The following is a 57671-nucleotide window of genomic DNA, read 5'->3' as shown; positions in this document are numbered from 1 at the left end:
GGCGTGCCAATACGGTGTGGAAATCACAGCCTGGCCGCAACCGAACGCGTAGGCCAACGTTCCCGAGACGGCTTGTTGCACGTTCAAGTAGGGTGTGACATACAGATCTGCCGCACCGATGAAGTCGGTCAGTTCTTCCAACTCCACAAAACGGTTGTAGAAACTGACATGCTTTGTCACGCCCAGTTCTTTTGCCATCCGTTCCAGGCTGATTCGATAGCGTTCCCCTTGCTCACGAATCAAGCTGGGGTGTGTCGCACCCAGGACGATATAAATGAAGTCAGGAAACTTCTTAATGATCTCCGGGATCGCTTGAAGAACATGCTCGATCCCCTTACCGGGCGAAAGCAAGCCGAAGGTGAGTGCGACCGGTTTGTTCTCGACGCCGAATTGCTCCTTCAAGACTTTCTGATCAGTTTCGGGTGCATCGGGAATGCCGTGCGCGATCAAGTCGACTTGCTCGCGATCGACCGAGTACGTGTTCAGCAACGTCTGACGACAACGTTCGGTCATCACGACCAAACGGGTTGAAAGTCGAATGAGCTGCACCATCACAGCCCGCTGAGTTTGGCTCGGCTCCGACAAAACGGTGTGAAGCGTCGTCACGACGGGTATCCGGATGTCTTGCAGGAGGGCCAAGATGTGGCTTCCGCATGCGCCTCCAAAAATTCCGAATTCGTGCTGCAATGAAATCACATCGACGTTGCTGAAATTCAAGAAGTCGGCGGCCGATCGATATTCATCCAACTCTTGTTCGGCAACTTGAAATTGAACTTCGTTGTCGTAATGGTAGGCATGACTGATGTCTTCCATCGCCACCACGATGCACTCCGCGTGTGACTCCTTGGCAACGCCGATACGCAGGTCGTAAGTGAAGGTTGCGATGCCACATTTGCGAGGCGGGTAGTCGCCGACAAAGGCGATCTTCAATATCTCAGGTGCTGTCATGTTGGTCATTTGCTTTGGTCTTGTCGTACAAGCGAATCCAACACGGATTGCTTCGAAAATTGAGCCGAGGCGACACAGGTGTCAGCGGCCCCATAGAAAATCTGAAGTTCGTCCCCACGGTCCAGCATCGCTGTCGGAAAAACAACGTTGGGGACAAATCCGTTTTTTTCAAACTCAGTAGCCGGTTGCATGATCGGTTCACTTGTGCGGGCGAGCACGCGGCTAGGCTGATCACGATCAAGTAAGAGAGCCCCCGCCGAATAGCAACCGACGGTACCAGCGATATTCGACCGATTACTGCCGTGATAGAGCGTCAGCCAACCCTCGTCACACAGAATCGGCGGCGTTCCACTTCCGACGCGGTCACCTTCCCAAGCATGCATTCCACCGAGAACGAACTCATGCCGTCCCCAATGAATCAGGTCCGGCGATCGAGCGAGCCAAATCTGCGGGGGGCTGAAGTGGGAATGGGGGTTCGGACGATGTAACGCGACGAAGTCGCCCGCGATGCGACTGGGGAAAAGCACCACATCTTTGTTTTCGCAAGAAAAAATAATGCCGTGTCGATCAAACGTGACGAAGTTCGATGTGGACATCAAGGCCGTGGCTGCCCCCATTGGGGATACCGCCACATAGGTGATCCAGAAAGTACTTTCAATCTTGGTGATGCGGGGATCCTCGATGCCATATGTTTCCCACCGACCTTCGGGAAGAATCGCTGATACGAACTCCCAGTCAGTACCGCTGCGGTTCGTCGAGCGAAACAGTTGCATATGCGAAACGGACGTCAGCCGCAGGTCGTCATTTTTCTTCAATGCGACCACGCGAGCATCGACTACGTGGAGATCCACATCGCGAAACCATTCGATCTCGATAGTCCCTGATAAAGTTTGAAGAGGAAGCGCCGTCCATCCGACTCGTGATTCGGCTGCACGCTCGGCAACTCGTGCCAACATGTACAACTCGTCGCCGATCATTGCGACGGCAGGATTGAATACGCCGACGACTTCAAAGTCATCGCGTGATGGTTGAATATCGCTCGGTTTCAACAGCAACGAATTGGATCGTGTTTCGATCACGGGCAGATCCTCAACGAATCGGACCATTGGTTGCGTGGTCTTGAGTTGTTCTCACTTAGACGAGGGAACGTGAAAAGTTCCCGGACCTCCTGGGGGCTGCGACACGCGCGAGCTTGATCTGCCAAGTCACGAGCGTATGACGTGTCGAGCTTTGCAATCGCTTCTCGGAGTTCTCCAACTCTCGCAGGACTAACACTCAACTCGCGAATCCCGAGGCCGATTAATAACATGGCGAACTCCACCTCGCCGGCTTCTTCACCACAGACGCAAACCGGACAATCCCAGCGTTTGGCGGCCATCACAACTTCATCAATCGCTCGTATTACCGCCGGATGCATCGCTGTGACGTGCTCGTTCCCTGCGGACAATTCACGGTCTGCCGCTAGGAGATACTGCGTCAAGTCATTTGTGCCGATGGTAATAAAGTTAGCGAGTTCGAGAATCTCATCGAGGCAGAACAGCGCTGCAGGCGTTTCGACCATGGCTCCGATTTGCGGCCGCTTCAGACTATTGGATTCGACGACAACTTCCTCGATCATGGCGATTGCTTGAGCGAAGTCATGCCCGCCGATCACCATCGGAAGTAAGATTCTCACGTCGGCTTCCTGAGCGACCTGGACGATCGCCGTCAATTGCTCGCGAAGCAACTGTTTTTCAACTAGCGAGAATCTCAATCCTCGCAAGTTCAAACTCGACGGGTCCAATCGCTCGTCGTGAAGGAGAAATGGAGGCAGCTTTTCTCCACCTAGATCAAACGTGCGGATGACCAGCGGCCGGTCGCCGAGCCGCTGGGACATCTGAGCATAAAGATGGCGCTGCGCCTCTGCGTTTGGTCTTTGCTTGGATTGCAAGTAAAGAAATTCGGTTCGGAACAATCCAACCCCTGCGAGTCCGAGCGATAGAACCTGATCAAGATCGGCTGGCAAACCGACATTGCCGTAAAGGACAATTTCCTGTCCATCGGACGTTCGACACGGCCCCGTGTTCATCGCAACCGACGCCTCGGAAAGACGTTTGGATTGAGCGACTCGTGCGTCGAAATCTGCAATCTCATCTTCGTCAGGCTGAGCGATGACGATGCCGGCCTCGGCGTCGATTAAGAGCGTCATCCCGCTAGTGATTCTTTGCGCGACGTTCGATATGCCAGAGACAGCGGGAATGCCGAGTGATCGAGCGATGATGGCGGTGTGTCCGAGTCTCCCTCCGACCTGCGTTACCACTCCGACGACGCCCGAATCAGCCAAGGCGATCGCATCGGAGGGAACCAATTCGCGTGCAACGATGATGGTGCCCGGGGGAAGCTCGGCGAAGTTCGTCGATGTCAAACCCATCAGATGACGCATCATTCGACGCCCAACATCGCGAACATCCGTCTCTCTCTCCCGAAGATAATCGTTGTCGATCTTGGCCAATCGGCTGACCGTTTGACTGATAACAGAATCCAATGCCTCTTCGACCCCGACAAGATCGTTCACTATCCGCTCTTTCACCAACGATGCAATCTCACCTGCCATGGCCGCATGGGCCGAAACCAACGCGATCGCCGAGACGATGGAGGGTTGACCGCCGGCGAGAACATTGAGGGCATGCAGGTCTCGTTTGGATTCCTCCAACGCCTCGTCCATCCGTTCGCATTCGACTCGCGAGTTGGTACGCAAGCTTGACTCCGAGACACCCGGCTTCGGCAACGCAATCGTCCGCTGAACCTCATAGCCCAGAACAACCGCGACTCCTTTGACGAGCCCCCTGGATAGTTCATTCCCTTCCATGCGTTCCATTCATTATTCCCTAGTTGGTTCGATTCGATCCTGCTGTCATTACTCGGACGACGCCTTACAAACATGCTCGAACCAAGTCAGGAAGGCATCATGCCCGCGTCAATGCCGATGAACATCCTGCCAGGAAAGGTCATGTTTCGGCTAATCAGAAAACCCGTTCATGACAACGGGACAAGCATTTGCAGCGGCTTGTCTGATCGGAGAGGATTCTCGATGAGAACGTACCGCGAATCGCTAGGCTTCCACCGAAACGACGAAAACCAAAATGCGGCACCTGGATGCACGCATGGCGCAGGCCAACAGATCAACGTACCACGCTTCCTCACCTACGCAATCGCCAAAACATTAATCAGAGTTAAATCGTACTTGCTCGCCGCCTATGCTATGATCGTGGCGTTATCGAGTTCGAAACCCTTTCTCTGGAACCACACCATGCGTGTAACTTTCGCGACGTTGACCTTTGCTTTGTTGGTTGTCTCTCAGCTCACGTTGTCCGACGTGCCGACGCTGTCGGCGGCGGAATTGGATGCGAAGGCGTCCAAAATTAATTTTGTCGGTCGCAAACCGGACGGTAGTCATGAGGGCGGATTCAAAGAGTTCTCGGCCGAAGCCAAGCTATCTCCCAACAATCTTGCTGACGGATCGTTGGTGATCGAGATCGATGCGACCAGCCTTTGGTCGGACAATCCTAAATTGACGAATCATTTGAAGAACCCCGACTTCTTTGACGTGCGGAAGTACCCCAAGATCAAGTTCGAATCAACGTCGATGACTGCGGGAGACGCACCCAACGCGGGATTCGTGACCGGGAAGCTGACCATGTTGGGCAAGACCAATGAAGTCAAGGTTCCGATCGTTTGCAATGTGGAGAAGGGGGTATGCAACCTGAAGGCCGAATTCAAGATCGACCGCACCAAGTGGGGAATGACTTACGGTGAAGGCAAAGTCGATGCGGTCGTCGACATCAACGCGATGCTCGTTTTCCAACCCTAGGTTCCTCTGTTGTCCTTGAACACCGAAATCGTTTTGTGGTGTGTCGTTGTTCCAATGACGGCGGCATGCGTTGCCGCCTTGTTGGGCAAGCACTTGATCGCGCGACGAGTCGGCGTGGATGAGACCGTAACGCCTCGCCGGAGCAGCGGAGTCGGCGGGATCACTGTGGGATTGGGATGGTGGACGGGACTGGTGATCGCCATGGCGGCCCGTCAATGGATGACCGCCGAGGTGGGTTGGTCACAACGTTTGCTTGGCGTCGAAGCATGGCAAACCGCGTTGTGGCCGTTGCTGTTGTTGACGTTGGTGCCGTCGCACGCTGGCGACCAGCGAATGACGGCGGCCCGATGGGTTGCCGCTGCGGTGTTCGCATGCTTGCTCGCCTACGTTGCGATCCCTCACGGTGAAGCGTGGCAGGATTCGTTGCATTTGCATCGACCGTGGTCCGCGCTGATGGTCGCTTCGGTTGTATTGAATACGTTCGCGTTGGACGGATTGATTCGCTCGGGTGCTAAAGTGTGGTCGCTGCTTGTCATGATAGCGGGGATCGGCCCCGCGTTTCTTTTGGCATCGCTCAACTACGCCGCGCCGGCGGAATGGACACTGGCCGGGATTGGGGCCACCGTCGGAGCGATGCTCGCAGCGAGTTGGGCAACGATCCGTGCATCCGATCAGACCAACGAGCCGGCCCAAGACAATGAGGCCGCCATCGCCGGGTTGTCAGCGGCGATCACGTTGCCGGTCGCCGGTTTGATCGCGACCACGGTGACGACGGCAAGGTTTTATACATGGGAAGAATACCCAACGTGGCTGTATGCGGTCTCGCTATTTCTTCCCACGATCGTCGCCCTTGTCGACTTTCCGCTACGAAGGTTTAGTGGCAAGGTGCGAGTTCCGGTCGCGGCCTTGGTTTCCGCCGCCCTGATCGGGGCGTGTGTTGGAAAGCTCGTTCTGCAAGAGCCGCCGGAAAGTTGGTGAACGGTGCCGAAACACTTGGCGAGTTTCGCTACGCTAAATCGTGCTGCGCCGCGAATCTATTCGCGGGCGAGCGTTGGGCGACGGGTGATCGCGAGTGTGGCCGCGAGAATCGCCAGCACGATGAGGACTAAACTGGACTTCCAAAACCCGAGTCGTTGTTGGTGGGCGAATTCGAGTTCGAGCTTCAACGGAGCATTCTCGGTAACCTGGACACTGCGGCCAAACGTGTAAACGACGCCTTCCTCTGGCAAACTGATAAGGATGGCCTGAGGGGCGGGTTGGGACGTGCGTTGATGGCGAACGAGTCTCGCCGCGATCCGCTGCAAGACCGCATTGTCCGAGGTCGTGTTGCCACGCAATAACTCACTGAGTTGGCCCGGACGGAAATTCATCTGGTCGGTTTGCAGAATCGGATTGTCTGCGGCGGCGTTGCGGAATTGCTGATTGTCTATCGCTGCACCCTCGTCGGGACGGTTGTCGAGATAGAGACGTTGGCGACGTGTGTTCAAACCAACAATCGCTTGTTGCGTTTGCAGGTTTTCCAACTGCACGCGGGCGTCTTCATTGGAAGCCGCGTCGAGTGCGTAGCGGTTGGCGACGCTGTTGAGCGCCCAACCCGCTTTGGATTGTTCACCGGCTTGAAGCAGTTCGTTGGCTTGTTCGAGTAACTCGGTCGCCTGTTCGGCTTGAGCCTGTCGTCGTCCTTGGACGATCTTGAGGTATGAATTTCGGTCGTACTGCTGTTGATTGCTTTGACGAACCAGTTCGAGACTTCCATCGTGATCGGTCAGCTCGAATCCTTTCGGCGCGATGACGTTCCATTCGATGTTCTCGAGCGGCACGTTGAGCTCGGGGCTGGTCAACTCGAGATCGCTGATTCGTCGCCCCGTCACCGAGTACACGAACCGAACCATCGCCGTACGATCGTCGATGCCCGGCAGAATCGTGAACTGCCACGGGCTGCCTTCGCCGCCTTGACGGATCGAGTTCACACTCTCGCCGTTAACAAAAATGTTGAACAGCACTCCTTCGTCGGGCAGTCGAACGCTCAGGTTACTGCGCTGAATCACGTCGACGGTGAGTTCGACGGCGGTGAGCTGATCGCCGGCGGGTGAGACCACCGTCGTCAACGTGCCCTTGGCGACGCGGAGCTTGAGGGCGTCGGCGAGAGAATGACGTTTCGCGTGAATAACGAGGCTACCCGTTGTCGAAACGCTCCGCACGGTGAGCACGGGGGCACCGCGACTTTCAGCGTCCCGGAGAGGCGATGGAACGCTGTTCCAATCGGCTCGTTGCCATCCGTCGGGCAGTTCGTCGTGTTCCAGTTCGAGTCGTCCACCGGCCCGCACGGCGAAATAGTAAGCCGTCTGACGAGCTTCGGGAAACTTCACCGGCGTCAGCGTTTCGCTGTCGTCGACACGATCACCGCGTCGTTCATATTCGATCTTAAATTCGACTTTCCCGACGACCCGGCGTTTGAATTCAACCACCCAAGTGTTGGTGTTCGGTCCGGTTCGCACGAGATCACTGACCGTGTCTCCGCTGGCACGCAACGTTTTGATTTCATCGGCATCCTCGATCGGTAAGACAACCTCGAGTTGCCGAATCGAGGCGTTCTGAACATCGAAGTTGGCGACGAGCGTGGTGCGAGTTTGTCCTTCACGCAAGCTGACCGCGTGCAACACTTGCCCGGTCACCCAAGGATCGAGCTTCTCGATCCCGAGAGTGAGGTTCCAGTCCTTTTGCAGCAAACGAAACGCGAGCGATCCGACCTCGCTGTTGCTCACGCTGCGAGAATCGATCTCCGAAACGTTATGACGCGTTACGGTCCGCAAACGGATGCCGGTCGTGGGTCTAACAATCAGTTCGCCGCTTTGGCGGGTCGCCTCGTTCAGTTCAAATCGCGGCAACTCCCATTCACGAATTTCATTTGGCGTGGGACCTGAAAGCGTCAACACGAACGTCTGCGTTCCGATCGTTTTGCCGTTGAGGTGCAAGACGATCTCACGTTGGTCGCCTTCGGTCCGTTCGGCCCAGTGATGAAGCGATGGTCCGGACAAGGATTCGACTTCCAATCCAACAGGCAGGGGAAAGCTGAGTTGAAACAATCCGGCTCGCGTGATCTCGGCGGTGAAGTTGACATTCAAAACCACACGCTCATCGCCGAGTGACAAGACCTGCTGACTCAGGACGCGAACCTCGGGAGCGACCGGGGCAACGCGGATGATGAGTTCACCGCCATCGGCACCATAACGGACGACGCGGTGCAGAACGGCGTCGTTGCCGGGCAACATTCCCGCATCAAAATCGCCGAGGTTCACGACGGACATTCCGTTTGCCGTGATCTTTTCCGGCTGCGCGTCGGCACCGAACGCGATCGCCACCAACCCCACTTCGCCCGCCGCGTCCTGAACCCGGAGTGGACGAAGCGTCGCATCGGCGGGTAATGGATCGAGGCCACGCTGCGTCTCAATTTCGATTTGAAAACTGTCCGACTGAGCCGGCTCGATTTGCAGATTCAATTCACCGCTATCGGCATCAAATTGCCACGCGCCGACGGGGCCGTTCACACTACTAACGGTCAGGCCCGATGCAACGCTGACCCGAAGCTGTCGGACTTCGCCTTGTGAGGTTCGAATTTGGAATCGGTGCCGGCCATCGATCACTCCTGGTCCAGGCAAATACAGATTCGACGCTTCGACAAAGTACTTCGTTGTCTCGGTGGAGACGTCTCGAGCAGTCGGTTGCAACGAAACACTCGCGTCGCCGGGACCGAGCAGGATCGCGGCTTGGGTCGAGTCATCCGCCTCGACGGATTCGATACGCACCGCCGTCGGACTGCGTACCTCCCAACCGGATTCGTCATAGTGAAAACGAATCGTTGCGACCGCCGCGTCACCGGTCAAAACCGGCACACTTTCACGAGGATGGACGGCTTCGAGTTGATATTCAAAGTTGGCTTCGAATGCGTTTGCGGAAATTGTTTTTGCCGAAGTTGAGGCAGTCTTTTCAGAGACGACCTCTTGTTCGGCTTTCTCGTCCGATAACGGAATGCTGACGACATAAGCCATCCCGATGCCAGGAATCTCGCTCTTGGTCAAACGCAGACCTTTGCCGTCGAACTGCGTTAACACGGCAGGCGCGTGCAGCAACACGAACTGGTCTCCGGGTTTTCCGGTCACGGCGATCTTGGCGATTGCGGCAAGTCGGTCATCCTCGTGCGTCACCTTCCATTCTTGGCTGATCGAATCGGCGGCCTGGAATCCATCGGGAACCGCAGCGAACGATGACCCTGCTGTCGTGATTGCAAACACGAAACCGATCACCAGGGATGTCGCGGGCCCGATCGAATCACCGACGGAAGGTTGCGATTTCTCTTGACGACGTTGACGTGACCACGCCTTCCCTCGCTGAACCAATTGATGGGCCAGCGGAACGAGAAGGAAGATCGCAATGAACAGTGCGAGCAACGCGTAGAACCATCCGGCCGCATCACCATGACACAGCAACCCGATGGCGAACAGGAACATGCCTGCCGAACGAATCGACACACGTTCAACGGCGTTTTCTTTGGTGAACGAAAACACCATTGCGGCGACACCTCCGAGCATGGCGAACGCACCCAGCCATGAAAAATTCACCCACCACATCGGCGTGTTCGCAACATTCAGTACGATCGGCTCACCGGCCGCGAGGATCGGCAAGCTGAGCTGCAACGGTAGTGGAGGTCGCCGGTCCGCCATCGCCGCATCCACCATCAGGAGGCAAAGAAACAGCGAGATCAAAACACTTGCCATCGCAGCGAACTGCAAGACACCACTTCGACGTCGCGACCCAATCGCCAACCCGACCAAAGCGGCGATCAGCACGAGTGTCCCGATTCCGTTGCGAACCACCCAAGCGAAACCCGACGGCGGGCTGACCGGGATCGGCGGCGAAACGGTGCCACCGGTCGGCAACAACGCATGTTTTTCGTCTCCTGTCACGTTCCACTGCATCTTCAACACCGGCGCGTCGACGGTGGGAAGTTCCAATTGGGGATGTGATTCGCTTACCGCAGGTTTTCCGACTCGCAGTTGGACTTGGACCGGTTCGTTCGGATCCGATCCGCCTGGTAGTGGGATCAACGTGCTATCCTCGGCCGCCCGAGCCGTCACCGGCTCTCCGTTGACACTGACCTCCCACAATCGCGCCGGTTCGGACGGTAGCTTGAGTCGAAGCGATCGGCCACCGCGTGATTTTAGAAAATAGGTGATGTCCGTGACCAACTCACCGTCAGCGGACACGCGGCTGTTGGCTTCGGCAAACTCAACCACTTGCGTGACCATCGTGCCGGGGTGAAACCAGTTGACCTTCAAGTTCAACACAAACGGTCGCTCGGTGTATTGCCACGTTCCGAGCGAAGGGGCCGTGCTGAGCAATCGCAATTCGGCGGGCAGTTCGAGCGGGTCAAGACGCAGCAATTCGTCGGAAATCGAAACACTTTGAATCTCGACCTGCATCGGACTGACGATGTGCAAATAACCTCGTTCACCTTGTACATCCATCGGCGTGATCAAGCCCGCACTGAACGACTGGTCCGTCGCGTCGGTCTTTTCTTCAAACGTGACCAGTAACGTGCAGGGCCCCATCACGGGTTGATGCAGCGAAACGATGAGGGTGTCACCATCGCGACGCCACGTGCGAACGTCTTGTCCGTCGACCATCACGTTGCCGAGACTTTCGGGGACTGAAATTCGCCACTCTGAAACGGGCGATCCGGTGACAAAGTAGTTGATTAGAACACTCCCATAAATCGTTTCATCACTCAACGAATAGAGATGAAACACGTCCGACTGAACGCTTCGGTCGAGCAACTCGATTCGCATCGTCGCAGACCACTCAGGTTGCCGGATTCGAAAAGCCTGTTGAAGGTTGGCGGTCGGTTTTGGAAAATAGCTCAGCGGTTTTTCGACCAACCAATCCGTCGCGCCCATCGAGATTCGGAATCCTGCGGTGGCGGTGATCCCGATGTCGCCTCGAACGGTTTTCGCGTCGGGATAGCCGAGTCGAGGCAATACCCAATCACCCGCCGCAGCGGCTTCGCTCTTTTCGAGGGTGAAGGTCACGAGCTGACGACCGATCACTTCTTGGGAAAAAATGACTTTCAGATTGCGTCGTCCCTCGTTGACGTCCGATGCGGCGACGTAATCGGCGATCGCCGCTCCCGTTACCGCGACGATCGAGTAGTCCGACGGGATGGAGAAATCCCATTCGCGAATGGCGGCTTCCCGGATATCTAATTCGATATCGGCCGTCATCATGCGATCGGTTTCGGATAGTCCGTAAACAATCAGTTGCGAGACATTCACCTCCGGCTGGACCCGATCCGCATCAATGCTGAAGCGATGCTCTCCCGCAGGAAAGCGATAAACGAACACTTGACGCGCACCACTTGCTTCGCCTGGGTATTGATCCGGCGACAGTTGCGTCAAACCTAGTAAATCAACTGGTTCGAACCGCACGGAACCCGAGTTGATGACACGCAGGAACCCCGAATGGCGGATCGCACCGATCGGATCGACTCGTAGACCCTCGACGCGGACGGGAAAGTCGTCGAAAGTCGTTTGGCTGCGGACAAGGAATTGGCATTCACTGGTGACGGGTTGGCTTAAGGTAATCTCGAGCAATCTTTGATCGCCTTCGCCGTTGGTTTGCCAGCCGACGATATTGGTGCCGCTGACGTCGAGGATTTCTCCTGGACCGTGAAGTCGCATCTGGACCGACTTCAATTCGCCCTGCAGGATTTGATACACGATCGAGTGGTTTTGCCGCATCAAACCTGCCCCCACCGATGCCTCGATTTGGCCGGTGGTTGTGAAAAACAACTTTCCTTCTCCGGTACTGCGTGACGGTTTCCAGGCCAACTTGGCATGGCCGGACGCGGGCAAGAAACCGATCCAGGCGTCATCGCGTCGCTGCGGAACGATCAAGGTCGGCTCACGTTGAAACTCGATGTCACCGCCCAGTCCTTCCAAGGTTAAAGGCACAACGGCACCGCCGGCGATGGTGAAATCGAGACTTCGTCGAGCGTTCTCGGCAGACGAGAGTGTGGCGACGAAATCGAGTGCGATCGGAAAGTCGCCCGTTTCAAGAAAGATCATCTTGTAGACGTTCTGTCCGTTTTCGGATGTCAATCGGAGCCGATAGTGCGGATCGACGGGAACTTCGCTGATCGCCGCGTTGCCCTTCAAGATGGTGATCTCGGCGTTGGCGTGCGTGACGAGCACGCGTCCGCGAAGCTCGAATTGCATCGAACCGCCGTTGTCGTGCAACACGCCTTCAAGGGTCGTGTCAACGATCTCCGCAGGCCCGGGTGCGGCCCCCCGACGACCGAGCGAGAGTGTGAGTTGACCGCCCGTGGTGGTTTGATATCGGCTTGCCGGTTCAGGCGATCCCAGCGGTGCAAATCCGCTAGCATCGGTCACTTTCCCCTGCACATTCGTGGCGTAAACGAATTCAACTTCGGAACTGAAACCAATCGCCGCACCGGGGGAAAGATGGGTCACGACGATGCTTGACGGAAGTTCGTACTCGACCGAACGAGCGTTTACGTTCACGTTCAATTCGGTGACACCTTCATTCACGCTCAGATCAAGAAAACGCGACTCTCCTTCGCGGCGGACCGACCACGACTGCAATCCTTCGCCTCGCACATTGGTGATTTCTCCGTCACCGTTGATACCGAGACTGAGCATTGTCGCCTTTCCCTGAAGGACTTTCGCGTTGATCTCGATTTCTTGCTCGATACGCGTCTCGCCGACGTTCACCTTGGCCTTGGAACTGGCGGTGTAAATGACCTTCGGTTCGGGAATCTTTCCGAGACCGTGTGCTTCGATGACGATTCTGCCGGTGGCGTCTTGGTCGATTGTCGGCGGTGTTGATGGTTTCTCGTCGTTCTGCGCCGACACACTCGAACTCAAGAACAAGACCACCCAGAAGCAGGCGAGCAATCGAGACCAAGTTGGATACATAAGTAATGTTTTATTCATTGCTGATTTGCCGGGCTTGTTGGATCATTTGTCGAAGCTGTTGAACGCGGGAGGCTTGAACATTCGTCTCGGGTAATCCGGATAAGATTTCCGCTAGCGTTTTGAAATCCACGGAGGCTGCCGAGGCGTCACCACGAAGCCGAGCCGCGAACATCGCTGCCGTGCCCGCGATCTGGATGGCGGCCGGTGCTTCATCCAAACGCGTGGCGTCGGCTTGATAGGGAATCGGCCATCGGTTTTCGACCATCTGTCCGGTCGATAAGTCACGGAACCGGACCGACACCGAACCCACGTCGCCGTCCCCGTTTGGCAGTGGCTCGAATTGGTAAACCGCCACGCCCGCTTCGGCCGCCGACATTTCCGCTGCGTCGACGGCATCGTTGCGAAAGTCTTCTTGATTCAGGCGATGCTTTTCGAATCCGAGTAGTTTGTATCGACCGACCCGGTTCGGGTTGAATTCGATCTGGACCTTGACGTTCTTGGCCGACGGACGCAAGGCACCGGCGATTTGTTTGGCAAAGCCGCTATCGGCCGATTCGACCGAGTCGAGCAGGTAGTATCGTCCGTCTCCCTTACGAGTGAGGGCTTCGAGGATCTCGTCGTTGAGTCCGTTGGCGCTGATTCCTGCCGCATCGAATGCGATCCCTGAGTCACGAAACGTCGCAATCATTTCCGAGAGCCGTTCCGGATCGGCATTCCCCAGATTGACCGCGCCGTCGGTCAACAGCACGATCCGGTTTTGAGCACCGTCGAGACGTTGTTCGATCGCTTTTTCGAACGCCAATTGTAGTGCCGTTTCAACGTTGGTTCCGCCTTCGCTGGGTAGGTTCTCGACGAGCTGAGTGAATTGTTCGGCGGTCGCACCGCTGACTCGATCGGCCAACAATCGCGGGTTGCGAGCGAAGCTGATCAACGTGATCTGATCGTCGGGTTGCAATTGTTCGGCGAGAAGTGCAAAGGCGCGTCGCACGGTCTGTTGGCGATCGATTCGCTCCATCGATCCGGAATTATCGAGCAACAAAGTCAGACGCAGTGGCGTCGTGCTGGCACGTCCTGCCGCAGCCGTCCGCATCGAAACGCGTAGCAGATTGCGTTGCTGCGCAAACGGATGAATCGCCTGCTCGATGCGGCAAGCGACCGCTTCATTGGCACCGGGAAGCGGATCCCCATAATCGAACGCGTTGACAAATTCTTCGATGCGAACCGTGCTCGAGTCAGGCCACTGGTTGGCTGACAGGGCGGCCGCAGCGAGTTGGAAGGAGACGTCGCTGACGTGCAACGAGAACGTCGAGAACGGTTCCTGGCTTGCATCGGTTTCCACTAAGTGGAGTTCCGTCTGAGCTTCCGCACTCGCAACTAGTTTCTTATCCTTGGAAGCGGGCAGATTCTGGTCAGACAAACTTAATCTTTCCCGCTCAAAGCTTTCTTGTTCTTTCTCCATGATGACTTCTGGAAGAGCATCCTTTTTCTCGGATTGCTTCCGAGCGGGCCGGTCTGCAGGCTTGGCTGTCGCTGAGGGAATCGCTGAATAGTCGAAAAGATTATCAGCGGACTCTTCAGCAGGCGTTGCGGGCACAGGTGGCGGAGGAGCGGCAGGAGAACTGGTTGGATCACTCGGCGATATCGATGACGGATTCTTTCCCAGGTCCACCCAAATAGGATCGTTCCCTGCCGAAGCCATCCCTGGCAGTGTTCGTTCAAACCATTTGTCTTGAGCTGGCGGTTGCCCCGACCCTGGCACCGAGAGATTACCGCCACCAAGCCCACCACCAAGTCCACCGGCCATTCCACTCATTTCACCCATCCCACTGCCTGTTCCGAAGTCGTAGCCGAAGTAGAGATCCGTGGATTGAGCTTGATCGTCATCCGACAAACCGTTGACGACTTGTGGTAATTCCAGCCCCTCAGCGACTCGCTTGCTCTGTTCTTTTAACGCGGGGGCGACTTGCAATCCGTCGCGAGTCTCCAAAAGACGTGACCGTGATTCGGCGTAGCGATTGATGTTTGGTCGCTCAATTTGGAATGATCGAGATGGCGTAACGGATTCGCCAATGAAACCTTCGAAACGTTGTGGTTTTCCAGAGCCATCGGAAAGCGAATCGACACGAGCAGCTTTCGATCCAAGTGATTCTTCTATCGATCTTAGCGATTCTTCTACCGTCGAAATCGAGTAATCCATCGAGTCACTAGCGAACTCAGCAACCTCCGCACCGTTTTGCCGATCCGAATCAAAGAAGGTCACACCACCTTCCAAAAAGATTCCTCCATCATCGTTCTTACCCGGCGCCCTAGCGCTTACGACCTCTCGCACCGAACGAACTTGAGGCAGCAAAAGCAAGCCGGCTAGGCACGCGACGCAGGCAACGGTTGCAATCGTGCCGATCAATCCATACTTTCCTCGGCGACTCGAGCGATCGGCCGATTCATCGGAAGGACGACGCGGTTGGACGAGCAGCGGCTGACCGTCAAACACGGCCAGCAAAGCATCTCGTTTTTCCGAAGGCAGTTTCCATTCGCTGTGTTCGCCGGGCAAATCACCTTGACCGATGTCCGACAAGAGGTCGTGCATGTTTTCAAAACGTCGTTTCACTGCGGCAAGTTCGGGACGCTCCTCGATCAGACGCGCAATCTGATCGCGTTCAAAATCAGAAGCTTCGCCGAGCACGCAAGCAACGATACGAGTCTCCAAATCGATTTCCGTCGTGGTGTCGTGGGCTGGTGTATTCATGACGCTGCGTCGATCCCCAGGCGTTCGAGTCGTCCGCCGAGTTCCTTCAAGATGTGGTGCAAGCGATAGCCAACGTTGCTGATGCTCAGCCCCGTTCGCTCGCTAATTTCGCGGTACTTCAAATCGTCGAAGTACTTCAATTGAATCAATTGTCGATCTGTTTCGCCGAGTTCTTGCATGAGCTGTCGCAGCAAACCTTTGGTTTCCATTTGCTGCATCATCACCTCGGGGGTTTCCGCCCCATCGGATGTTGTCATCGGTCCGTCCTCATTGACGCCCCCGAGCGTTTCCCGGCGGTGATCGCGAAGGTAGGTGAAGGCTCGATTTCGAACCGTGCGAAACAACCACGCCCGGGGTGTCGCCACGTCGTCGAAATGTGCGTGTAGAAGCAAGAAAACCTCCTGCACGATGTCTTCCGCAACGGCGCGACGCCCGGTCAGCGAGAATGCGTACCGCAACAGCGGCGTTTCCTCCGCGTCAAACAAAGACCGCAGGGTTTGTTCGCACACACCCTCGGCACATTGCGGTTCGACGTTCGATATCGGAGGCGGCATCAAATCGGATTGTTCATAGGTTCGAGATCGAGAGTCACGACGATTTCAATCTTCTCTAATGCATTAGACGCTTCGCGAGCCATTCTCTTAGAGAAAATTAACATTTCTCGTTCTACGAGTGGACCGATTCCGATCAAAGCCGACCATCGCCGTTGCTTTGGGAAGTGCCTCTCTGGGCGGCGACTGCGTCGATCGGCTTTTGTTGCGTCCTGCCATGGGTACCGATTGGATCCACTTATCCCGACCCGACGCCGACGAATCGCATACGGTTTGGTGTCCGCACGCTGTTGATCGCCACGACGTTCATTGCCGTCGCGATTCCCCTGTTGGCGACCTTTCCGCTCGCTACCAGCGGGATGATCTGTGCCGCAGCGCTGATTCATTCCATCATTTTCGCGGTCAAGAATTCCCCGCATCGGCTTGCTACGGTTGGCCTGTTGGCTTGCATGCTTTTGCCGTTTTCGTGGGTCGTTCACTACGAGGAGTTCGATCGGATCTTGCCCGCCATCCCGAGCTTGTTCGCCAGTATGCCGACGCTCGTTCCGGGTGCATTGATCGGCCATCTCGTTGGACAGAGTATTCATGATTCCCCATGGATCGCTCAGCTACTGACGGCGGTGGAACTGCTGGCCGGGGCCGGCATCATCCGTCTCGGTCCCAAACGAACGATCGCCTATCTGCTGTTGGTCATGCAGGTGTCGCTGCTCGGATCACTGGCGTTCTACCAACTCTGCGTTTTCTAAAACAACCAATCAACAGACCGCTAGAAGGCGATGTTCATTCTCACGCCGAGGATGTAAGCATCGTCGATTCTCTGGCGAGCTTGGCTGAGCCACTGAAAATCTGGCGTGACCGAGATCGATTGAGTCAGTTGCGAACGATAGAACACCTCGACACCTTGACTATCACCGATGGGACCGAGCGCCGCCGCCTCGAGAATCGGTCCGATTTCTTCACTGGTGCCGCTGTAGAAATATCCGACCCCGAATGAATCTCCGGTACGCAAAGGACTGGCCCCGCCCAAACCCGCACTGAGCAGATAGTTCACCGGGTTGGTCGAATCATCGGCAATCGCGGCCCTGGCAAAATAGCCCCAGTGTCGTGCGGCATCGGTGGGGTCGACCCACAAAGCCTGATCCGTATTCCAGTAAAGCGACCACGAACCGTCGGCGCGGTTGATCGGAATATTGGGCAACAGAATCCGCGGGTCTTGGCCGAGCGAAACGTAATCACGACTACTCCAAGTGCCCGCAAAGAGTTGATGTCCAGGCTTACCCATCAACGGGGTTGCGAACCGCAGTTCAGCCGACAGCGCGACGCCGTCGGCAAATAACTCATCAAACCCGTCGGTGTCGGCCGTGTCGGTCGGATTCATGACCAAAAAATTGAACAACGGCTCGCCCTGATTCCCGAGGATGACGAAACCACACCCTAACGAAGCATAAGGAATCGTCCGTAGCGCGATCGGATTGGCGATGAATGCGACGTTCGAAAACTGAGTGATCCCGCGACCGCTCGCATACGCATTGGCGTCACCGTCGAGCGTATCGAGCTTTCCCGCATAAATGGCGAATCGTTCACTGCAAAATTGAGTGAACAACACATTGGTCAAATATAAATCACGGCTGTCGGCCACCGGCAATTCGGTGGGCAACGTGGGCGGGAAAAAAACCCCGGCGGGCTCACCGATCGAACGTCCGAATCGATGTTCGGCGCGCAGTTTCAAGAACAAGCCTTCGTGAACGCCAAGTTTCCCCAAGTCCATGTTGGCAACATAATCGCCGTGGCCGCCATAACGATCCGTTTGGTCCAAGCCGCCACCAACGGTACCGAAGTAGTACTGCGTCAGATTATTGGAGACCGAGATTCCGCTATCGGACAAACAGGAATAGAACGACTCACACCAAGCTGAATTGTCGTTACAGATCGCGTCGCACGCGCCCGCGTCGCAGGTGGAGGGAAAGTAGTCGCATTCGACGCCCATCGGACAGCTCTCCTGCGAGTTCACCTGGGCGGACGCCGGTTCGGTCAAAAGACCGAGAAACAAAAACCCGATCAATGTGAACGCAAATCCAGGAGAGCTTCTGGAAAAATGTGTACAAACAACCATGCCGCGTGTCCTCTATTCCCAATCGCTCGATCCTTCTACCTGCTGATTGATCGGATCGGAAGAAACCGACACTCCGGCTTGGCCCAACGTTTTTTGCAAATTCAAGAGCGAAGATAACACACAGTGCGGATTCTGTTGGTTACCCGACGGATTTTCGTCAACATCGTGGTGGTCGGTAGTATACGATGTGGTGCGAAGCGGACGCGGTTATGTTCGCGTACCAAGGGGCCGCCAGGTTGTGCTTGAAGGCCAGTTCGGGCGACCAAGGTCTACACTCGCTCACTGAAGCGTCGGGAGGTTGGCAATGTTCAAGATACTGCAGGTCGTCTGTCTTGCGTGTTGTTGGTGGTTGGGATGTCCGGCTTCCATTGCGGTGGCTCAAAGTGACTCGGACGCGTCCCCGCCGGAGCGATCAGCCGAAGAACAGATTCGAATTCAATTGCGGCAATACGTTGCCGCGTTCAATGATCGAAAGTTCGATCAACTTGCCGATCTGTTGAGTCCTGATCTTCAGTATCGCGACGACTCCGCCGGCACACAGATCGACAATGCAGAGGCTTTCCTGGATCGTCTCAAAAACGCGATTGCCAACGAGCCGACTCTCCAACTCGACGCACAATCAAGTGGCGTCTTCGTCGAAAACCCAACGAAGGCCATCGTGCAAGGGTCGACGACACTCAAAGCGGCGGACGTTGCGGATGAGGACTCGTACTTCGTCCTCACGATGTCAAAGAACGTTAAGACCTGGAAGATCACATCGATTGTTGAACAGTCTCCGGAGGCAACCTTGCAATCAGCCGCAAGTGAAGCCATCGAGTCGTTAGGATGGCTCGTCGGAACTTGGCAAGACTCTTCGCCTGAAGAGCTGCAAAGTGAAATCGAATTCTTGCCCGGACGTCGATTCCTTCGCCGAACCATCACGGATTCTTCAGGCCAACAGATGCTGGGTTTTGAAATCGTCGGATATGATCCCATTGCCAATCGGGTTCGATCGTGGACCTATCTTAGTGATGGGACGTTTGGTGAAGGCTTTTGGACCGGAGAGGAGAATCACTGGAGTTTGAAGATGACACAAACGTTGCCCGACGGACGTGCCGCATCGGGAACTTATGTTCTTCGCCCGGAAAATCGCGACACGATGACCGTCCAACTGGTATCGCGAGAGATCGAAGGTGAACCGATGCCATCCAGCATCGAAATCACAATGAAACGCATCGCGACCACACCGCCGAACACGAACGAACCCTTACCGACTGCGGAGGCAGAATGATGCGAGTCCAATCCTTCATGAAAAATCAGCCGATCCTTCACGGTTTCCAAATCGCAGTCTTGTCGGCAACCCTGTTGCTGATCGGTAATCCGGAAATAGACGCGGGAGGCCTGGGCGGGCGTGGCGGCGGGCATTCGTTTAGCGGAGGAGGCGGGCGTTCGATCGGCGGAGGTGGGAGTGCCAGCTTTGGTGGCGGGCGTCCCAACATGAACGCTCGACCGAATCTTGGAAACGCGTCTGCGAACCTCGGAGCCCGTCCCAATTTTGGCGGCGGCGGTTTGCCAGTTCAGCGACCTCAGACAAGTATGCCTCACTTGGGCGGCAGTAGCACTCGGCCAAACATTAGCCGCCCGAGCATATCAGACCCGGGCATCAATCGCCCCAGTCCAAATCGCCCCGGTTTGAACCGTCCCGATGCCTCCTTGCCGACAACCCTTCCCTCACGACCAGATGTCAAGCTTCCTGATCGTGGCAGCCTTGGCAACCGTCCCACGACCCTTCCAGGCCGTGTGCCTGACGGCGGTCGTCCCGGCGGGTTCAATCGCCCCGCCGTCACCCCGCCGGGCAGCAGTCGCCCGTCGATGCCCGACTTCGGAAAACTTCCCGGCGGTCGCCCTTCCGGCGGCGAGCTTGGTGACTTTTTAGGACTCGACAAACCGATCGGCCCATCTGGCCCAGGCCGCCCCGGAAAGCCCACGACGCTGCCAGGCGATCTGGGATCGAATCGCCCAGACCGTCCCGGAAGGCCGACAACATTGCCCGGCGATCGACTTCCGATCGCCCAACGGCCATCGATAGACATCGGGGATGTCAACCTTGGCAACAACACGGTCATCAGTAACAAACCTCGATGGGCCAACATCGACAACGACCGTTACCACTCCATCAATCGACGCTGGCAAAATCAAATCGGCAACGCCACAACGCTGCCGGCACTCAATCCAAACCGCTATGATCATTTCCACAATTGGGGAAACAACGTTCGTGATCATTGGTATGGCGGTCGGTATCCAGGCTACTTTCGCCCGGATTGGTGGGCTCGTCATCAATTTCGGTGCAGCGGTTGGCACTATTTTTATTCGTACGCCAACTACCCCTATACCTACTGGTGGGGCACGCCAACCTACACCGACGTGACGAGTTGGTTCACTTGGAATGCGCCCGCGGCGTCTTGGCAACAACCGGCCTACTACGACTACGGCACCGGAGGAAACGTCACCTATCAAGACAACAGCGTCTACATCAGCGGAAACGAGATTGCCAGTGCGGACGAGTTCGCCGAGAGCGCCGCGACGTTGGCGACGGTTCCCGCGCCCGAAAACCTAGAAACCGCCGAAAATTCGCAGTGGCTACCGCTGGGAACATTTGCCTTAACGACGGATCCTGATGATGTTGACCCGACCCGCATCGTGCAGTTGGCCGTCAACAAAGAGGGAATCGTTTCAGGCACGATCTACAACAAAGAAACCGACCAGACCCAGGCCATCCAGGGACGTGTTGACAAAGAGACACAGCGTGTCGCCTTGCGAATCGGCGAAAGCGAGGATGTGATTGCCGAAACCGGCTTGTATAATCTGACTCAAGATGAGGCGTCCGTCTTGGTACACTTCGGGACGGAAACTCAGGACACTTATCTTCTGGTGAGATTGCCCGCGCCCGAAGAATCCGCAACTGAGCAATGATGAATACTTGAGAGGAACCCGCGCTGATGAATCGTCCATTTTTTTTCTTGCTCACTTCATGGGTGTTGACTCTGTGGCTAACCTGCCAAACGGCTGTCGCTCAGCCGAGAACATGGACCAGTCGGGCGGGCGGCGCCACGATCGAAGGCGAGTTGATTGCGGCGAATGATTCGACCGTCGTCCTGAAACGTAAACACTCAGGGCGATTGGCGGCGGTCGAGTTGGCCGAACTTTCCCCTCAGGACCGCGAGTTCGTTCGCGAACGGGTCGTCAAAGGCGACTCTGGTTCGAATGATCCCGAACACATGCAGACTTGGACGTCGCGTGACGGATTGAAGATGCAAGCGAAAGTGGTTGCCTACGGCAAAAAGGATTACACCCTCGCAAACATTCGCGGCGTTCCGACGATCAACGGCAAGGCGTTCTCTTCCATGGACCCGCTGCATCAAGCGGTGGCACTGAGAGTGCTGTCGAAACTAGAGTCCAAGCCGATGGAAAATGAAGCGGATCTGAGACGTTTCGTTAGTCAGCTGGCCGGCAAACCCAAGACCTATCCACTCGAAGGTGTCTTGATGGAGTTGTCCACCGGCGATCAGATCGCAGTACCGTTCTTCATGTTCAGCGAGAAAGATCTCGAGGTCTTGAGTCCCGGTTGGGAAGCTTGGCTGCGGTCCGAAGAATCCAGCCGGTCCAGCGAGGACTTGATGATGCGATCCGAAGCGATGGCTTATCAACAAGCGGCATCGCAACAAGCCGAACATCAACAATTGGAGTTACTCAAACTCAACATGCTAGCCGCCCGCACCGGGTTGACGTCGTTTTGGGAAGTTCAGTTGCAACCACGACCAGGTGTCTACGGCCGACCGACGAGCGTCATGGTGACGGCTCGCAATAGCGAAATCGCGACGCAGATGGTCTTGTCCAACTACCCCGGCTATTCGTTGATCGGTGTTCGTCGGGCGAGCTATTAAAAGCCTAAGGCAGATAGTATCCAAACGAAGTGAAAGTTTCAGGAAGGCCCAACCGACAGTGCAGAATCTGGATATCATCAAACGCGACGGCTAGTCGGACTCAATCTTCTCAGGTCTCTCTCTATCACTTCACGAGGTACTTCAACATGAAATTTCGATTCACAAGCTCGTGTTTACTCGTCGTTTGGGCCGCAGTTGCGGCGACTCTTCACGCACAAGAAAAGCCAAACGTCCTCGTCATATGGGGCGACGACATCGGCACCGAAAACATCAGCTTCTACAACCGTGGCATGATGGGCTATCAAACTCCCAACATCGATCGTGTCGCGAATGAGGGAATCTTCTTCACCGACTACTATGGCCAGCAGTCTTGCACAGCCGGTCGGGCCGCGTTCATTAGCGGAAGCGTTCCGGTCCGCAGCGGCATGACGAAGGTTGGAATTCCCGGCGCGAAGGAAGGTTGGCAGAAAACCGACGTCACGATGGCGACCGTGATGAAGAGTCTCGGGTATTCGACCGGTCAGTTTGGTAAGAACCACCAAGGTGACCGCGACGAACATCTGCCGACGATGCACGGCTTTGATGAGTTCCTCGGGAACTTATATCACCTCAACGCAGAGGAAGAACCCGAGAACGAAGATTATCCGTCCGACATGGTGATGGCTAACGGAAAGACGTTCGCGGAGCTTTATGGACCACGAGGCGTCTTACATTGCAAGGCAGACGGCAATGGTGGTCAAACGATCGAAGATACCGGACCGTTGACCAAGAAACGAATGGAAACCATCGACGAAGAAACGCTAGCCGCAGCGAAAGATTTTATCAAGCGTCAACACTCGGCGGGCAAACCATTCTTCTGTTGGTGGAACGGAACACGGATGCACTTTCGTACCCACGTTAAGGAAGAACATCGCAACAAAGGAAACGACGAATACACCGACGGCATGATCGAGCACGACATGCATGTCGGCGAACTGCTTGATCTGCTTGACGAATTGGGAATCGCCGACAACACCGTGGTGCAATACTCGACCGACAATGGTCCCCACTACAACACATGGCCCGATGCCGGGACAACGCCATTTCGCAGCGAAAAGAATTCGAACTGGGAAGGCGCCTACCGTGTGCCGTGCTACGTCCGTTGGCCTGGAAAATTCAAGGCCGGGACCGTCCTCAACGGTATTGTCGCTCACGAAGATTGGCTGCCCACGTTTGCGGCGATCGGTGGTAGTACGGACATCAAAGAACAATTGAAGTCGGGTGTGACGCTCAATGGACGCGACTACAAAAATCACATCGACGGCTATAACCAGCTCGACTACCTAACCGGTAAGTCCGACGAGTCTCCCCGGCACGAGTTCATGTACATCAACGACGATGGACAAATTGTTGCGATGCGGTATGACGCCTGGAAAGCTGTGTTCCTTGAAAATCGCGGAATGGCGTTCGAAGTATGGCGCGAGCCGTTCACGGAACTTCGTGTTCCATTGCTATTCAACCTCCGCCGCGATCCATTTGAAAAGGCTCAGCACAATTCGAACACTTACAACGACTGGTTTTTGGCTCGAGTGTTTGTGCTTGCACCGATGCAACAACTCGCTGGAAAATTCCTGATGACGATGAAGGAATTCCCGCCGAGCCAAACCCCTGGTTCGTTCAACCTCGAAAAAGTGCAAAAGCAAATCGAATCGAGCATGGGCGGCAAGTAATTCACTTGGTCTCTCTTGAAAAGCCGCAAACCACAGCAATTTGCTTTGGTTTGTGGCGAGTCGGCCGTTGATTGCAACGGTATTGAGCATTTTCGTTTAACGGCGAGCCGCAGGCGTAGGCAAAACAGGGCAACGACGCCTGCGGCTTGCCGTTAAACGACGACATCAACACCCACAACGTCGGTGGCGATCAGCGAGAATTGTCGAATGATCCTCTATTTCCTCACAGGATGAATCTGCTTCCAATCCCGCTTCATGTCGACCACGACCCAACCTCGCTGATTGGCTTGGCTCCATGCTTCGTTGAGTTTGCCGATGTGGGACTCGCGGTCGTAAGCCCATTCGCGTTCAGCGTCGGTATGGTGAACGATCAAACCTAGTCGAGGCGTCGTGTCGGCTTGGTCGCGTGGGATCGTTGTGTACTGAAGCATTTGTAAATCGCCGTCGGAATTTCCGCCGGCGAGCAGGGGACGCCGGCCAATGTGTTGGTAGATTGCAACCGGTTTGCCTTCTTTGTCATCGACGAATGGATTTTGAGCCAACTTAACGATTGTCGGAACGCCTTCGACCATTTCGAATTTGGCCGCGACGCTCGAACCGACTACCTGCTCCGGCGGAATGCCGTAGGTTTGCTCCGCGAACACTCGCATGAAATCAACCCCGCCACCGGAAACGATGAACGTCTTGAAGTCATTCTCCCGCAAGTATTCGAGTAGCTCCAACATGGGTTGATAGACCATTTCATGGTAGCGTTTGCCAGTTTGAGGATGCTTCGCGGTCTCAAGCCAATGACGAACGGAGTCAGAGAACTCGTCGGCCGTCATGTTCGCGTGCGAAGCGGCAAAGATCTGAACCAAACCCTCTTTCCCGCTCGCCATGACTCCTTGGATGTCACCAGCAATCGCACTCTTGAAGGGCTCGGTCGATATCCATTGTGGATTTTCCGACGCCATGCTCTTAACGCGATCGATAGCAAAACTTAGCTGAAAGTAAACGGGTTGTTCCGACCAAAGGGTTCCATCATTGTCGAATGTCGCGATTCGCTGGGAAGCGGCGACATGGTCGGGTGAATCCTGGTTCGCGACACGTTCGACAAAATCGACAATGGCCTTCCTCGATGGCGAGTCATTCCACGACGGGAGAGGCTCGGCGGCAATCGCGGGCGAGCAAAAGAAAACAGCCAAGAGGCACTGAAGAAGTCTGTTCATTGGAATCACCATCAAGTTTGAAGTGAGATCGATCTTATCCCCAGGGACGTGCAAAACGAATATCAATTTTAGCCTAGTTCGCCCGACTCCGAGTCAGCCGATCGTGGAGTGAAAGCGTCGAGTCCGAGACATTGGTCTCGGAACTTAATTATCATACCGACGACCGTCGATTTCGCTGGGGGCGCACGCAGACAACCGACTGTTTATACTACCCATCGCGGACACCACAACTCGGCGGAATCACACACCTCGGCTTATCAAGTTAGACCAATGAAATATCGAACACTCATCCATGCGGCCTTGCTTTCCATCTATCTGGTTTGCCCCACGATGGCCGAAGACAAAGAGAAGATCGCGATGCTCCTGGATCGATCGCCGTCACCTGCAAACGCGATCGGCTACATCAACGTTCCTTCACTCAACAGGCTGATGAAAGACGCTGGATTCTCTAGCCAGGCGACCAACACGATTGAAGAAGTCTGGTTCATCGCTGATATGGACCTGGCCGGATTACGTCCCAAATGGGAAGCCGGCTACGCGGTGTTGAAGCAACCGGTCGATGCCGATCGGTTGGCCGAATCACTCGGCGGGTATGTCGATACGGTTGAGAATCAAAAGGTCGTTCATTCACCTCAACAAACCTACTTCGTTCCGGGAACGACGCATCCAGAGCGACTAGGCATTCTTCGGCCAACCGATCGGGCGCTGCTTGCAGGCTGGCTAACGCCAACGCTCAATATCCAATACTCGCCCTACCTCAGTGCCCAAGCCAACCAGCCCGAGGCCTATCTTTCGTTCATGATGACCGTTGAGTTGAAGAACCTCATTTCGCCGGTGCCATTAGCGAAGCGATTGGAGGGACTCAAGTCGTTGCAGTCCAACCGTCCTGAAGCGGTGGCCAAAATTTTGGCATCGATCGAAGGCATCAGTGTGATCGTCGGCCGACAAAGCCTGCAACAGTTCATCGTCAAATTCCAATTCTCCAAGTCACCATCGTCGCTCAATTCGATCGCTCCGGACATGTTGGCCGAGATCCTCGAGAAGAATGGGTTTGCCGCTCCGGAAGTCAAAACGTGGAAGGCATCGACCGAAGGCAACGAACTGTCATTGCAAGGTCCGGTGACGCAAACCACTCTCAGCGGGCTGCTCAGTATTTTCAGTTTGCAAAGCCAAGCCGAGCGAGTCGCAAATCGGCCGTCACTGGCCGATGACAAAGAAAAGCAGATCGCTTATCAATCCAAACATTACTTTGACGAAATCAACAGCATCATCGAACAAACTCGCGACCACCAATCGCAAACCGCCGGAGCGATGGCAAGTTGGAATGACAAACGAGCCCGCCAGATTGATGAATTGACCACGCTTAACGTCGATCCGGAAATGATTCAGTACGGCACGAACGTGGCCGAACTATTGCGAGGTAACGCGCTCTCGGTTCGTCAAACGAATATTGAGGCAGGCAAGATCAAAGCCAATCAAGGCCTCGACAACGGCTACTACAATGACGGATCCGGCTACTATAACTTCAACAGCAGCACGGATTATCAACGCGTTACCGACGCGATGGCGCGAGGCAACGCCTATGGCAGCTATCGCGAAGCGCTCAACCAAATCGATCAAATGACCGCAGCGGTTCGCCGGGAAATGACCCAAAAGTACCAAATGCAGTTCTGAACCCGATCGAGCAAGAACTGCATCGATATAGGCCGATTAAGCATCGCGTGAACAATCACTGGCCTAGGCTTCCAGCCTTGTTATATCCCACAAGTCCTCATGTATTGCTCCCCTGCCAGCTCGTCTGGCAGGAAGCCGAGGTAGGCAAGCTCGACACGAGCCGCAATTCGCCCAACCTTCCGATTTTTACTTGTGCTCGCCGCTTCAAGCGGCGAGCACAAGTGAAAATCGGAAAATTGGGAGGGTGTCGTTGTCTAGCTTGCGAACCTTATTCACCCACGAGACGAGCTCGTGGGGGTCAAAAAGATGTGGGGTATAAAAAGGCTGGAAGCCTATGCCACTTATGCGATCACCTACTCAGCGGCAGGTGGGCATCGCGGCGGGTGACGCAGAGACCGAAACGACGGTTAGCAAGAACTCAAAACGGGCTGGAATCGTCCGGATCGTTGGGAGCGATCCCGAACGGATCGAAAGTTGCCTCGTTTTCCGATGGAGTCTGCATTTTGGCGTCGTTCAAGCTTTTCGATTCCTGTGCGGGACGGTCGTTCGCTGTGTTCGCATTGATTGATTGCAGCGGTTGATAAGAACCATGCAATTGACGATCTTCCTTCCCTTCACCGGCCTCGATGATGATGGCGGACTCGTGCAGCACGTGGCGTTGTTTGACGTTGATCGCATAGCAGCGAGTTTGACACAATCCGCAGCCGACACACTTGTCGGCTAGCACGACGGGTGCGGCGTAACCGGAACCCTCGACGGGATGTCCCATTTCGTCGATCTGGACGCCGACTTGGGTGTATTCAATCGCATCGTAGCCCGCCGCGTTGCACTCCTGCACACACAAGTCGCAGGCTTCCTTTCCTGCAAACGGTAGGCAAGTCGTTTCGTTGACGATCGCAAGTCCCATCCGAGCGTATCGCTTTTCTTCCAACGGCAGAGCACGAATCGCCCCGGTCGGACACACCTGGCCGCAGGCATTGCAACTCGATTCACATCCGGCCCAATTGGCCTCGACGACTGGAGTCCACAATCCCTCGAATCCCTGCTGGAACCCTTCAGGTTGAAGCACGTTGTTCGGGCACGCTTTGAAACACTCGCCACAGCGTATGCACATTTCTAAGAACGCTTGCTCGGGAACGCTGCCGGGAGGTCGAACGGGCAAGAAAGTATTGCCTGAATCGAGCTTCGCGCCGTAGGTTTTTCCGAGCACCGTCACCCCAGCGGCTCCGGCGAGACCGGCCGCCGTGCCACCTGCGAGCGACAAGAACCCTCGGCGTCCCAGTGCTGTCTCACCGGTCGGCGGATCATCAAGGATCTTCAGCTCGACGAGATTGGTACGTTCGACAAACTTGATCGCGTGCGTGGGACAAACGCCAGCGCACGATTGGCAAAGCGTGCAGTCGGTCGTGCGTGTTGTGAAATCAGCCTTAATGGCGTCGAACGGACAGATCTCGACACACTTATTGCAATGGATGCAACTCGATTCGACCTTCCGTTCCGTTAACCGAAACAAGTTCCCGATCGAGAACACCGCTCCACTCGGGCACACGTACTTGCACCAAAATCGCGGCCTGAAAAAACCCAAACCCAACACGGCAAAGAACATGGCGATGCTAAGGAAATGACCTGCGTTCACGCTGGGAACCAGATGCCACCCGCGAGCAAGACCGATCTGCAGCGGATCGAAGAGAAACAAGTATCCTCGGGTCACCACAGGAATCGCCGCAAAGAATCCAGAGATCAAGACACCGCCCGCCGAGGCAAGCAGGATCGTCAGTAACAAGTAATACTTGATATGAACCCACCACCCGTTGTCGGGTACGCGGAAGCGTTTGATTCGTCCGGCGATCGCCCAGTCAAACAGATCGATCGTGGTCCCCAGCGGACAGATGTAGCCGCAAAAACCACGCGGTACGGTCAGGCAAATCAGGAGGATTGCCGCTGCGGAACCCAACGACCAAACCCAACTCCGTGACGCGATCGCAGTTGATAGACTGACCAACGGGTCGATCATCAGAAACATTTCTGCGGGTATGAACTCTTTGACCTCGAGCGTCTCGGCATAGTGACTCGGCCAAGCGAATGGGTGCTCATTCGTGGCCATGAATTCGTCGGCGATCGTCACTCCGGTAATCACATTGAACAGCATAGGACTGATTTCACCGACCGGCTTGAGACGAACGGTCTGCTCGCCTGTTTCGATCATCGTGAACTCACCCAGTAGCGGTTCTTCCAGTTCCGGTCGCGAAGAATCGACGGACGGGTGCAGGAACACTTTCTGTTCAGGTTCGATCTCGAACCCTGGAGTACGGATTTGAAAACTTCCGATACCGGTTTCTTGATCGAAACCTAAAAAGCTGAGCTTGCCGATGACTTGAGGCTGAGTTGGCCGGGCATGGTAGGGCCAACAGACATAGAAAAAGAGCCAGCAGAACAGCACAAGACACAACGCCTGACTAAGACGCCGCACCGGCGAGGCCGACCATGATACGCCTATCCAGCGAAGGAATCGGCGCAGCCGACCCCGCTTCTTTGTATGCCAGTCCGATTGGAAACCTGGAGTCGTCTTGCGGAGCAAACGGCCCACGAGTGACTTACTTGGGTTTGCTCCCGCCGGCAAACGTCGGATCGCGGGAAGGAACCAATCCAAACGTATCAACGCGGCCGATCGCTCGTCTCGCCAACTGGATTGTGCAAAAAAGAACCCCAAGAACAGATTCAGCCCCACGATCAACCAAGCCCAATTCCTGCTCGTTTGATCCCACGTTGACGCCGAACTCATCGGCAGCCACAAAATGCCCGCCAAAAGAACAGCGATGGAAAGCAGCGTGATCGCTATCAGGCGGCCAACGAGTTGAGATCGCTTTGAATGGTTCACGATACTTCCAAACCGAATTGAATCAATCTCGGGCTCCTTGAGCGAGTGCACGTGCGGTCGCATTGACAATCGCTTGCGACGTGATTGTCGCACCGCTGGTTCCATCGACATCGCGAACGCTCTGATTATCGATGATCTGATTCGGAGTGTCGGTCAACGCCGCGTAGAACTGCTTTTCCTGATGTTCGATGACGTCGACACTGGTAATCTTTCCGTCGGCCACCACCGCTCGCACGGTTAAGTCGCCGTTGTAACCGACGGCTTTGTCGCGGTACTCGCCATCGGCAACTTGAGTCACGTCTGCCTTATCGAATAAGCGAATCGCGTTGATCGAGTCGCTCGCGCGTCCTCGGAAGCGAGCCAGGTATTCTTTGTTTCTGGCTTGATTTCGATCGAGGATTTGCTGGTAGTACTCGATCGCTTCGTCATACCGGCCGGCCGCTCGCAAGGCGTCCCCCGCGTTGAGAAAAGCCTCGTTGAATGCGTTCGTTTGAGCGTACGTTTTGGTAACCTTCAATGCTTTCTCGACTTCCCCCATCTCGCCAAGCAACTTGATCGCGTTCAAGTGAAGCGGTTCTTTTTGCATCAATCTCATCGCCATCGGTTTGCTGCCTAGCCGGTAGTAGCACTCGGCCAAGTGGACGCCCGAAGGCCTGCTCATCTGAGGATTCGACTTTTCGAGCCAATAAGCGGCACGAGGATAATCTTGAAACAAGACAAAATACTTCTCGGCGAGAGCACCATAATCACGTTCAAGAACCTCTGGCCGACCTTCGTGATGATGAATGCATTCATACAGCAGCTTGATACCCGATCGCCAGCGAGACGGATTGGGATTCACGCGTCCCCAAAAATACTGTCCTACATTCTTGGACTCATTCCATGGGCCTTCCGCTTTCAAAGGCCAATCCAATTCAAGGCTTTTGGGATGGTCTAGTTTCGTTTCCTCTAGCCACTCCGGATCGCTCGCCCCCTCATTGTCGATGATTTGCCTGACTTCTTTTTCACTCCTCTCAATCCGCTTGGAATTTTCCGAAGTGGTTTTGGTCACTGTCGGAGTATTTTTTTCGTTAAAGACAAAACGTTTGCCTTTGATGGTCACCGCGTGAACGATGGCGTACGAATAAGTACGCGTGATGGATTGCTCGCCGATCCTGGTTTCAAAATCGAACTCCTTATCCGCTTTTCGAATCTCAAGAATTCGACCGCTGAGTTCGGTGCCGTTGAGAAACTCGACGCGATCCTGGGCGACCGCTTGGTTGCCAAATACCGCTGCGGATCCGATGCACCAAAAGCACCAAACCGCCTGGAAGATTGATCGATACATCAGACTCGTTCACTACTCTGGAAAGCTATTCCGAAAAAGAAGGTTCATTCGGACACCACCGCCATGCCTTCAAAAATCATCTATCGCCGGCTCACCCACGATCGAACGTGATGGACCCAAACGAAGCTTTGACAGGCTACCAGCTTAACCGATTCCTGGTGAGTTGGATCGTTCAAAAAAACAAGGTTCGCCGCGCCCGCCCACCTCACTGCGGTGTTCCACTAAGATGGGGATCATTACCAAGACCTCCATCCCCACCTTCCCCGCCTTTTTTTGACGGCCCTTCCGATGTCAGATCAACTATCGATTCAACGAAATCCCGTCGTTTCACGTCGTCAGTGGTTAGCCAACGCTACCCTGATTGGCGGGGCGGCATTGGCCTCACCACGACTGCTGCGTGCGGCATCGCCGAACGATCGCATGCGAGTGGCTTTCATCGGGGTCGGCGGCCGGGGCGGTGCCAACTTAGCCACGATCGAAGCGACCAAGGCGATCGACGTGGTGGCGCTGTGCGACGTCCAGCAGAATGCACTCGATAGCGCCGCGTCTCGATTTCCGAACGCCGCGGCCCACCGTGATTTCCGCCGACTGTTCGATCGCCAAGGCAACGATATCGACGCGGTCGTCGTCAGCACGACCGAACACACTCACGCGTTTGCGACAATGCCGGCACTGCAATTAGGCAAGCATGTCTATTGTGAGAAACCGCTCGCGTACAACATCGACGAAACGCGGCGCATCACGGAGGCGGCCGCCAAGGCGGGAGTGGTCACCCAAATGGGAACGCAAATCCACGCGTCGCCGAATTACCACCGGGTTGTCGAGAAGATTCAGTCCGGCATGATCGGCGACGTCACCGAAGCCCACGTGTGGGTCTCGCGAGCGTGGGGTTTGCAAAGCGAAGCCGATGCGAAGAAACACGGGGATCGCTTGTACGTCGCCGAACGACCGACCGAAGCGATGACGCCACCGGCGAATCTCGACTGGGACTTGTGGCTCGGCCCGGCACCGGAACGGCCTTATAACGATGTCTACTTTCCCGGCCCGAACTGGTATCGTTGGTGGGACTTTGCCAACGGCACGATGTCGGACCTGGGTAGCCATTGGAACGACTTGCCGTATTGGGCGTTGAAGCTCGACGCACCCAAAACGGTCGAGTCGTTCGGGATCGAGCCCCACGCCGAGATCGCCCCGGCTTCAATGACGACCGTTTACCAATATGGTGCACGCGAGAACATGCCGCCGGTGCAACTGAGTTGGTACCAGGGGACGCACAAGCCCCAACGATGGACCGACGGTGAGATCCCGCAATGGTCCAGCGGCGTTTTGTTCGTCGGTACCCGAGGAATGCTGTTGTCCGATTATGGCAAGCATGTTTTGCTGCCGGAAGAGAACTTCGTCGATGTGCAACCGCCGGCGCAGTTCATCCCCGAATCGCCAGGCCATCACGCCGAGTGGGTTTTGGCTTGTCGCGGGGAGGCCACCACGGCGAGTCCCTTCAGTTACGCCGGACCGTTGACCGAGGCGAATCACCTCGGCAACGTGGCCTATCGCGCCGGTGAGAAACTACACTGGGACGCGAAGGCGATGAGGGCTGTCGGATGTCCCCAAGCTGATCCGTTCATCAAACGGACTCCCCGCAGCGGTTGGTCGCTGGGATAAATCTTGACATTTCTTTCACTGTGATAATCGTTGGACCTCATTTCAAATTGATCAACATGAGACCGCTCTTTTTATTGTTTAACCTCGTCGCATGCTCGCTTCTCGCGTTACCTGCTCATGGCGAACGGCCCAACGTGATCCTGTTTCTCGTCGACGACATGGGCTGGATCGATTCGACGCCGTACGGATCGCAGTACTACGAAACGCCGAACATCATGCGATTGGCGAACCAGTCGATGCGATTCACTGACGCGTACGCGGTACCGCTTTGCTCGCCGACTCGTGCGACGATCCTCAGCGGTCAGTATTCGGCACGCCATGGAGTGACCAGTGCTAGCGGACACCTGCCTGCCCGAAGCGCCGACGCGTCCCGCTATCCTGAGAAGGCATCGCCAACAGCGAAGTTCATTTATCCAACGAGCAAAAACTTTTTGGACCCGCAATTGATCGTGCTGCCGGAAGTCTTGCGTTCGGCGGGCTATCGCACGGGACACTTCGGCAAGTGGCACATGGGGATCGCGCCGCAGCACCGGCCGGATCAACACGGATTCGAGACGACTTGGTTTTGCGTCCCTGATCCAGGACCACCAAGCTATTTCTCACCCTACGGCGTCACGCAGGAAGGCAACGCGGGCGGGCGTCAAAAAGTGGGAACGATCACCGACGGTCCCGAGGGTGAATACATCACCGATCGGTTAACCGACGAAGCGGTCCGGTTCATCAAAACCCACCGTAACGAACCCTTTTACTTGAACTTATGTCAGTACGCCGTCCATGGTCCGTGGGGACACAAGACGTCTTATACCGAAACATTTGCCGACAAGACTGACCCGCGCGGCAAACAAAAGAACCCGATCATGGCGTCGATGCTTAAAAGCGTCGACGAAAGCCTTGGTCGCGTCCTCGACACGCTCGATGAACTAGGTCTCACGGACAATACCTTGTTCGTTTTCTATTCTGATAACGGCGGTAACACACACAGCCGCACGTACGACGATCGCAAGCTCGCCAATGTCGGTCCCGGTCATCCGCAATACGATGCGATCCAAGATTGGCGTAAGTGGGCCGGTGGTGAACCGCCAACGAACAACTCGCCATTGCGTGAAGGAAAAGGTCGGATCTACGAAGGCGGCCAACGGGTGCCCTTGATGGTGCGATGGCCCGGCCGAGTCGAGCCGGGCACGACGAGCGATGCCGTCGTTGGACCGATCGATTTGTATCCGACGATCTTGGAAGCCACCGCTACGGAGCGTCCTGAAGGGCACGTGCTCGACGGACTTTCATTGTTGCCCGTACTCGAACAAACAGGCGACCTCAACCGAAACGCCTTATTCACTTGGTTCCCGCATTTGATTCCCGCCGTCAGTGTTCGCGCGGGTGATTACAAGTTGATTCGTCGCTGGGAGCCTCACTCGTCCTATCCCGAAGTGAGAGAGCTGTACGACCTTTCCGATGACATCGGCGAAACAAACAACTTGGCGTCGAAGATGCCCGAGAAGGTCGCCGAATTGGAAGCCTTGATCGACGCGTTCATCGTTGATACGGATGCGGTAACGCCTCTGCCCAATCCCGCCTATCAGCCTCAAGCGGCACGTGCGGCATTGAATCGCGAACCGACGTGGGGGCTGGTACCCAAGTCTTGCGAGATCGAAGTCCTCGATGACGCAATCCGCATCACCGGTGCCGGTCGAACGCCTTTTCTCGGCACCGCTCAAGTTCGCTTATCGGGCCCGCTGACGATGCGACTCCGCACGCGATCTTCCGCCGGAGGACGAGCCAAAGTTCAATGGAAGACCATCGATCAAGAGGCCTTCCCCGAATCTGGGCAAACCGTTGAGTTCGACTTACCAAACGGCAACGAGTGGCACGAGACCAAGATCGATGTGCCGCTTGAAGGTCGCTCCGGGACGGTCCGACTCTACTTGCCTGCAAACGATTCGGTCGTCGACGTGCAGTTGATCGAGTTTGCGGGTAAGTCGGATCAAACGAAAGCTTGGGACTTCGCCGGCGACCGTTAGTGAACAAACGTACTGACCATTCCATCTGAAAGACACCATGACGTTACGCCTGCTTGCCCTGGCCGCTTGCCTGATGATCAGCGTTCACGGAAACGCCCAGTCACCGGCTCAACCGCCAACCGAATCACCGAACCATTCGCCTGGCCCCGATGACGCACGCTTGCACGGTTTGATGGACCGCGTTTGGGAATTCGAACTGAACGAGTTTCCGATGCTCACCACAGATGTCGGCGACCCACGCCATCAAGATCGTTTGGGCAACAACAAGATTTCTGATTTCGAACGACGCGATCAAATGCGAAAAGCATTCCTGCTCGAACTCGATGCGATCGATTCAGGCGGCCTGAAACCGTCCGATGGTGTCGACTACGAACTCTTGAAACTGAGGCTTTCCGAACCGCTGGTCGATCACCAATTCGGATTGCACTTCATGCCGATCAATAACCGTGAAGGGTTTCATATCTCGCTTCCCGAATTGCCGCGTGAGATGGACCCAACGTCGCTTGCAGATTTTGACAATTACATCTCCCGTTTGAATGACGTTCCCCGTTTTGTTGACGAGCAAATCGAACTTTTAAAGCAGGGAATCGAACGCGATCTGGTTCAACCGGCGATCATCATGCGTGACAGCGTCAGCCAAGCCCGGGCGCACGTGGTAACTGAAGCCAAAGACTCTTTATTCCTGACCAATTTGAACCAAGAGGCGATCGCGAAATTGCCCGCTGATCGTTGGAACGAAATCCGTGTTCGGATCGAACAGGCGATCATGGAAAGCGTGGTTCCCGCCTACGAACGCTTCGCGACGTTCTTGGAAGAAACCTATGTTCCGGCTTGTCGGGGAACCATCGCGGCTCGAGCGTTGCCCGACGGACGTGAACTTTATCAATCACAAATCGCGAAGTTCACAACACTCGATTACACGCCCGAGCAACTGCACCAGAAAGGCATTGCCGAAAACGCACGCATCCGCACTGAAATGGAAGCGATCCGTGAAAAGCTGGCATTTGACGGCGACTTGCCGTCATTCTTGGAACACTTGCGAACCGATCCGAAGTTCTACGCCAAGACGCCCGAAGAGCTCCTTCAATCAGCGGCGTTGATATTGAAGAGGATCGATGGGCGTTTGCCCGAATTGTTCGATCGCTTACCGAGAATCCCCTATGGCATCCGGGAGATCCCAGCTTACGTTGCCCCTCAAACGACATCAGCTTATTACTGGCCACCACCGACCGACGGTACTCGCGGCGGGTTCTATTACCTCAACACCTACAATCTATCGGCCCGGCCGCTGTATCAACTCGAGGCCCTTTCGGCGCACGAGGCGGTTCCTGGTCACCATTTGCAATTGGCTCTTCAAGCGGAGCTGGACGGTTTGCATCCGATTCGTCGTCGCAGCCACTTTACCGCCTTCATCGAAGGCTGGGCATTGTATAGCGAACGACTCGGCAAAGAGATCGGTTTGTATCAAGATCCCTATCAAGACTTCGGCCGCTTGAGCATGGAGGCGTGGCGGGCGAGCCGGTTGGTCGTCGACACCGGCATCCACGCCATGGGCTGGACTCGCCAACAGGCGATCCAGTACATGAGCGAAAACACCGCGCTGTCTCAGCATAACGTCGTCGCCGAAGTCGATCGTTATATCGGCTGGCCGGGTCAAGCGTTGGGATACAAGGTCGGCGAATTGTTCATCACCGACCTGCGACGCCAAGCCGAAGAAGCGTTGGGTGATCGGTTCGACGTGCGACAATTCCACGACATGCTGCTTCGATCGGGCTCGATCTCGCTGCCGGTGCTCGAAGATCAATTCCAACAGTATTTGGCGGATTCCCGAGCGAACATGGCGAAATCCATTCCGGTCGCCCAGTCGCCCGACGGCGGGAAAGCAGCAGAAGCCTCGAAAACGGATCGGTTTGATCCCGTTGTCCGGGAAATTGAAGGCTGGACCATCCACATCGACCCTGCGTTGCTAGGAGAATCAAGCGAGGCGGATGATCGATCGCTAGTAATGTTGGCCAATCATCTTCAGCGGATTTCGATTTTGGTTCCGCCGGAGACGCTGACCAAGTTGAAACAAATTGAACTTTGGATCGAGAAAAATCATCCCACGTTGGGTGCGATGCAGTATCACCCCAGTCGCGGTTGGTTGCTGGCCAATGATCACGATGAACGATTGACCCAAAAGGTGCACATCCCGCATGCCGACCAGCTCTTATCAAAAGAACAGATGCTCAAGCACCCCGCCGTGATCTTGCACGAATTGGCACACGCGTACCACGATCAGTTCTTAAGCTTTGATCATCCCGAGGTGATCGCCGTATTTGAAAAAGCGAAATCATCCAAGACTTATGAGGACGTGTTGTTGTACACCGGCCGCAACGTCCGTCACTATGGATTGAACAACCACAAGGAGTATTTTGCCGAGGGAACCGAAGCGTATTTTTACCGCAACGACTTCTATCCCTTTGTGAGGGCCGAGTTAAAACAGCATGACCCCGATCTACACGATCTACTTCAGCGACTTTGGGGCGATTGAGGAAGATTGTTCGTTGATCTAATAAACCAACAACCTGTTAGCGGCGGGCCTTACAGTTCCCATACGATTCATTTTGGCAAACGAGAACGAACGTGCTTTCGAAACCCCAGGAATGTACGATGCGATTGACAACTGTTTTTAGCTTGTTGCTAGCGACGGTTACGGTCGTCGCTGGCGAACATTGGCCGCAAGCTTCCGGCCCGCAACTGAACTGGAAAGCCGAGGGTCCCGAACCGCCGATGAGTTGGTCCGTTAGCGACGGGACCAATGTTCTTTGGCGGACCACCTTACCCGAAGGCGGCCAAAGTGCTGTGACGGTCTGGGGAAAGCGTGCCTTCGTGACGACGCACAAACCGATGCAGGAAACAAGCGATCGGCTTGAACCAAACATCATCGGCTATTGCCTCGACGCAACCACCGGCGAAATTCTTTGGAACGTTTCTCTACCCGGCACAGATCCGGTGCAGACGGCGGGGATCTTCAGTGATGCGACCACATTCGCGCCAATCTGTGACGGGGAACATGTTTGGTTCTTCAATCGTTGCGGTTCGATGGGTTGCTACGACCTGGAGGGCAACCAAGTTTGGCTGCGCGAATTCCAACCCCGAACGCGACACACGAATCGTCAGTGCGAGCCGATCTTAGTCGGCGACTTGATCATCACTGTCGAAGTTCGAAACAAGGAAGCGGGACAAAAGCTATTGCGTCACAAGCCGGTTCCCGCCGGAATCGACCCACGTGATGTTTGGACCTATTTGCATGCGATCAACAAAAACACGGGCCGGGTCGTGTGGATCGGAGAAGCGGGGACATGCGTCCACAACACTCCCATGGTCGGGCGACTGGCCGATGGACGGTGGGCAATCGCCCATGGACGAGGTGGGGGCCACGGTCCACTCGAAAAACCCTACGGCGTGACGTTGACCCTGTTGGAAACCGGCAAGTCACTTTGGAATCTAGAAGTCAACGGCGATTGTTCTTGGAATTCTCACTGGAACTCGAATTTCGTTTTTTGGTTCGATAAACAAAATCATCTAGTGATCGATACGACCACAGGTAAGTTACTTCGTTCACAACGCCTGGACGAGAATGTCGACGTCACCGATGCACAAACCGGAGCACGCGAGTTGGGCACGTCCCTTCACGTTGGCAAGCGAATGCCATTGACCAATCAAACGAACATCGTCGTTGACCGCTGGCATTACTTCCTCGCTCATGACGTCCATGCCATCGGCCGCGTGAATATCGAAACGGGCAAGACGGAATACTTGCGTGTTCCGGTGCAAACCACTGGAGCCTCGAATTCTCAACGAATCTGGGACTTGAAAGACGCGATCTCGACCGATACCACGAACTCACGAGGAATCGACATCGCCCTCGACAAACGAGCCAAAGGCACCGGATGGGGACACGTCTCGGCCGCAAGTCCGATTCTGGTCAATCGCCACCTCTACATCCCGATCATGAACGGCACCGTCTATGTGGTTGACGCGCACGCCGAAATCTTCGACGAACGCGCGCTCGTTGCCGTAAACGATCTTGGACCGCCCGGTGCAACCTGGACATTAGCTTCCTTTAGCTATGCCGACGGTCGGCTTTGGATGCATACGATGAAAGAAGTCATTTGCATCGGCACTCCTGATTCAATTGATTATTGAAAGAGCTTCTGGGCGAAGTGGTACAGATTGTTGCGCCAGTGCGTCGGATCGTGCCCGTGTGAGTCAACATTCCAAATGTGCGGAACATCGTTCTCTTGAAGGTAACGTTGTAAACGTTGACTGATTCGGATCAGTCCGTCTTGATTGCCACAGGAAAGCCATAGCAATTCCAGTTGCTCTTTGATTTGTTCCGGATTGGGCACCAATTCCTCGGGGGTCTTTGTATTGGGTGCCGACGAGAGCCCGCCTACCCAAGCAAACGTTTCCAGGTTGGTCAGACCAAAATTCAGTGACTGGCCACCTCCCATCGATAAACCCGCCAGAGCACGATGTTCTCGATCGGAGTGAACGGAATAACGTGACTCGATGGCCGGGATCACGTCGTCGAGTAAGTCTCTTTCGAACACTGCGAAGGCGGGCGCACTTGCCATCACATTGCCTTCGGCACGATCGTTTTTCTGGGCGCGACCGTTGGGCATGACGACGATCATCGGAACGGCTTTGCGATCGGCAATCAGATTGTCCAGCAACACGTTCGGTTTGGCGAACCGTTGCCATTCGGTTTCGTCGCCACCGATGCCGTGCAACAGATACAAAACGGGGTACTTTTTCTCGGACGAGTATCCCGGAGGCGTGTAGACATTCATCTTGCGAGTCGTACCGACCGTCGTCGACTCGTATTCGATCAGTTCCAGCTTTCCATGGGGAATGTCGTCGCGTTCTTCGACGATGCTATCCGCAGGATCGGGATAGTTTTGTTTGTCGTCGGGACCGAGTTCAATGGGTCCCCCAAAACCACCACCGCGTCTTCCTTCCCGGGGTTGTCTTGCGGTTGGTTCCTGTGCCTCGGCGACGAAACTGGCATATTGAAGCATGCCCAGCAGGATTACAGTGAAGAGTTTTTTCATAGGATGATCGAGATTGAAATGAGTTCGTAGGGTTGGCAACATTAGCGGTTCGGCGCTAGCCTTGGTTTTTGCGAGGGAACCGTGGCTAGCGGCATGTCGATTTAATCGTAACCCGAAGCGTCAGCGAGGGATTGAACGCCAATTGATCCTTTGTGGGTATCCCTCGCTCACGCTTTTTGAAGTTGCGCTTTTTTCGTAACCCGCTGCGTAAGCGAGAGATCATTGATATTGACTCATCCCTCGCTCACGCTTCGGGTTACGATGCAAACTAAATCAACAACCCGCTAGCGGCGTGCTGATTTAATCGTAACCCGAAGCGTGAGCGAGGGAGTCATCACCATTAAGTCCTTTGTATGTATCCCTCGCTCACGCTTCGGGTTTCGATGTGGACTAAATCAACAACCCGCTAGCGCCAAAACGGCTAATCCTAAAATTAAGGTTGGACAAAGCACAAGGTTTGAAATCAGCTAGACACCTACGAGAGAACTGAACATTCTCGTCGTTGAAACAGCTCGACTCATTCGGCTTGGTTTGGTTTAGCTTGGCGGATCGAGACGCTGTTGGCGTGAGCGGTGAGGCCTTCTTTTTCGGCAAGTCGAATGACGTCTTCAGCGATCGCAGCGGTCGCTTCGGATTCGAAGCGAGTGATGCTACCTGATCGCAAGAAACTGTTAGCGGATAACCCGGCGGCCCAGCGACATGTTCCGCCGGTCGGGAGCACGTGACTCGGGCCGGCGGCGTAATCACCCAGCGCGACGGGCGTGTGGTGACCTAAGAATGCGGCACCACTGTTGTGAATCCTGGCGATTTGGGATTCGGGGTCGGCGGTTTCGATATGTAGGTGTTCGGGCGCGAAAGAATCTGTCAACTGACACGCGTGTTCGGCGTCGCGAACCAAGATCAACGCGCCGAAATCGGCTAACGCATCTCGGGTTAAATCGCTCCGCTGAAGTTTTTCGAGTTGCGACTGAAGTTCGACTTGAACCGACTCAATGAGTTTTTCGTCCCAAGTGATCAAGATCGCCGAACCGGGCGAGTGTTCCGCTTGAGCGAGCAAATCCGCAGCGACGAAAGCGGGCGAGGCGGTTTCGTCGGCGATCACGATGACTTCACTCGGTCCGGCGAACGAATCGATGTCGACGGTTCCGAAGACGTGCTTCTTGGCCAAGGCAACGAATAGGTTTCCCGGCCCGACAATCTTGTCGACTGCGGGTAACGCATCGCAACCGTACGCCATCGCCGCGACCGCTTGCGCCCCCCCGCAACGATAGACTTCGGTAATGCCAAGCTCATGGCAAGTCGCCAACATGTCTTGGTTGTAAGCACCGAACGGGGTCGGGGGTGCCACGACGGCGATCTGCTTGACGCCGGCGACTTGCGCGGGCACGGCGGTCATCAAGACCGTCGACGGGTACGCCGCAGCGCCACCGGGGACGCAGATGCCGACGCGGTGCATCGGCACGTATCGCTGCGTCAGCCGCACACCGGGTTTGGGTTCGATCGTGACGTCGCGGTGCAGGATCGCGGTTTGGAACGTGACGATATTGTCGCGGATGCGACGGATCGATTCGATCAACTTGGGATCGGCGGCGTCATGCGCCGACTGCAGATCGGCGGCGGGAACTCGCAAGGACTCGGCGGTCAGTTCGGCTTGATCGAGCGATCGGGTGTATCGCAGGAGGGCCTCGGTGCCTTCGCGTTGAACGTCACGGCAGATCGTTTCGACGACTTCGATCGGCGTCAACGGTTTGCCGAAAACCGCCTTGGTCAGCTCACGACCGCGGGGGCTGACCAAATCACCACGTGGGCTGAGTTTTTCTCGCATTTCGTCCAAGATCGCTTCACCCCCTTGGCGAGCATCGACGAACCGGATCAATGATGAGGTGAATGGAGATGAAGTCATGTTCAATAAGTATGCGGGAAACGTAAAGAAACGAACAAATTCGGTTAGACCGGGGTTGCGAAAAATCGTTAGACTGAAAAAACAGTTTAGCCCCCCGGCGAGTTTTCCAAAGGCCTATCCCCATGATTGATTTACGCAGCGACACGGTGACGCGTCCCACCGCCGAAATGCGGCGTGAAATGGCCAACGCTTGCGTGGGTGACGGGGTCATCGATGTCGACCCCACGGTGGAGGCGCTCGAGCACGAGACAGCTCGATTGCTCGGCAAGCAAGCGGCGGTCTACATGCCCAGCGGCTCGATGACGAATCAGGTTGCCGTGCGGGTGCACTGCGAACGCGGAAGCGAGTTTTTGTGCGAGGCGGACTGCCATATCTACCATTACGAACAGGGGGCTTTCGCAGCGTTATCCGGCCTGATCGCTCAAACGGTCGCCGGTGATGAAGGCGTTTTGAAGGTCGAACATTTGCGACACCTCGTCCGTCCCGATGACGATCACTGCGTCCGCACCAAGTTGCTGTGTTTGGAGAACACCCACAATCGTTGGGGCGGGCGAGTCTTGCCCCAAGATCAAGTCGACGAGGTCTGCGCTTGGGCTCACGCGAACGGATTGCGAACGCACCTCGACGGGGCCCGTTTGTGGAACGCATCCGAAGCGACCGGTCTCGAGGTGGATCGGTTGGCCTCCGGTTTCGATTCGGTCAGCGTTTGTTTCAGCAAAGGACTTGGCGCACCGGTTGGTTCCGCGTTAGCCGGATCGTACGAGTTCATTCAAGAAGCCCGGCGGATGCGAAAGCTGTTCGGGGGCGCGATGCGGCAAGCCGGAATCATCGCGATGGGGGCCTTGCACGCGATTCAAAGTCACCGCAGTCGATTGCATTTGGATCACGAAGCAGCCCGGCAACTAGCCGATGCGGCCGCGAGTTGCGAAGCGTTATCGATCCGTGGCGGACGCGTCGATACCAACATCGTGATCTTGGAAGTCGATCCGGATTGGGGCACCGCCGCCGAACTTCAGAATCGTTTATACGAATGCGGTGTCAACTGTTTCGCGATCGGCCCTCAGGCGATCCGCTTGGTCACGCATCTTGACATTTCGCCTGAACAGATCGGGCGGGCGTGCCGCATCTTGCAGGAAGTGACCAGCACGGCGGGCAGTGTCGCTTGAAGTCGATCGCCCGGTCAGCGTTTCCCGCCATTTTGATTTTCTTGATCGCGTTGGCGTTGCGATGGCCGTCATGCGGTGAAAGCTTCTGGCTGGACGAACTGCACACCGCATGGGTGATCGACGGATCATGGTCGGACGTCCAGCCCCGGGCCGCCATTGGGAACCAACAGCCACCTTACTTTGATGTGTTATGGTGGTGGCAATCACTCACGCCTGATGCGGCAATTCAATTCTATGGCGTCGAAGCTTGCTTGCGTTTGACTAGCGTGTTGCTCACGTCGGCGTCGGCGGTGTTGGCGTATTTCATCACGAGGCAGATCACCAAGCCGGAGCCCGACGATCGAGCGTCGAGGTCATCATGGATCGGAGCAGCGGTGGCGGGGATCGTGTTGTCGATCGATGCACACGCGATCTTCTATGGCACGGAGCTGCGTCCGTATGCCGCGATCATCTTTGTCAGCACGCTGGCGATCGGCGTCGTTTTCCAAAGTAACATTCGATTCGATGCCAATGACCGATGGTGGTTGCACGCGATCGTTTTGGCGGCCGGTTGGATTCATGTCACCTCGTTGATCACGCTCGGCTGGTGGCTCGCATTGGTGATGATGGGCGACATCGCGGCGACCATCCGCAACGAGCAGTCCATTGGTCGGTTGATTCGACAGCATTTACCGGCGACGTTGATATGGATCGTCGTCAGTGCCGCATGGATATCAAGTCATTCCGGGTTATGGGACGCGAGGTCTCAATGGCAATCGTTCGCACTGGCGACGAGCCTGGCTCAAGTTTGGCGGTTGTGGGCTTGGACACCACTATTGATCGTTCCGGGATTGTTTTGGTGGTGTGGCGATCGCGGGCATCGAAGGGAAGTGTGGATGTTGGCCGGGGCGATTCTGGGGGCGACGTGTACCGGTTATCTCGTTTCCAAATACGGCGGAGTGCCGGTTTGGCATCGTCGCTACTACGTGGCGGGTTTGCCGATGATCGCGGTCTTGATGGGTTGTTTGATCGATGGTGGCGGGCGGCCCCAAATCTTGTCGGCCGGTCGACGCCGGTGGGCCGGATGGGTCGCCATCGTTTGCCTGGGGATGCTCGCGTGGCAACAGGGAACGGTCTCGCGAATCGCCCAGGGCGATTCGCGATTGGCTCGCCGCGGCGAAAACTGGCGAGGGGCGGCGGAGTTCATCCGATCGCAGAAACCGGGCAACGAACCCATCTGGGTGGACGCGAACTTGATCGAACAACAGCGTTTTCCCGCTCGCGTCGCGGACTCGAGTTACGAACAATACTTACGCTACCCGGTTGACGGACCGTATCGCGTGGTCGGCGCGGTTGGAGTCGGTACGGGGGCGCTGCCGGTTTGGCTCGATCTTTCGGCGCAGTCGATGGTGAATCCGAATCGCTACTACCTGTTGCGTGGGCGAGTGCCCGCGTCGATCGAGTTGCCTGTGGAAATTGAAACGCATTCCTTCGGCACGATTAGCGTTTTGATTCGACGATATGGTCCTTGAGCACCTGACGCAGCGGATCGTCATCGGGGCCGCAGAATCCCCAATGTTGTCGGCGCCGCCATCCTTCGGCGTGTTCGAACGCACCGCTCATTTGGCCCGTTTCGCGAGACGCTTCCTTCATCGTTTCGAGATAGCTTTCCATCCCTTGGCTTTCGTCGAGCCACTGTTTTTGGCTGACGTGACAAGCGAGCGATTGCGTTTTTTTCTCGATCACACCGGTCGTGTTGACGTAAAAGTGAGGCGTCACCAATTCGCCGGTGGGTTGTCGATTGCCGACCGGTTGGGCGTGGTAAACCGTGACGGGTTCGTAGAACGGATCGACCGGCGGAATACTCTTGAGGTTCGGCATCCCGTGTGAAAACGCGGCGCTGACGGCGAGCCGACAAGCGATTTCGTGGTCTTCCATGTAGTCAATCGGGGAATGAGTCAGGACGATCGAGGCTTTCGATTGACGCACGACGGCGGTGACCTTCATCAGGTTTTCGGTCGTGTAAGCGATCTCCATGTCGCGACAAATCGGCCGATGAAACGTGGCGCCGAGTTCGCGGGCGGCGTCTTGCGCTTCGATCAATCGCGTCGACGCGCAGGTTTCGTTGTCCATCGTCGTGCTGCCTTTGGAGCCATCGGCGATGTTCATGTAATGCAAGTCCCAACCCCGCTGGGCGAGCAACAACATCGTGCCGGCGAACAGAAATTCGATATCATCAGGGTGAGCGGCGATGGCGAGAGCGGAGGGCATCAATCGTGTGTCCAATTGCGAGGGATGTTGAATCGCTTACTTTGTCAAGCTTGAAGGTAGGGTGGCGGTCAACATTCTCGCAAACTTTGGCATCGTTCGCGAGCCACGATGATGTGATCGAGCACACCGATGCCAATTAGCTTGCCCGCTTCGGTGAGACGATCGGTGACCGCGTGATCTTCGCGGCTGGGCGTCGGGTCGCCGGAGGGGTGATTGTGCACGAGCAAGACCGCCGCGGCGGCGTCTCGAATCGCCGGTCGGAAGACCTCACGCGGATGCACGAGCGAACTGTCGAGCGTGCCGACGGTGATCCGGTGCGTGCGGATCGGCTTGTGCTTGGTATCGAGCGTCACAATATGAAATTCCTCTTGGACGGCATCGCCGGAGAGATAGGCGAACTTTTGCGCACAGTACTGGGTTGCCTCGATCGTGCTGGTGATCTTAGTCACTTCCACCGGTCTGGCGCGGGCCGCCTCGGTCGCCCGCTTGCCGAGTTCCAAGGCCGCGAGAATTTGACAATAGCTGGCTTTGGTGATCGCCGGCGTGATCGTTCGCAGTTCAGGCAATCCGTAGTTGCGGATCAGATCAAGCTCGTCTGCGAAACGATTGGCCAACTTCACGCCGCCGGTCACGGCGGACTCACCGACGACGCCGACGCGGATCAAAATGGCGAGCAGTTCGGAGTCCGACAGTGAGGCGGCACCCAACCGCATCAATCGTTCGCGAGGCCGTTCCTGTTCTGGTTTTTCCTTGACTTGGTCGCCATGAATTCGTCGATCGATCCACTGGTCGACCAACTGCAGTGGGTCGCCGTGAGTCCATTCAAAATGGATTTCGCCGTCTTCGCGAACGGTTTCCAAAACGCCCGCCTTGACGACTTCGTTGACGGTTTTGGTGATAAAACCGGCTGGCTCTTCATCGACCAAGTCGGCCAGTTCGCTGCGGCAAAAACGCGGCAAGCGGGCTAGCGGATAGAGGACGGATTGGTAACGTTGACGTCGTTTCTCACTCATTTGGCATACTCGTTCCGCTTCTCCAACTCGACCTGGTGAACTGATGGCCTCTATTTTTACCAAAATCATCGCCCGCGAGGTTCCCGCCGACATCGTTTATGAAGACGACGATTGTTTGGCATTCCGTGATATCTCGCCGAAGGCCCCGGTGCATATCCTCGTGATCCCCAAACGTGAGATCGTGTCGTTGGCCGACTTGACCGACGACGATGAAGCCGTGATGGGTCGATGCGTGGTCGCGGCGTCAAAGATCGCCGTCAGTGAGGGCATCGCCGAGAGCGGATACCGTTTGATCGTCAATTGCGGCAGCGACGGAGGCCAAGAGGTTCCGCACATCCATTTTCATCTGCTCGGGGGCCGAAAAATGACGTGGCCACCGGGTTAAAGCTGAATCCCTCCCGCTTTTTATTGACCCCGGTGGGCGGTCGGCAAGCCACATCAATCGCTAATTGTTTCGTTGGCCGCCAGCGGACGTCCTGTCATGAAGACCAATGAAAACAGACCATAGAAAGTCTCCGTGCCTGCCTCCCACCGGTATGATTCTGCTCCTTGACATTTTGCCGCGACCGCGAGCATTTCATCTGGTTGGTAGGCCCTGGAACAAGATGCCAACCCGTCAAAGCAAGCACAAATTAACGTTAATGGGAAAACATAAGTCAGCACCCAAAGATACCATGGAGTGGTGCGACGATATGCGATCGGGGTCGCCAACGACATCCCGGCCATGAAGAAAGGAGATCCAAACTTTTGAACAATCGAACGCGCTGAGGTTTCAATCACGACGACTGGCAATCGCTTATCGATACAGTCTTGCAATATGGAAGCGGCGAAGTCAGGTCGGAAGTGATGAAAGCAACCACACAGCGAACGTAGTCCGTTTAGTGAATCGGGCAGATTGGTCGCGTCAACCGAGTCAGAGTAATACTGGATCTTGCAGATTCCATGACCCGCGCCACTAACGCGTTGACCAGCCGATTCGGCGTGTTCGGGAGCAAGCCATGGATGTGGTTGAAGGGGCGGGGGATATAAATCCGACAGCACCACATTTATTTTATATTTATCAATCAATGGCAAAAGCGATTCCCAAGGCCCGCCGGAGCCTGAGCACAAATCGGTAACTCGTGACACCGGCTGTCCCATTGCATCCAGCTCAGTTAATAACCGTTCAATTACTCGCGCCGTTAATGTGGCAAAGGATGGAACTATCTTTCTCCCGTTTCGTGTCAATGAAATCCAAGGAAACGTCCAAGCGATGATCAACAGGTTAGTCATAAACTCGCGCATCGGCACCGGCCACCACGACTGATCGTGCAATTCGAAATAGTGTCGGCGACGAATTTCAGTACTTGCTCGATCAAGGCCACTAGGGCGAGGAGCATTCACGTCGTCCGCAATCGGCTCTTTTGCGGCATAAGAAATGGACATGGCAACCTAGGTGTTCGATTCGTGGGAGCAATTCGTGTCGTGCAAGAGTAATCACACCCGTCATGGGCAACAAGCTCGCCGTTTTTGCTAACATACTCGTTGCAGGCCGCCAAATTCCCCTCGGATGCGAATCCTGACCGGTTTCATTCGATTATCATTGGCGTGCCGATCACCCCACTTTTTTCTACGTACGAGTCCATCATGAATCCGTTTGGTCGAAGTTGGCTAATCATAATCACTTTGTCGATCGCCGGTTGGGCAACCGGGCCGACCGCCTTCGCTCAAACAGCCCGAGCCAAAATGCAGAAACAAATGCAGCAGGTCGAGCAACAACAAGAAGCGATGCAGCGAAAATTGCGTCAGATCGCGACCAGCGAATCGGGCATGCCCGACGACCCGCAGCTACAAAGTTTGCATCGCGAATTCATTACCAAGACCGAGAAATTGGCGATGGAATATGAACGCAAGAAACAATTCGACCAAGCCCGCGAAGCCTACCAATCGATCGTCCGTTTGGTTCCCGATTATGCCGGTGGCAATCAAGGATTGGCCCGAGTGTTGACGTACCAAACATCGCAAGACCGCAAGATCGTGAAAGTCTTAGCCGATCAAACTTGGCAAGATTCCGGCGTCGTTCTGACCGCCGGGATGCCTGTTAAAGTCGAAGTCAAAGGCGTGTGGAAAGTGGTCATCGAATCGGGGGCCGAGGGTATCGATATCCCCAAAGACATGCGTCCTCACGACGATCGAATTCGCTTTGGAACCTTAATCGCCACAATCGTTTCCGGCCCGTCGGAACTGGCCGAAGCCAAACCGATGCGATTGGAATCGGGCACCGAGTTCGTGGCCAACAATAGCGGCAAACTCTACATGCGGATGTTTGACATCGAACCCAATGACAACGAAGGCGAACTGCTCGTCTTAATTCAAAGTACGTTCGGGAAATAATAGCGGGCGGGCTTAAAGATCCATTTGATCGATCGTGCGTCGAACGACCGACGCGCAGTGCCGGAATGAGGCTTGTTCGTCGTCGTTGAGGTTGGGACGAAGGACACGAGTCACACCGGCTCGGCCCACGACGGCGGGAAGCGATAAGCACACATCGCGAATGTCCAAGTAGTCTTCAATTAGCACACTGACCGGCATCGTATGTCGCAAGTCGTACGCGATGCTGTCGAGAATCGTCATCGTGGCCAACGCGATCCCATAGCAAGTGTGGCCTTTGAGGCGATAGACTTCGTAACCCATCGAGACCGTTTGCTCGAACAACCGCCGCGACATGTCACTGGGATAGAACCGCTCGCCACCGGTCATAGCAAACGAATGAGCAGCAAATTGGGTGTCGCCGTGCTCGCCAAGGATGTAGGCACGAATGTCTTCGTTATGGATTCCCAACTCGGCGGACAACAACGATCGATATCGAACGCTGTCGACCAAAGTACCCGTCCCGATCACGCGACCGGTCGGAAGTCCTGATATTTGCAATGTCGCATACGTCAGCGCGTCGACCGGGTTGGTCACCATAATGATGATCGCATCGGGACTGACATCCACCATCGCGGGAATCCATTCCTTCAACAGCGGCAAATTGTTCACCGCCATGTCCAACCGTGTTTTGGTCTCGCCGAGTCCTTCGATCGGTGCGGACGCGGTGAACACGATCACGTCGCTGCCGGCCGAGTCGGCGATGTCGCCGGCCCGAATCAGCATATTACTGTTCTGCATCGCCGATGCGTGGGACAAATCCAACGCATCGCCTTCGGCCCGATCGCGGGTCCGATTGACCAACACCAACTCACTCGCCAATGGGTTGATTGTCAACGCAAAAGCGATCGCCGATCCAACGCGTCCGGTACCAACGATGGTGATTTTCATGCGATCCGTGTGCTTTGTTCCAACTTGATTTTTGGGTGCCTATCAACGTGGCACGGTGGTCTCCACCATGAAACACGGCGGGGACCGCCGTGCCACGATATGCCAAACTTAACGTTGGAACAAAGCACCAGTGGTTTATTTCAAATTGTCACAGAGTTTGAGCTTTAGCGGAAGTCGCGAAGACTTCAAACCGGATCTCTAGTGCTTCGTCAAAATTTAATTTTAACGTGAGCCGAACGCGCTAGCGGGCTGTTGATTTAGTCCTCATCGAAACCCGAAGCGTGAGCGAGGGATACATACAAAGGACTTAATGGTGATGAATCCCTCGCTCACGCTTCGGGTTACGATTAAATCAACACGCCGCTAGCGGCTTGTTGATTTAGTCGCATACCGAATGACAACAATTAGCCGATGGGCGTTAGCCCCGGTTGGCGTCCAGTTAACCGCCGCTAACGCGGTACGGCTGATTAAATCAACAGCCCGCTAGCGTCGTCGGCTCACTTCACTAACCCTGAATTTAAATTTAGACGAAGCACTAGGCGAGTTTCGCTACCGGTCACCTTATCTCATCGCCTAGAAAACGGCGAGTGCCGAGAAGCCTTTGCCGACAAATCTACCCTGTGCCAAGGCATTGGAGTAAACTTGGGTGACAGTGGCAGCAACCACCTCCGTCTCGTTTCAAGGAGTCGAATATGTCTTCACTTCCAAGTTCTCGACCGCTCGCACCCGAACCGACCTGGGCGGTTGCGCACTTGTTTCCACCGCAGGGTGAGTGGACCGAGAATGAGTTTTTTGCTCTGCACGGCAATCGTTTGATCGAACTGGTCGATGGAAATCTCGAGGTCCTCCCGATGCCAACTTGGCTGCACCAACTCATCGTGAAGTTTTTGGTCCGTGCCGTCGAATCAGCGTCGGGTGGGTTTGGAGAGGTCCTCGATGCCCCTCTGCCCATCCGGCTATTCGAACAGAATATCCGTGAACCCGATGTCATGTATTTTGCACCCGGCAGTGAGCCGCAAGACCCAAGGGGTTATCCGAGCCGTGTCGATCTCGCGATGGAAGTGGTCAGCGAAGGCGTCGAGGCGGCTCGGCGTGATTACGAAGACAAACGTCGCGACTACGCGCGGGCCGGCATCCCTGAATACTGGATCGTCGACCCCGAACAGGAACGCGTCACGGTTTTGGTGCTTGACGAAAACGCCTATCGCGTACACGGCGAGTTCCGACCCGGCGACACGGCAAGCAGCGTCCTGCTGCCCGCATTGATGATCGATGTTTCCCAAGTCATGCAGCTCGGTACGTCGCGGTAACGAAATGCCGGGTCTACGCCGAAGCGGCTTCGACCCAGCCTACTTCATTCACTTGAAGATAAAGTCGGTTCCGTTGTAATCGACTTGGATCGTGGATCCGGCCGGGTAGCTGTTCTTGAGCAGCGACGTTGCCAGCGGGTTTTGGACCTCTCGTTGGATGACCCGCTTCAGCGGCCTTGCCCCGTAGGCGGGGTCGTATCCGACTTGCGCGATCTCGTCGATCGCCGCTTGCGTGATTTCCAAAATTAAATCGTTTTGCGCCAAGCGTTTTTTGAGTTCTTCCAACTGCAACTCGACGATGCGGCTGATCTGTTCGGCCTGCAGCGGATGGAAGATAACGATGTCATCGATCCGGTTGAGAAACTCGGGCAGGAACCTCGCCTTGAGCGCCTCTTGAACGGCCGCTCGCATTTCCTCTTCGTCGCCGCCTTCGTCGGTGACGCGTTGGATCACTTGGCTGCCCACGTTGCTGGTCATCACGATCACCGCGTTGGTGAAATCGACCGTGCGTCCGTGACCGTCGGTCAATCGCCCGTCGTCGAGGACTTGTAACAAGATGTTGAACACATCGGGGTGCGCTTTTTCCATCTCGTCGAGCAAGATCACCGCATAAGGCCGACGGCGAATCGCTTCGGTTAACTTGCCGCCTTCTTCGTAGCCGACATATCCGGGAGGCGCGCCGATCAACCGTGAAACGCTGTGCCGTTCCATGAATTCACTCATGTCGATGCGAACCATCGCGGAATCATCGTCGAACATGACTTCCGCGAGTGCCTTGCAGAGTTCCGTTTTTCCAACACCGGTCGGACCGAGGAACAAGAACGAACCGATCGGGCGATGGGGGTCTTGCAGTCCGCTGCGGGATCGTCGAACCGCATCGGAGACGGCCGTGACGGCTTCGTCTTGACCCACGACACGGGTATGCAGACGCTCTTCCATGACGAGCAACTTCGCACGTTCGGTCTCCATCATCCGTGACACCGGCACGCCCGTCCAAGCGCTGACGACTTCGGCGATTTCCTCTTCGGTAACTTCTTTGCGCAGCAATCGCCGTTCGGATGTCTCCGACTTTTCAGTCGTCTGTTTCGCATCATTCTGTTCGGCTTGATCGATCCGTTCCTGAAGCGAACGCAACCGCTGTTGGACGGTCAACATCTCACGATAAATGTCCTCGGGACTTTCGCCGCGAAGTTGTTTTTCTTTGGCCTCGGAATCCAACTTGGCGAATTGATGTTGCAACGAATCGGCTTCTTGACGAATCGATTGCACATCGTCGAGGCCCATCTTCTCGGCTTCCCATTGCTCACGCAGCGAAGCGAGTTCACGCTGGATCTCTTCTATTTCGGTTTCGACGTCTTCGCGTTTGTCGACGGCCGAAGCTTCTTCTTCGTCGACGAGCTGGCGATGAGCCAACTCCAATTGGCGTAAACGTCGTTGCAAGCGATCGATCGGTTCGGGCACCGATTCCTTCTCCATCGCCAAACGACTGGCGGCCTCGTCGATCAAGTCGATCGCTTTGTCGGGCAAGAACCGATCGGCGATGTATCGAGTCGACAAATTGGCCGCAGCCACGAGGGCACTGTCGGTGATCCGCACGCCGTGGTGCGATTCGTATCGCGACTTCAAACCACGGAGGATCGCGATCGTATCTTCTAAATTCGGTTCACCAACGAAGACGGGTTGGAACCTCCGCTCCAAAGCCGCGTCCTTTTCGATGTGTTGCCGATACTCGTCCAGCGTGGTGGCTCCGATGCAACGCAGCGCCCCCCGGGCGAGTTCGGGCTTGAGCAAATTGGCCGCGTCGGCGGAACCTTCGGCATTGCCGGCTCCGACGACGAGGTGCAATTCGTCGATGAACAGTACCACGTTGCCTCCCGAATCTTTGACCTCGCGCAATACAGCCTTCAAACGTTCTTCGAAATCGCCGCGGAACTTCGCCCCGGCGACCAACGCACCCATATCCAGCGAGATCACTCGTTTGCCTTTGAGGCTTTGCGGAACGTCGCCTTCGAAGATCCGCAAGGCGAGTCCTTCGGCGATGGCGGTTTTACCAACGCCCGGTTGCCCGATCAAAACCGGGTTGTTCTTGGTTCGTCGCGAGAGGACTTGAATCACGCGGCGGATCTCGTTGTCGCGACCGATCACGGGATCCAGCTTGCCTGCTTGAGCCAAATGGGTCAGATCGATCCCATACTTTTCGAGTGCTTGGTAGGTTGACTCGGCGTTCGGATCAGTGACCCGAGCGGAACCGCGAATCTCGCTGGTCGCCTTGAGCACGTCATCGGCCGTGACTCCGGAAAGTTTTAAAAGATTGTTCGCTTTGTTATCGATCCGGACGATGCCGAGCAGCAGATGCTCGGTGCTGATGTACTCGTCCTTCAGCGAAGTGGCCGCTTCATCGGCCGCTTGCAAGACTTGCTGCAACTTCGAACTGACCCGAGGCGCTCCGCCTCCGCTCGAACGCGGAAGCTTTTCCAACTCACTACCGAGTAAAGACTGTAGCGCCTTGGTATCGACGTTCAGCTTTTCGAGCAACGGTTTGGTAATCCCGCCGGATTGACCGAGCGCGGCGGCGAGCAAATGCAGCGGGCTGATCTCCGCGTTCCCAGCCGCAGTCGCTTGAGCCTGTGCTTCGGCAACGGTCTGTTGGGCTTGGGTAGTCAGTTTGTCGGGTCGAAAAGCCATGGGGGAGCTTGATGAGTGAAGAGTGAAGAGTGAAGAGTGGTGAGTGGTGAGTGGTGAGTGGTGAGTGGTGAGTAGGCAGAAAAAAGGCGAGCACTTGGGATGCCGGAAGGCATCGCAAGACTCGCCGTAGGTTGCATTAAAAGCCAAAAGCTAACAGCTAATCGCCAAAAGCCGATGCCAAAGGCATCACTCTTTGACTTCGAATTCGGCGTCGATGGCGTCGTCGTCGTCACCGCCCTTGGCAGCTCCGGCGGCTTTGCCTTCGGCGTCAGCTCCACCGGCCGCTTCGGATTTCTCGTACAGCACTTTGCTGAACGCTTGCGAGGCGGCGTCGAGTTCATCCGAAGCCGACTTGATGGCGGCCAAGTCTTCCCCTTCGGACGCTTTCTTGACCTTATCGATCGCGGCGTTCATCGGAGCCTTGTCGTCGTCGGAGAGTTTGTCGGCATTCTCGTTCATCAGCTTTTCAAGTTGGTAAACCTGTTGGCTGACCTTGTTGCGGGCTTCGACCAATTCGAACTGCCGCTTGTCTTCTTCGGCGTTCGCTTCAGCGTCTTTGCGCATTTGTTCGATATCGTCGTCGGACAACGCGCCGCTGTCTTTGATCTCGACGTGCGCCTCCTTGCCCGTTTTGAGTTCCTTAGCCGACACGCTCAGGATCCCGTTCTGGTCGATGTCGAACTTGACTTCGATTTGCGGGACGCCGCGAGGCGCCGGTGGGATGTCTTCCAGGTTGAACTCGGCGAGCAAACGGTTCGCGTTGGCCATTTTACGTTCGCCTTGGAACACGCGGACGGTCACGGCGGTTTGATTGTCGGCGGCGGTCGAGAAGACGTTTTTCTTTTCAGCCGGCACCGTCGTGTTGCGTTCGACGAGCGGAGTCATCACGCCGCCTTCGGTTTCGATCCCGAGGGTCAGTGGCGTCACGTCGAGCAACAGCACGTCAGTCCGGTCGCCCGCCAAAACGCTGCCTTGGATCGCCGCACCGATCGCCACCACTTCGTCCGGGTTAACGCCTTGGTGAGGTTCCTTGCCGAAGATTTCTTTAACCGTTTGGCGGACCTTGGGCACTCGCGTGCTACCGCCGACCAAAACGATCTCGTCGATGTCGCTAGGCGACATGCCTGCGGCCTTGAGAGCGTCGAGCACGGGGCCTCGGCAACGTTCGACCAACTTGTCGATCAGCTCTTCGAATTTCGAACGAGTGATCTTCATCGTCAAGTGTTTCGGCCCCGTCGCGTCCATCGTGATGAACGGCAAGTTGATATCGGTCTCAGGCAACGAGCTGAGTTCCTTCTTGGCCTTCTCACACGCTTCTTGCAATCGCTGCAACGCCATCGCATCGTTGCGCAAATCAATCCCGTTTTCTTTCTTGAACTGATCGGCGACGTAGTGAATCAGGGCTTCGTCGAAGTCGTCACCACCGAGGTGCGTGTCGCCGGACGTCGAGATGACTTGGAAGACACGGCTTTCGTTGTCGTCGTCACCACTGTCGGCGACTTCGAGCACCGAGACGTCGAAAGTACCGCCCCCGAGGTCAAAGACGATGATGCTTTCGTCTTTCTTCTTATCGAGGCCATAGGCGAGTGCGGCGGCGGTCGGTTCATTGATAATCCGGGCGACTTCCAAACCGGCGATTTGGCCCGCGTCTTTGGTCGCTTGTCGCTGTGCGTCGTTGAAGTAAGCCGGCACGGTGATGACGGCTTTGTTGACTTTATGGCCCAGGTAAGCTTCGGCCGATTCCTTCAACTTACGAAGGATCTTGGCGGAGATTTCTTGGGGCGTGTACTCCGAATCGCCGACTTGGATTTTGACATAGTCACCGGCACCACCAGTGATGCCGTAGGGCACCATCTTTTCTTCCGATTCGACTTCGTTGTGCCGACGGCCCATGAAACGCTTGGCCGAATAAACGGTCCGCTTGGGGTTGGTCACCGCTTGGCGTCGTGCGGGCTCGCCGACGATCGTTTCTTGTTTGTCGGTGAACGCGACCACGCTCGGCGTGATCCGGTTGCCTTCGGGGTTGGGGATAACTTTGGGCTCGCTACCTTCCATGATCGCGACCACGCTGTTGGTGGTCCCGAGGTCGATACCGATGATTTTTTCGCCTTGTGCCATGGAAGGTTCTCCTTATGTGGGGCTGAGTCGAGAAGAGTGTCAGAGTGAAATTTTGAAGTGATTGAAATGTCTTGGGCGAGTCCATTTCGTCAGGGATTCGCGGTGCAGATTAACGAAGGCAAGAACTGTGCCAGAGCGCCGTCAAGGGCACCGATGCCAAAACGGCAAGCCCGAAAAAAGCAGTGTTTTACTACGAAAAACGCGACGTTTTTCGGCCAAAGAATCTTCCGGAAGTCTTTTTGGCAGACGCCCGATTTCACCTCCTCAGGCCATTACGGCGGGGTGTCAAAACGGCAGGAAGATGTGACCATTTGCCGAGAGTACCGGTGGGTGGCAGCCACGAAGAGGACCAGTGCGATCCAGACAAACGCGAACCCGACGAGTCGATTCTGACCGAGTGGTTCGTTGTACAAAACCGCGCCGACAAGAAACTGCAGTGTCGGACCGATGTACTGGAGGATCCCGATCAATGATAGATCGACGCGGCGCACCGCGGCCGCGAATAAGGCCAGCGGAGTGATCGTGACCAGCCCTGCCATCAACAACATCACGGTCACTTTTGTCGAACCGAACTGGAACGCGCTCTCGCCATGGTTCCATCGAAACGCCAGATAGATCGCCGCCGGGATGACCAACAACGTGACCTCGAGCATCAAGCCGACGAGCACGGGCAAATGGGCTTTCTTCTTCGCCAAGCCGTAAAGAGCGAATGAGGTCGCCATGGCAACCGACACCCACGGCAACCCTCCGCTGCCCACCGCCATGATCCCAACCCCTACGGCCGCGATCCCGACGGCAATCCATTGCAAAACTTTCAACCGCTCCCCGAGGACCACCACCCCCAGAAGGACGTTGCACAAGGGATTGATGTAATAGCCTAACGAAGCTTCGAGCACCCGACCGTGATTGACCGCCCAAATGAACGCGAGCCAATTGATCCCAATCATCAACGCCGCAGCACTGTAAACCAACCAAACTTTGGGATGCCGCAAGGACTCGAACACCGTTCTCGCTCCGCCCCACCAACCCATTCGCATCAAGATCGGTAACAGGATTGCCAGCGAAACGAACGACCAAACGATGCGGTGGCACACCAACTCGAGCGAGTCCGCTCCTTCGATCTGATGCCAGTAGATGGGAAACAGTCCCCAGAGAGTGTGCGCGGAAACCGCGCAGGCGATCCCCAATCGACTGACGGACGATGGCGGGTGGGCCGACGATGCCGAGTCGCGATTCAATCAAAATCATTCGAAAAAGGGTGATGGAGAGCAGCCGCAGCGCCAGACAAGTTTGCTTCCTGGATCGACGATCATGCCGAACGCCAACGACCAGTGTGCGACCACAGTTGGTTCTTGAAAACCCGTCGAATCGATTGAACGTGTCCGTTGCTGTTGGCGTCGTTCTTCAGACGTCATCTCACGGTTTCGCGTGCAAACATTGGTTGAACAGTATCGGACATCTGGGTTCAACCTGGGCGTTAAGCACTGAGGACGACGAGAACCCATACTGAACTCAATGTGAACTCCGTGCCTCTGTGCTTCAAAATTTCAAGCTTCGAAGCCCGGAACAACGGCGAACGAAGTTGCTCGGTAGCACCGCAATCCACTCACACCAACGATTGCCGAACCAACGACAACCTCCGAAATGAGTCCTGACACCTTTCAAGGAGTTGGGGGGGCGATGGGGCGGCCCGCCGCCCTGATGTGGTTTCGCAATTCTTTGGGGGATAGGCACCGGTCGTAGATTGCAAGTTCGTCGACCTGGCCGACGAATCGTCGGTAAACGGAATCCGGATAAACCTGACCAACTAGAATCTGCACATCTTGATCCAACGACGCGAAATTCTCTCGCTCGGACGATAATTGACCGTCGATCCATAGCATTTGTCGATTCCCTTCTTTTTGCACCGCGACGTGTTGCCAAACTCGAGGACGATAAGGTTGGCGTGCGAACAGGCTCGTGGCACTGATCGGCTGGGGGGCACCAAGTTGACGATGAACGAACCGAAAACGGTTCGATGGTGAATCCGAAAGCCGGTGGGTGAAATCATGTTGCGCCGTCACTTCCAGCATCATCGTGTGCTGGTAGCGACCGTCTGGAATCGCTTCGACATCGTGTAAGCAAATAACCTCCCCATGATGGAACATCAGCGGTTTGATCCAAATTTCAACGGTGTAGGAATCCGGAGCTTTGTCAGTCCATGGTGTTAAACCACGGAAGGCGGACGAC

General features: G+C 55.7%; 37 protein-coding genes (2 of these 37 running past the window's edge). 17 read left to right on the top strand and 20 right to left on the bottom strand.

Annotation, left to right across the window (positions count from 1 at the left end; translation table 11 throughout):
- The 3 genes in view from Pla100_RS06490 to ptsP are tightly spaced (each overlapping or abutting the next) and all read right to left on the bottom strand, a layout consistent with a single transcriptional unit that may run on beyond the window.
- A protein-coding gene (locus Pla100_RS06490; protein ID WP_231602780.1) for a glycosyltransferase family 4 protein crosses the window boundary here: on the bottom strand, window positions 1-957 show its 5' end (the start). Its footprint begins 1323 nt before the window's first position; the window shows 957 of its 2280 coding nt (coding positions 1-957); its start codon is at window positions 955-957; its stop codon lies beyond the left edge, outside the window.
- Window positions 954-2027, bottom strand: coding sequence for a glycoside hydrolase family 130 protein (locus tag Pla100_RS06485; protein ID WP_146576874.1), 1074 nt, complete (start codon window positions 2025-2027; stop codon window positions 954-956). Before Pla100_RS06485 ends, Pla100_RS06490 begins: the two co-directional genes overlap by 4 nt.
- Complete coding sequence (ptsP, locus tag Pla100_RS06480) at window positions 2024-3805, bottom strand: phosphoenolpyruvate--protein phosphotransferase (RefSeq protein ID WP_146576873.1); 1782 nt, start codon at window positions 3803-3805, stop codon at window positions 2024-2026. The genes Pla100_RS06485 and ptsP overlap by 4 nt, the downstream gene beginning before the upstream one ends.
- Before the next feature lie 432 nt (window positions 3806-4237).
- On the opposite strand from ptsP, the gene Pla100_RS30380 reads away from it, so the two are divergent.
- Window positions 4238-4798, top strand: a complete 561-nt coding sequence (locus Pla100_RS30380) for a YceI family protein (RefSeq protein ID WP_197167740.1) — start codon at window positions 4238-4240, stop codon at window positions 4796-4798.
- A 9-nt stretch (window positions 4799-4807) separates the two neighbouring features.
- Window positions 4808-5776, top strand: coding sequence for a hypothetical protein (locus Pla100_RS06470; RefSeq protein ID WP_146576871.1), 969 nt, complete (start codon window positions 4808-4810; stop codon window positions 5774-5776).
- A gap of 56 nt (window positions 5777-5832) precedes the next feature.
- Here the strand turns inward: Pla100_RS06470 and Pla100_RS06465 are convergent, their stop codons facing one another.
- The 3 genes from Pla100_RS06465 to Pla100_RS06455 are packed head-to-tail and all read right to left on the bottom strand — an operon-like array spanning window position 5833 to window position 16089.
- Entirely contained in the window at window positions 5833-12807 is a 6975-nt protein-coding gene (locus tag Pla100_RS06465; RefSeq protein ID WP_231602779.1) for a hypothetical protein, read from the bottom strand.
- Window positions 12800-15535, bottom strand: a complete 2736-nt coding sequence (locus Pla100_RS06460; RefSeq protein WP_146576870.1) for a vWA domain-containing protein — start codon at window positions 15533-15535, stop codon at window positions 12800-12802. Before Pla100_RS06460 ends, Pla100_RS06465 begins: the two co-directional genes overlap by 8 nt.
- Window positions 15532-16089 (bottom strand): RNA polymerase sigma factor, encoded by a 558-nt coding sequence (locus Pla100_RS06455; protein ID WP_146576869.1) that lies wholly within the window; start codon window positions 16087-16089, stop codon window positions 15532-15534. The genes Pla100_RS06460 and Pla100_RS06455 overlap by 4 nt, the downstream gene beginning before the upstream one ends.
- A gap of 152 nt (window positions 16090-16241) precedes the next feature.
- Between Pla100_RS06455 and Pla100_RS06450 the strand changes: the two genes are divergently transcribed.
- A complete protein-coding gene (locus Pla100_RS06450) occupies window positions 16242-16832 on the top strand; it encodes a hypothetical protein (RefSeq protein ID WP_231602778.1) in 591 nt (196 codons plus the stop codon).
- 20 nt (window positions 16833-16852) lie between these two features.
- Here the strand turns inward: Pla100_RS06450 and Pla100_RS06445 are convergent, their stop codons facing one another.
- Window positions 16853-18073, bottom strand: a complete 1221-nt coding sequence (locus Pla100_RS06445) for a carbohydrate porin (RefSeq protein WP_231602777.1) — start codon at window positions 18071-18073, stop codon at window positions 16853-16855.
- 430 nt (window positions 18074-18503) lie between these two features.
- On the opposite strand from Pla100_RS06445, the gene Pla100_RS06440 reads away from it, so the two are divergent.
- The 4 genes from Pla100_RS06440 to Pla100_RS06425 all read left to right on the top strand — a co-directional run bounded on the left by Pla100_RS06440 (window position 18504) and on the right by Pla100_RS06425 (window position 23831).
- On the top strand, window positions 18504-19469 hold the full coding sequence (locus Pla100_RS06440; protein ID WP_146576867.1) for a nuclear transport factor 2 family protein: 966 nt from the start codon (window positions 18504-18506) through the stop codon (window positions 19467-19469).
- 17 nt (window positions 19470-19486) lie between these two features.
- Window positions 19487-21151, top strand: a complete 1665-nt coding sequence (locus Pla100_RS06435; protein WP_146576866.1) for a mu-protocadherin- cell-suface protein — start codon at window positions 19487-19489, stop codon at window positions 21149-21151.
- 26 nt (window positions 21152-21177) lie between these two features.
- Entirely contained in the window at window positions 21178-22122 is a 945-nt protein-coding gene (locus Pla100_RS06430; RefSeq protein WP_146576865.1) for a hypothetical protein, read from the top strand.
- A 146-nt stretch (window positions 22123-22268) separates the two neighbouring features.
- Complete coding sequence (locus tag Pla100_RS06425) at window positions 22269-23831, top strand: arylsulfatase (protein WP_146576864.1); 1563 nt, start codon at window positions 22269-22271, stop codon at window positions 23829-23831.
- A gap of 215 nt (window positions 23832-24046) precedes the next feature.
- Here the strand turns inward: Pla100_RS06425 and Pla100_RS06420 are convergent, their stop codons facing one another.
- Entirely contained in the window at window positions 24047-25039 is a 993-nt protein-coding gene (locus Pla100_RS06420; RefSeq protein ID WP_231602776.1) for an HAD family hydrolase, read from the bottom strand.
- A 270-nt stretch (window positions 25040-25309) separates the two neighbouring features.
- Here Pla100_RS06420 and Pla100_RS06415 point away from each other — a divergent pair, with 270 nt between their 5' ends.
- Window positions 25310-26713: a hypothetical protein gene (locus Pla100_RS06415; protein ID WP_146576862.1), complete on the top strand. Its 1404-nt coding sequence runs from the start codon at window positions 25310-25312 to the stop codon at window positions 26711-26713.
- 418 nt (window positions 26714-27131) lie between these two features.
- On the opposite strand, the gene Pla100_RS06410 is transcribed toward Pla100_RS06415, so the two are convergent.
- Complete coding sequence (locus Pla100_RS06410) at window positions 27132-29591, bottom strand: 4Fe-4S binding protein (RefSeq protein WP_231602775.1); 2460 nt, start codon at window positions 29589-29591, stop codon at window positions 27132-27134.
- Window positions 29592-29613: 22 nt separating this feature from the next.
- On the bottom strand, window positions 29614-30918 hold the full coding sequence (locus Pla100_RS06405) for an FMN-binding protein (protein WP_146576861.1): 1305 nt from the start codon (window positions 30916-30918) through the stop codon (window positions 29614-29616).
- A 288-nt stretch (window positions 30919-31206) separates the two neighbouring features.
- Here Pla100_RS06405 and Pla100_RS06400 point away from each other — a divergent pair, with 288 nt between their 5' ends.
- The 4 genes from Pla100_RS06400 (at window position 31207) to Pla100_RS06385 (ending at window position 38789) form a co-directional block, all read left to right on the top strand.
- A complete protein-coding gene (locus tag Pla100_RS06400) occupies window positions 31207-32580 on the top strand; it encodes a Gfo/Idh/MocA family protein (protein ID WP_146576860.1) in 1374 nt (457 codons plus the stop codon).
- A gap of 56 nt (window positions 32581-32636) precedes the next feature.
- On the top strand, window positions 32637-34598 hold the full coding sequence (locus Pla100_RS06395) for a sulfatase (RefSeq protein ID WP_146576859.1): 1962 nt from the start codon (window positions 32637-32639) through the stop codon (window positions 34596-34598).
- A 37-nt stretch (window positions 34599-34635) separates the two neighbouring features.
- Window positions 34636-37131, top strand: a complete 2496-nt coding sequence (locus tag Pla100_RS06390; RefSeq protein WP_146576858.1) for a DUF885 family protein — start codon at window positions 34636-34638, stop codon at window positions 37129-37131.
- Between the two features lie 119 nt (window positions 37132-37250).
- Entirely contained in the window at window positions 37251-38789 is a 1539-nt protein-coding gene (locus Pla100_RS06385) for an outer membrane protein assembly factor BamB family protein (RefSeq protein ID WP_146576857.1), read from the top strand.
- Here the strand turns inward: Pla100_RS06385 and Pla100_RS06380 are convergent.
- Together Pla100_RS06380 and hisD are read right to left on the bottom strand one after the other, a co-directional pair.
- On the bottom strand, window positions 38783-39697 hold the full coding sequence (locus tag Pla100_RS06380; protein WP_146576856.1) for an alpha/beta hydrolase: 915 nt from the start codon (window positions 39695-39697) through the stop codon (window positions 38783-38785). The two genes, Pla100_RS06385 and Pla100_RS06380, sit on opposite strands and share 7 nt — an antisense overlap.
- Window positions 39698-40214: 517 nt before the next feature.
- Complete coding sequence (hisD, locus tag Pla100_RS06375) at window positions 40215-41600, bottom strand: histidinol dehydrogenase (protein ID WP_146576855.1); 1386 nt, start codon at window positions 41598-41600, stop codon at window positions 40215-40217.
- Window positions 41601-41722: 122 nt separating this feature from the next.
- Between hisD and Pla100_RS06370 the strand changes: the two genes are divergently transcribed.
- Window positions 41723-42766: a GntG family PLP-dependent aldolase gene (locus Pla100_RS06370; RefSeq protein ID WP_146576854.1), complete on the top strand. Its 1044-nt coding sequence runs from the start codon at window positions 41723-41725 to the stop codon at window positions 42764-42766.
- The gene (locus Pla100_RS06365; protein ID WP_146576853.1) at window positions 42718-44277 is read left to right on the top strand and encodes a hypothetical protein; all 1560 of its coding nucleotides are present in this window, start codon (window positions 42718-42720) and stop codon (window positions 44275-44277) included. The genes Pla100_RS06370 and Pla100_RS06365 overlap by 49 nt, the downstream gene beginning before the upstream one ends.
- On the opposite strand, the gene Pla100_RS06360 is transcribed toward Pla100_RS06365, so the two are convergent.
- Together Pla100_RS06360 and radC are read right to left on the bottom strand one after the other, a co-directional pair.
- Window positions 44246-45016, bottom strand: coding sequence for a PIG-L deacetylase family protein (locus Pla100_RS06360; protein WP_146576852.1), 771 nt, complete (start codon window positions 45014-45016; stop codon window positions 44246-44248). The two genes, Pla100_RS06365 and Pla100_RS06360, sit on opposite strands and share 32 nt — an antisense overlap.
- 68 nt (window positions 45017-45084) lie before the next feature.
- Window positions 45085-46029 carry a RadC family protein gene (radC, locus tag Pla100_RS06355; protein WP_146576851.1) on the bottom strand — a complete coding sequence of 315 codons (945 nt, stop codon included), beginning with the start codon at window positions 46027-46029 and terminating at the stop codon, window positions 45085-45087.
- 43 nt (window positions 46030-46072) lie between these two features.
- Between radC and Pla100_RS06350 the strand changes: the two genes are divergently transcribed.
- Window positions 46073-46414, top strand: a complete 342-nt coding sequence (locus Pla100_RS06350) for a histidine triad nucleotide-binding protein (RefSeq protein ID WP_146576850.1) — start codon at window positions 46073-46075, stop codon at window positions 46412-46414.
- Window positions 46415-46467: 53 nt separating this feature from the next.
- Here the strand turns inward: Pla100_RS06350 and Pla100_RS06345 are convergent, their stop codons facing one another.
- Entirely contained in the window at window positions 46468-47454 is a 987-nt protein-coding gene (locus tag Pla100_RS06345; RefSeq protein WP_146576849.1) for a hypothetical protein, read from the bottom strand.
- 201 nt (window positions 47455-47655) lie between these two features.
- Here Pla100_RS06345 and Pla100_RS06340 point away from each other — a divergent pair, with 201 nt between their 5' ends.
- Window positions 47656-48402 (top strand): tetratricopeptide repeat protein, encoded by a 747-nt coding sequence (locus Pla100_RS06340; RefSeq protein WP_146576848.1) that lies wholly within the window; start codon window positions 47656-47658, stop codon window positions 48400-48402.
- A gap of 12 nt (window positions 48403-48414) precedes the next feature.
- Here the strand turns inward: Pla100_RS06340 and Pla100_RS06335 are convergent, their stop codons facing one another.
- Window positions 48415-49329, bottom strand: coding sequence for a lactate/malate dehydrogenase family protein (locus Pla100_RS06335; RefSeq protein ID WP_146576847.1), 915 nt, complete (start codon window positions 49327-49329; stop codon window positions 48415-48417).
- 692 nt (window positions 49330-50021) lie between these two features.
- Between Pla100_RS06335 and Pla100_RS06325 the strand changes: the two genes are divergently transcribed.
- Window positions 50022-50639 carry a Uma2 family endonuclease gene (locus tag Pla100_RS06325; protein ID WP_146576846.1) on the top strand — a complete coding sequence of 206 codons (618 nt, stop codon included), beginning with the start codon at window positions 50022-50024 and terminating at the stop codon, window positions 50637-50639.
- 48 nt (window positions 50640-50687) lie between these two features.
- On the opposite strand, the gene clpB is transcribed toward Pla100_RS06325, so the two are convergent.
- The 4 genes from clpB to Pla100_RS06305 all read right to left on the bottom strand — a co-directional run.
- Window positions 50688-53324 carry an ATP-dependent chaperone ClpB gene (gene clpB, locus Pla100_RS06320; RefSeq protein ID WP_146576845.1) on the bottom strand — a complete coding sequence of 879 codons (2637 nt, stop codon included), beginning with the start codon at window positions 53322-53324 and terminating at the stop codon, window positions 50688-50690.
- Between the two features lie 186 nt (window positions 53325-53510).
- Window positions 53511-55442 (bottom strand): molecular chaperone DnaK, encoded by a 1932-nt coding sequence (dnaK, locus tag Pla100_RS06315; RefSeq protein ID WP_146576844.1) that lies wholly within the window; start codon window positions 55440-55442, stop codon window positions 53511-53513.
- 272 nt (window positions 55443-55714) lie between these two features.
- On the bottom strand, window positions 55715-56680 hold the full coding sequence (gene rarD / locus Pla100_RS06310; RefSeq protein ID WP_146576843.1) for an EamA family transporter RarD: 966 nt from the start codon (window positions 56678-56680) through the stop codon (window positions 55715-55717).
- Between the two features lie 423 nt (window positions 56681-57103).
- A protein-coding gene (locus tag Pla100_RS06305; protein ID WP_146576842.1) for a LamG-like jellyroll fold domain-containing protein crosses the window boundary here: on the bottom strand, window positions 57104-57671 show its 3' end. It continues 1226 nt past the right edge of the window; 568 of the gene's 1794 nt are visible here — the last part of the coding sequence; the start codon falls outside the window, past its right edge; the stop codon is at window positions 57104-57106.

Source organism: Neorhodopirellula pilleata, assembly GCF_007859915.1.
In the GTDB taxonomy this organism is placed as follows: Bacteria; Planctomycetota; Planctomycetia; order Pirellulales; family Pirellulaceae; genus Rhodopirellula; species Rhodopirellula pilleata.
The sequence above is the reverse complement of the archived record's forward strand: the minus strand, read 5'-3'. Positions and strand labels throughout refer to the sequence as shown.

Excerpts from the sequence above, each read along its gene's own strand:
- ptsP (WP_146576873.1), bottom strand. The coding sequence starts at position 3,805 with ATGGAACGCATGGAAGGGAATGAACTATCCAGGGGGCTCGTCAAAGGA.
- Pla100_RS30380 (WP_197167740.1), top strand. The coding sequence starts at position 4,238 with ATGCGTGTAACTTTCGCGACGTTGACCTTTGCTTTGTTGGTTGTCTCT.
- Pla100_RS06465 (WP_231602779.1), bottom strand. The coding sequence starts at position 12,807 with ATGAATAAAACATTACTTATGTATCCAACTTGGTCTCGATTGCTCGCC.
- Pla100_RS06460 (WP_146576870.1), bottom strand. The coding sequence starts at position 15,535 with ATGAATACACCAGCCCACGACACCACGACGGAAATCGATTTGGAGACT.
- Pla100_RS06455 (WP_146576869.1), bottom strand. The coding sequence starts at position 16,089 with ATGCCGCCTCCGATATCGAACGTCGAACCGCAATGTGCCGAGGGTGTG.
- Pla100_RS06445 (WP_231602777.1), bottom strand. The coding sequence starts at position 18,073 with ATGGGCGTCGAATGCGACTACTTTCCCTCCACCTGCGACGCGGGCGCG.
- Pla100_RS06440 (WP_146576867.1), top strand. The coding sequence starts at position 18,504 with ATGTTCAAGATACTGCAGGTCGTCTGTCTTGCGTGTTGTTGGTGGTTG.
- Pla100_RS06435 (WP_146576866.1), top strand. The coding sequence starts at position 19,487 with ATGAAAAATCAGCCGATCCTTCACGGTTTCCAAATCGCAGTCTTGTCG.
- Pla100_RS06430 (WP_146576865.1), top strand. The coding sequence starts at position 21,178 with ATGAATCGTCCATTTTTTTTCTTGCTCACTTCATGGGTGTTGACTCTG.
- Pla100_RS06425 (WP_146576864.1), top strand. The coding sequence starts at position 22,269 with ATGAAATTTCGATTCACAAGCTCGTGTTTACTCGTCGTTTGGGCCGCA.
- Pla100_RS06420 (WP_231602776.1), bottom strand. The coding sequence starts at position 25,039 with ATGAACAGACTTCTTCAGTGCCTCTTGGCTGTTTTCTTTTGCTCGCCC.
- Pla100_RS06415 (WP_146576862.1), top strand. The coding sequence starts at position 25,310 with ATGAAATATCGAACACTCATCCATGCGGCCTTGCTTTCCATCTATCTG.
- Pla100_RS06405 (WP_146576861.1), bottom strand. The coding sequence starts at position 30,918 with ATGTATCGATCAATCTTCCAGGCGGTTTGGTGCTTTTGGTGCATCGGA.
- Pla100_RS06400 (WP_146576860.1), top strand. The coding sequence starts at position 31,207 with ATGTCAGATCAACTATCGATTCAACGAAATCCCGTCGTTTCACGTCGT.
- Pla100_RS06395 (WP_146576859.1), top strand. The coding sequence starts at position 32,637 with ATGAGACCGCTCTTTTTATTGTTTAACCTCGTCGCATGCTCGCTTCTC.
- Pla100_RS06390 (WP_146576858.1), top strand. The coding sequence starts at position 34,636 with ATGACGTTACGCCTGCTTGCCCTGGCCGCTTGCCTGATGATCAGCGTT.
- Pla100_RS06385 (WP_146576857.1), top strand. The coding sequence starts at position 37,251 with ATGCGATTGACAACTGTTTTTAGCTTGTTGCTAGCGACGGTTACGGTC.
- Pla100_RS06380 (WP_146576856.1), bottom strand. The coding sequence starts at position 39,697 with ATGAAAAAACTCTTCACTGTAATCCTGCTGGGCATGCTTCAATATGCC.
- hisD (WP_146576855.1), bottom strand. The coding sequence starts at position 41,600 with ATGACTTCATCTCCATTCACCTCATCATTGATCCGGTTCGTCGATGCT.
- Pla100_RS06370 (WP_146576854.1), top strand. The coding sequence starts at position 41,723 with ATGATTGATTTACGCAGCGACACGGTGACGCGTCCCACCGCCGAAATG.
- Pla100_RS06360 (WP_146576852.1), bottom strand. The coding sequence starts at position 45,016 with ATGCCCTCCGCTCTCGCCATCGCCGCTCACCCTGATGATATCGAATTT.
- radC (WP_146576851.1), bottom strand. The coding sequence starts at position 46,029 with ATGAGTGAGAAACGACGTCAACGTTACCAATCCGTCCTCTATCCGCTA.
- Pla100_RS06350 (WP_146576850.1), top strand. The coding sequence starts at position 46,073 with ATGGCCTCTATTTTTACCAAAATCATCGCCCGCGAGGTTCCCGCCGAC.
- Pla100_RS06345 (WP_146576849.1), bottom strand. The coding sequence starts at position 47,454 with ATGTCCATTTCTTATGCCGCAAAAGAGCCGATTGCGGACGACGTGAAT.
- Pla100_RS06340 (WP_146576848.1), top strand. The coding sequence starts at position 47,656 with ATGAATCCGTTTGGTCGAAGTTGGCTAATCATAATCACTTTGTCGATC.
- Pla100_RS06335 (WP_146576847.1), bottom strand. The coding sequence starts at position 49,329 with ATGAAAATCACCATCGTTGGTACCGGACGCGTTGGATCGGCGATCGCT.
- Pla100_RS06325 (WP_146576846.1), top strand. The coding sequence starts at position 50,022 with ATGTCTTCACTTCCAAGTTCTCGACCGCTCGCACCCGAACCGACCTGG.
- clpB (WP_146576845.1), bottom strand. The coding sequence starts at position 53,324 with ATGGCTTTTCGACCCGACAAACTGACTACCCAAGCCCAACAGACCGTT.
- dnaK (WP_146576844.1), bottom strand. The coding sequence starts at position 55,442 with ATGGCACAAGGCGAAAAAATCATCGGTATCGACCTCGGGACCACCAAC.